Genomic DNA, 52,840 nt, shown 5'->3' with positions numbered 1-52,840 from the left:
TCTAACCTTGATTATTCCGTTGGTTCTGGTTAGCAGTTAACACTGCCCAAAACCAGACTCAGAGCGTGTTGCAAATTTTCGGACGAGTCTAATTAGCACAACTACAGACACAATATAACAACCTTCAAAAACAACTGGCATCTCAAGTACCAGAGATTCAGTTATTTGAACAACCTTCTAACCGTTATGCTGTGGCCTCAGCCTTACCAGCAGACGCGATTTTAGTCGAATTTGTCCGCTTTGAGCTATTCGATTTTAATGCAGTTCCAGCGAATGGAGACATACAATGGCAACCTGCTCGTTATCTAGCATTTGTTTTACCTTCTGGACAACCAGATGCAGTGCAGATGATAGATTTAGGGTCAGCCCAAGTCATTGATCAGCTAGTTTGGGTATTTCGCTTGCAGGCATCAGACTATAGCAAGGCAACTCTAGGATGGGGAAAAGCTGACCAATTACCAAAGCTGCCAATAAAACCATACGACTCAGCCCCAGCAATCGAACTTAGCCAAGTGCTTGTTAAGCCTATTTATAACGCCCTAAAAGGCTGTAAACACTTAATATTTGCACCAGATGGGAACTTAAATTTACTGCCGTTTCAAGCATTACCTTGCGATGAGACAAACACGCGCTTACTGATGGATGAGTTTACCATCAGTTATTTAAGTGTGGGACGGGATATTTTGCGTAGGCGTAGCCCCCCGCAGGGATCGCAAATCCCGAAACTGCGCCCGGCTTCTACACCTCTAATCATTGCCGATCCAGATTTTGATTTGGCTGCTGAACAAACTGATACGAGTGGTGCGATCGCCTTTGAGAGTCCCTTGGCGATCGTAAAACAACAATCCTCAAACGATGAATTTATCAACACTCTTGACGGTGAAGTTTTGTCCCGCACACTTGGTACAAGGTTTCTTGCTGAAAGTGTCGCCAAAAAGCTACCAGATGCACGGCTATATCTGGGAGCAGAAGCACTTGAAACCCACTTAACCACCAGCAACTGTCCTAGTATAATGCTGATTGCCACTCACGGTTTATTTTTAGCCGACTCGCCACAAGCACCGTTTCAGACGATGCATTTGGAAGTATCAAAGATAGAAAACCCGATGATGCGTTCTGGACTGGCTTTAGCTGGTGCTAATACTTGGCTCTCTGGAGGGATTTTACCCCCATCAGCAGGTAAAGGGTTTATTTTCGCCCAGGATATCGCCTCATTAGACCTGTGGGCGAATGAATTGACTGTATTATCTGCCTGTGATACCGCCAGAGGAGATATTAAAATTGGCGAAGGTGTTTTTGGATTGCGGCGTGCTTTTGCGGTTGCTGGAACAAAAACACTTGTAATGAGCCTGTGGAAAGTACCAGATCAAGCTACGGCTTTACTGATGGAGCGTTTCTTTAACAACTTAGATTTGAACATGGGACGTGCTGAGGCATTGCAAAATGCCCAGAATTATATACGTAAAATCACGGTCAAAGAACTGCGAAAGTCTGCCTTGGGTATAGAAGTGCTGAAACAACTTTTACACGTTTTTGATTTGTTGGCAGATACCGAGATTGATTGTCATGAGTCAGACACACCACTTGAACATCCATTTTATTGGGGGGCTTGGATATGCCAAGGAGATACAACACGAATGCATAATTTCAAGAGCATATAGTACAAAAAATTTTGGAAAAGGTACAAATAGGTCGTCTACTGAGAAAGTAAGATTTTAATCCCTTCACCCTTTCTTGACTAAAGTCCGAAATTTTTATACACAAGAATATTAGTAGGGTATATGAGAATTGCTGTATTTTCAGCCACCCTGCTGTGAGAAGAAAAAATTTGTTATTCGCATCAAAACTAAAGCAAGTTTTCAAAATACTCTGTAATTTAGGGATAGAGAAAGTTTTCAAAACATTAAACAGTGAATTTATATATGAGAGTTTCATCTCTCAAGGTTATTATCATGAAAAAATACTCAATACTTATCTCACTCTTTGTAATGATATTTGTTATAACAACTGACTTATTTATGACTGCCAGTATAGGAACTACCTCATCGGTTGTAAATGCTACTCAGACTCGGAAAAAAGGATTATCAACAGGAGAATTGGCTTTACTGACAGCAGCAAAAAGTACTCCATCGGTTACAAATGCTTCTAAAACTGGAAAACAAGGATTATCAACAGGAGAATTGGCTCTATTAACAAGTGTTTCCGCGTTCTCTCCTGGTATTTGTCTTTTGAGAGTTGCTTATCGCGCTCAGGAAAAAGGTGCTAATTTTACTTCGATTGTGTTGTTGATTTTTTGGCTGATAGCAGCTATTGATTGTTCTCTGGATAAAATTCCAGTACTTGCCAGCTTGCATCAGTTTTTTGCATATTTAATTATTTGGGGGATAGCATTTTTGGGTTCGACTTATTTGGGGGGCGATCCTTCAACCTGGATCGCGGCTCTAGCTGGCAGTCTTGTTCAAGGTGTTAGACAGGTATATACGATTCCAACTGATGCAACTATTGTCGGTGCGCCAGCACGAAGTTTAATCGAAGATATTGTGGCTTTTCTAATGCTACCCCTTTCTTAGGGAAAATCACGGCTGTGGGAATTATAGATAATTTCCTGGCTCCGAATAGAAACAACGATTTTTAAGTCTTATCAATGGTACAGCCACTGTAATTGCAGTAGATCCCCCTCACTAATAGTACTAAGGCAAACGCATCTAAATTACTGTTAATCACAACAAAGGTTAATGTGACTTGAAGAAGATTTTGCACAGGTTGTCCAAGTTTCCCTGACAAAAAGGGATGTCCAAGTTTACCTTCTAAAAACGTCTAAAAAATAACAAAACTGCTCAAACTCTATGCCTGTATACAAGATAAAGGTTTTGGTAATAGCGATGCCATAGGCATCGCTTGATTAATGCCTTACGAAGTTATAAGTATTTCATGCAACTTGTCCAACTTCTCCTTTAAAACCTGTCCAAAATCTTCTTCAAGTCACAAAATATTAAATCAAAGCAAGATTTTATTAATTTAATACTACAATTCACTCACAGCATTGTTTCTTTGTTCCATTCTGCTAGGATTTCCGACTCCAGAAAACTCAACACTTTTTCTTCTAAATTAGTTAAATAAGCGCGATTCAGCTTCCCCAACAACTCCAAAAACTTCTGGATGTCTTACTGCAACGTATATTAATATACTGAACAATCAACTGATGATCACAAACGAGCGATCGCCAAAGAAGCAATGCCAGCTATCTGCATCTTCCATATTCTGAGGTTCTATTTGGTCTTGTTCATTTCTAGCCAGTTGTAGAGCCTTAACTGAACTCTGTTGAGCGCTGTATGAATCATGTAGAGGGGTTCTACAGCACTCAATTAAACAACTGGCTCCGGCTGGATGTCAAGAAGCGGGAAATTTTATCTTTTTTATCTTTTCCCTCGTACAACTTCTTCACTGTCCCGTTGTGTTGCTATCTCCATTGAAACTGCAACCCAAAGCCATTGGATGCCAAATTGCCAAAATTGTTTAGGGTGTTATCTCTCTCCCATATTCAGACTCCAGTACATTCAACAATTTCTCTTCCACCGCAGTCAAATAAGGCCGATTTAGCTTCCCCAACGACTGCAACAGACTTTTGACTGTCTCCTCCAGCGAATCGGAATACACTCGACTGATGCGATCGCTGATTAATTGCATCTGCTCACACTCAACAAGCAAGTATTCGTAAGATTTAAAATGTTGCAACCCAACTGTGTGTTCGCCATCCCACATTCTCACACTGCAACTAAAGTCATTCACTGCGATGACAATAGCCCAACAGCCACCCCTTCCTCTGAGTTCGGGATTATCCTTTGCAAGGATTTGACAGACTTCGCCGATTTGGTAAGTATTGGGTACTTGGGTTCCCTCCATAATCCTTTGCACCACATCTTTGACGATTCTACCAGTTGGCACTTTACCGCCAGCAACTTCTACTGCTCTTAGCCACACTTCCTGCTGTTCCTGGGGTTCAAGCTTTGTCATGGGTCGAACTTGTCCCTCTGCTGTCGGCAAAATGTGATCAAATTGATCACAAATTTCAACCAAGTTATCAAAAACAACAGCCGCATCCATTAAAAGATAAGACTGCCGACGGCTATGCCCAAAGCGATCGCGGCAATATTCCTCAAATGTTTTGTGTGTAGAACGGTAAAGTCTGCGCTCACGTAACTCAGTCAATGCCTTCCCCGCCTCGAAAAACGCTATTTCCACACGGCGCTCTAGGTGAAGGCGGTAAGCGTAGCCATGCCGTCAGGCTTATCGCACTGTTCATCCTCCGTCAACTCTCTTACTTCAACAGCCGTAACCGTAATTGTTGCTAAGGCTGGGTTTTCCTCTTGGGTAAGGTTATCTAGTGGCGTGTCGTCACTGGATGCAGCAGAGGTGGATTTTTTACGCTTAGAGGATAGCTGTTTCGTTATTCCACCTATTGAACAGTGTTTGAAGATAGAGTTGTGGCATGATATGAGTGTATTTTGGAAATAAATTTTACGTCACGATGCCTGGATTTTAATAGGATACACTTACGTTTTTAACAAAGAAAATGGGCGAGCGCATAGACATTTTTATTAGGAAGCAATATGGCAGACCTCAGCGGTAATTGGTTAGGAACTTACTGGCAAGATGACATTCCTAGTCGCTTTGAAGCAACCTTTGTTCAGAGTGGAAATACTTTTAGTGGTTCCATTTTGGATGACAACTATTTAGGAGAAGCTCAGGTCAATGGCGAGGTAATTGGGCGCACTGTCAGTTTTACTAAACGTTATTTAGTTACCTCACCTGTACCAGTTAGATATACAGGCATAGTTTCAGAAAGTGAAGATTATATGCAAGGAAAGTGGAATATAGGTTTGCAGTATTCTGGTTTATGGTCAGCACGACGCGGTGGAGAAAACCTGATTGTAGATTTACAAACTCGGCTTGAACAGCAGACTTCATTGACGATAACTTAATCGTTCGCATAAATTCCTGCCTTGTTCCCAGGCTTTTTTATGTGTAATTTCCGACTCCAAAAGACTCAGCACTTTTTCTTCCAACACCGTCAAATAAGCCCGATTCAGCTTCCCCAGCGACTCCAAAAACCTTTGCACTGATTCCTCTAGCTCCCTCGAATACACCCGTGTAATGCCATCGCTAATCTCCTGCATCTGCTCACACTCGGCAGGCAGGTAGTTTAAGGACTTCAGGTGTTGCAACCCAACTGTGTACTCCCCATCCCACATTGTAACTGTGCAACTGAATTCACCCACATGGTTGGCTATCCCCCAACATCCATTTTTACCCCTGAGTTCAGGATTGTCTTTTGCAAGGATTTGACAGATTTCGCCGATTTGGTAGCTGTTGGGTACTTTGGTACGTTCCATAATTCTCTGCAGAACATCAGTGACGATCCTGGCACTGGGAACTTTACCACCAGCCTCCTGTACTGCCCGTTGCCAAACTTTAACCTGCTGCTGGGGTTCTAGCTTTGCCAGAGGGCGCACTTGTCCTTCGTTAGTCGGCAGGATTCGTGAGGAGTTAGGTCGAGTTTTGTCTACTTCCTCGTTTTGGGAACAATTTGTTCCCGTTTCATCCACTCCCTCATTTTGGGAACAATTTGTTCCCGTTTTATCCACTTCCTGGTTTTGGGAACAATTTGTTCCCGTTTCACCCACTCCCTCATTTTGGGAACAATTTGTTCCCGTTTTATCCACTTCCTGGTTTTGGGAACAATTTGTTCCCGTTTCACCCACTTCCTGATTTTGGGAACAATTTGTTCCCGTCACTATGTTGTCAAATACTACAGAACCAGCTATTAGATAATTGACTCGGCGATGGGTGTATCCAAATCTATCACGACAATACTCCTCAAATGTGCGATGAGTGGATCTGTATAACCTGCGATCGCGCAACTGGGCCAATGCCTTGCCTGCCTCAAAAAATGTCCTCTCCACTTTCCTCTCTAGGTGCAGGCGATCGCTAATTTCCTGCTCGGTTAATTCGGGAATTTCAACAGCAGTAACGGTAATTGTTGCTGAGGCTGGGTCTTCTTGAAGGGAGATATCCTCATTTGCAGAGTTAGCTGCTGAAGTTGAATCGATAGAGGCGGCAGAAGCGGATTTGTTGCGTCTAGAAGGTGGTTTAGGCATAGATTCCACCCCTTTAGCTCAGTGGCATTTGCTTAAACTCGATTGCAGATAGATTTTCACTGTTATGAGTAGTTGCGTAAGGGCATTGGCGCAGTGTCTTGAAGAAAAGTGATCGTCTTTTGTTATCGACCTTAGAATAAAGGGGAGCAACGCGATTTGGTGAGGTAGGATCAAAAACCAGCGATCGCTAACAACTTTCTTCAGTACTAAAAATATTTATTACATTAACATGCGTATTAATACATAAGTTGTCCAGAAATTTTCAGTGTGGTAATGTGTGCAAAAATTTATGAGGGTCAAAAACAAGCTAGGATTCCGGTTAAGTAATTTTTCCAGGGTTTTAACGTTTACCTTTTATGGCAAAAAATATAAGTGCAACTCTTGATTTAAACAAGTCAGTTAAAAGTTTTCACTCACAGATCACAAAACTTTTAGAATTTACAAATATTACAGAGTGGAATGGAAAAAAGCTGAGAGAACGAGAAGAATAAATTAGAGAACAGGCAATGATTTTAGCTGGTCAATGTATAGCTATTTTATTATATAATCTTTCCACATCCCCAAAAAGTCGGAACTATTCTGTTAGTAAAACACAGGAATGGAAAAATTTAAAGACACAAAAGCATGGCTCTAGAAAGCGAAAAATAGTAACAATTGGAAACGTCGAAGTAACTTTAACTTTACCTTATGTACTTGAACGGAATCCCATAAGTAAAGAATCTGATAATCCTCTGATCAATGAGCCCAAAATAAAAACCTCAAATCAAGGATTTTGTCCGTTTTTAAAATGGCTAGGGATGTCAGAAGGTATTAGCCCTTTAGTCTGGTCAACAATTGCCAAATGTGGTGCGATAGCCAGTTCTTTTGATGCAGCACGTTCGACGCTAATGGATTGGGGAATAAATGCTAGTTTAAAACGAATCGAGCGCCTGACTTACCTTTTTGGTGAAATTGGTATTAATCTACGCCGATCAAAAATATTAAATCTAGAGATGGGTGACTTATCTAACAGTAATGTTCTCAAAGACCAACGAGTTGTGATCGCTGTAGATGGTGGAAGAACTAAAATTAGGTTCAATAAAAAAGGTAGACGCAGTAACAAAACAAACCGTCATGGCTTTGTCGGTGAATGGATGGAGCCAAAGTTACTAACAATTTATGTAGTAAATGAACAAGGTAAAAAAATTAGGACATCGGTAATACCTATTACTAATGATGGCACGTATTCCGGTTATAAAGAATTCCTCAAAATTTTAGAAATGTATTTGGTAAATTTGGGTATAAGTGAAGCCAAACAGGTGTTATTGATTGCTGATGGAAAAGAAGTGGATATGGATACATATTCCTCCTTTACTGAAAAAATTAAAATGCCCACTTGAAACTTATCAATTATTAGACTTTTATCACGCAGCATCACATTTACAAGATTTTGCTGATGCTGCTTTTAGTACAGAAAATGAGCGTCAATCATGGTTTAAAAAATCTCGAAATATTTTAAAAAAAGGTCAGGCACTAGATTTAATGAGAAATATGGGTGAATTTATCTCCGAGGCAACAGGAGAGCGCTGTAAAATTATCGTAAGAGAGCGAAATTATATTTTAAAAGCCTGATAGTTGGAGGCTTTTAAAATATAACGAAGTTGTGGCTCGAAAATTACCTCTCGGTAGTGGCGCAGTTGAAAGTTTAATTCGTCAAGTTGTTAATTTACGCATGAAAGGAAACAGTAAATTTTGGTTACAAAATAATGCAGAAATTATGTTACATCTGCGTTGTCAATGGATAGCTAAAAGTTGGGATAATTTTTGTGATTCTATCTTCAATTCTTTTATCAAACCCCAAACTGCTTGATAAATTTTATACTTTAATTCTCCCTTTAATTTATTTCTGTCATAATTGATACTAAATATCGAAGATTTGTTGCAGAGATTTTTGGAAATAATCGTCAAATGACTTGCTAGCAATCTTTTTGAGATACCTCATCAAGATGATTTCTAGTTTAAACCAGTACTTATTTTGTAAATAAAATCACCATTAACTTAAATATCATTTTTAGCGTAGGCGTAGCCCGCCGCAGGCATCGCTTGTTTTTGATCCGACTTCACAAAATCGCGTTGCTCCCGATCGTAATTTGATTTTCCGCCAATGGTTGAGTCGGGATGAAGTATCACAACAAGAGTCGGTGTCAGCCACTAATAATATAGAGTTACAAACTCACGTTACTGACACAGACAATACTCCCCAAACATTAGATAAGACTGTTGGAGGCTGGAAGGGGCTGAAGTTACGATTAGGGCAAGGGCTAGAAAGTGCTGGTCGGTTCTACTCCCAGCTTGTTTCCTCGTTTGGCGAGGCTGTTGGGATTGCTGATGGGGAGCCTTACTGGAATGCCTGCGTGGACCAGTGGCAGGTTTGGGTTAACTTTGAAAGCGGATGCAAGTCTGTGGTGTGCGATTTGCTCTTGGCGGTAGTATAAGCAATTATGGGTTAAAATTGTTCGTCTAATTCGCTAAGTACATCTGCTAAATCTCTTGCTCCATGAAATACCCTAAGAATTTCAACGGTAGTATCCTCAATCCGATAGAAAATCAGATAATCCTGAAAATCTTTGATGCGCCATTGTCGGATTTCACCTAATCTCGATACTACCAACTGAGCTACCTTTCCTATCCCAGGAGTCTTTACCAACTGAGCAAACGTCTCTTCAGCAGCACTTAAGAATTTAACTGCTACATCTGTATTCCCATTGACTAATATATAATTTGCCAGATGTCGCAAATCTTGCGTTGCCCGATCTTTGACAATTAATCGATAGCTCATGTATCGTTTGGGTTGCCCATGCTGTTCTGACCTAAAACGGTAGAACGCAGATTTTGCCAATATTCTGGTGTTACTTCCTGCCCTTCTCCATCAATACCTTCTTTTAAAAGTGTTTCTAACTTCGCTTGTGCCTTGCGTTTTTGGTCTTGTTGTACCAATGAGAGAAAATATTCGCCGATGCTACTGTAAGCACCTGCCATCACTTGTGCCTCTACATAAACGCGCACCTCATCAGGTATGTCAATACTGATATTCATTGGCGTTCCTGTATAACTCCCTTCATTATTTTAGCTGACAGTTTTCATCCGACATCAAATTATAGCCAATCCCTTCTAATATGGCGATCGCCCCATATCAGATCTGGATGATCGCTCCTATTCTCATGAAGCCCTTGTTGCCGTTTTATAATGAAAGGATGCAAAAGCTTACCATCACCCGACCTGACGATTGGCATCTGCATCTGCGCGACGGTGCAGCACTGAAAGCGGTTCTGCCCTACACGGTGCGTCAGTTTGCCCGCGCGATCATCATGCCGAACTTGAAGCCCCCTATCCGCTCGGTGGCAGATGCGGCAGCCTATCGCGATCGCATCCTCGCCGCCATTCCAGAAGCCCAACAGTTTGAGCCATTGATGACGCTCTACCTCACCGACAATACCAGCCCCGACGACATTCTCCGGGCGAAAGAATCTCAGTTTATCAAAGCGGTCAAGTACTACCCAGCCGGTGCAACGACCAACTCAGACTCCGGTGTGACGGATATTCAAAAGGGTGATCGCGTCTTTGAAGCAATGCAGCAGGTGGACATGCCCTTATTACTGCACGGGGAAGTGACCGATAACGATGTTGATACGTTCGATCGCGAGAAGGTGTTTATCGAGCGACATTTAATCCCTCTCAAGCAGCGATTTCCCAACCTGCGGGTGGTGCTTGAGCATATCACCACCTCCGATGCGGTGCAGTATGTCCTGTCTGCCAACACCATCGCAGCAACAATTACGCCACAACATTTGTTGTTTAACCGTAATGCCCTGTTCAAAGGCGGCCTTTGCCCCCATTTTTATTGCCTGCCCATTTTGAAACGGGAGGAGCATCGTCAGGCTTTGTTGCAAGCGGCAACATCGCTTAATCCGAAGTTTTTTCTAGGTACCGATAGCGCTCCCCATACCCGCACCAGCAAAGAAAGTTCCTGTGGCTGCGCGGGATGCTTTTCGGCTCTGCACGCCCTTGAGTTGTATGCCGAAGCATTTGAAAGCGTGAAAGCCCTGGATAAACTGGAGGCGTTCGCTAGCTTCTATGGCCCAGATTTTTATCAACTGCCGCGTAATACCGAGCGAATTACCTTGTCCAAAACGACTTGGCGCATTCCTGATGAAGTTCCATTTATGGAATCTGGGCTTGTACCTTTGGGGGCGGGGCAGGAAATGACATGGCAAATGGTATGACATTCGCATTGTGCATCAGCCGTTGTGGAATCTGGCATGGTACAAGAGCTACTCAGTACGCTAACGAGTGATGAAAGGTGGGGGGTGATGGTTGAGTTTGAGGAGGTTTACCCCGATGGATTTGCTCAACTGGTGGACAGAGCGCCTGATTCGGTGGAGTGGACGGCGTGAATCATCTGTTGATTGCCGTGTTTGGCAGACAATTTTTTGTTACTCAACGGTCAATACAGTGTAAACTCTGTAACCCACAGCGTACACCCGATCTCAGCCCCAGCGATCGCCGTTTCTACGTCAATTGAAACAAGTTTATTTAATTTTGAGAGATTAATCAAAGATTAATGAGATATTAAGTTGAAAAACGGTTCTTCAAAAGTAATTGACACATATCCTTTGACATTTCGCAAACACTCACCTTGGTGGAAAGTGCTGTTATTCAAGGTTGGAAGGGACCTGAAGCTGAAAATGCAGCTTCGACTTGACAGTGTTGGCTCTTTCTACATGAGTTGCTGCTCAAGCTGCTCATCCCAGAAGGCGGCTTCTATTTTGTGTCCATCTGGATCGCGCACAAAGCAGCCGTAATACGGCTCACTATAGTCGGATCTGCCACCGGGGGCACCATCGAATGCTGCCTCCTGCCGCCAATGCTGCCTCATAGAAGGCGTGGACTGCTTCTTTTGTAGGAGCAATATAAACCAATGTGAGTTCCATTGCCAACCGTTGGAGGTTGCCCGTCGAAGGGAGTTCCCACCCAAAATTCGGGATACTGTTTGCCATAGGCGATCGCCCCTGGATGCTCCATAAATCGCTTACAGCCCAATGTTGGCAACACAGCATCATAGAAGGCAATCGCTCGTTCAAAATCATTAGTACCAATCGAAACGTGCGAGAGAATGCTGGGATTGTTATCCATGTCGGAATCCTCTATCAGTTGAGGTGGATGTGGATGTGCCAGAGAGCCGATCGGTGATTTGCTGCACCCTAACACAACTTGATGAAACGATTGGATTATAACAGTACTAAAGTACTAAGCCGACTTGTCTTCTTTTGCCTTTTGTTAAGTTACAAGTTCACCCTGTTAGAAGATTTTTCATTTCTTTTCAACGGCATCATGGATGCCTGGCGCTTTAAACTGTTGTAAACCCTTAGCCGGACTGAATGTTAGGTTGAACTTCGCGCAACCGACGTTCCAGAAACGACGCTCACTCTCATTTGTCACTAATTCTAGTGCCCGTGTATAGCTCTGGGTCGCTTCCTCTAATGCTCCAACACGCCGGAATAAATCTGCACGGGTGGCATGAAAGAGATGATAACTGTCCAGTTCTGGAGTAAGGCTATCAATCAGTCCAAATGCGGCTTGAGGACTGTCTGCCATTGCGATCACCACTGCTCGGTTCAAGGCCACAATGGTGAGGGCTGCAAGCGTTCCAACACCTCATAGAGCCGCACGATCTGCGCCCAGTCTGTTTCTTCGGCGCGGGTTGCCTGACAATGGAGGGCGGCGATCGCCGCTTACAGGGCATACACTCCGGTTCCAAAGAGCAACGCTTCCTCTACCAGAGGTAACGCCTCAGCAATCTGTAGATGGTTCCAACGACTGCGATCCTGATCTTCTAGCAAAATCAAATCGCCTGCCTCATCTAGACGCGCATTGCGCCGCGAATCGTGCAATAACATCAGCGCCACCAGTGCTGTGACTTCAGATGGGGGTTGGGATGCCAGCAATTGCCGCACCAGTTGCCCCAAGCGAATCGCTTTGATGCAGAGGTCAGCCCGCACGATCGCATCTCCTTTGGTTGCGGCATAGCCTTCGTTGAAGATGAGATAGATGACTGTCAGGACTGCCTCTATCCGGGGAGCGAGATCAGTCGTCTCAGGTACTTTGTAAGGAATGCCTGCGTCTCGAATTTTGCGTTTAGCACGAACTAACCGCTGTGCCATTGTTGCAGTCGGTATAAGAAAGGCGCGGGCAATTTCGTCGGTTTCCAGTCCACCCAACATTCGGAGGGTCAACGCTACTTGAGTTTCCGTTGCCAGTGCCGGGTGACAGCAGGTAAAGATTAATCGTAGGCGATCGTCTCCAATTTCATCACTGTCATAGGTTGGTTCTTCAGTGGATGGAATTAAGCCAGATGCCGCATACCACTCCAGTTTTTCGGTCAGTTTCGTGCGTCGTCGGAGGCGATCGATCGCCTTGTACCGGGCAGTTCGGATAATCCAGGCACGGGGACGATCGGGAATACCGTCGCTTTCCCACTGATTCACAGCCGCTGTAAATGCTGCCTGTGCAGCTTCTTCAGCTACATCAAAATCTCCGACCAGCCGAATCAGAATAGCGACAATGCGCCCCCATTCAGTTCGATAAAGGGCAGCAATTGCTTGAGCCACATCTGTTTTTGGGATTGAAGCCATACCTTTCACAAAAAGACATAAAGAATTTTGGGCAAGGTGTCGATTTGAGCAATTGCCGTTCGACTGACTGATAAAGGGAGATAAAGTTCAATTGTAGTAGACAAAATTTTTGCACTCAGGTGTCGATTCGGACAATTCCCGTTCGACTTAATCACAAAGGAGGCAACCGAATGAAATATTTGCTGCTGATTTATATGGACGAAAACGCCATGAGCGACACCGAGCGGGAGCATTGCTATGGGGAATCTGCCCAACTCGCCCAGGACTTGCTCCCCTCAAGGACAATTTCTGGCGACGGCTCCACTCCATCCTGTTGCAACCGCAACCAGTGTCCAAGTCCGTGATGGCAAATCACTCGTGACCGATGGACCATTTGCCGAAACCCGCGAACAATTGGGTGGATTCTTCCTCGTTAATGCTCAGGATTTGGATGAAGCCATTGCGATCGCCACCCGCATCCCAGGTGCAAAAGTCGGCACCGTCGAAATCCGTCCTGTCATCGAAGTTGCGGGACTACCAGCACAGCCCTGACCGTCCTTAACCGCTTGAACTCAAGGAGAACCCTCATGCAAAACAATTCCAAAATCACTCCCTGTTTATGGTTTGACGATCAAGCCGAAGCCGCCGCCCAGTTTTATACGTCGATTTTTCGCAATTCCAAAATTGTCCACGTCAGTCGATATGGAGACGCTGGACAAGAAATTCACGGAAAACCAGCCGGAGCCGTCATCACTGTCAGCTTTGAACTTGATGGTCAACCGTTCACTGCACTCAACGGTGGTCCGACCTTCAAATTTAACGAGGCGATTTCCTTCCAAATCTTTTGCGATACCCAGGCGGACGTGGACGATTACTGGCAAAAATTGTCTGCCGGTGGGGATGAAACCGCACAGCAATGCGGCTGGCTCAAAGACAAAAGCAACCGCGCAAATGATGTTCATGTGCGAACGATCCGCTCATCAAAACGCAGAATCGATTACAAAAGGAGAAATCAATGCAACTCAATTCTTACCTGATGTTCAACGGCAACTGTGAGGCAGCGTTCAAGTTCTATGAACAATGTCTGGGTGGCAAGATGACTATGATGATGACACACAAAGAAGCACCTACCGCAGAAAATGTCTCACCGGAATGGCAGGACAAAATCATGCACGCTTGCCTTGAACTAGATGATCGCCTCCTGATGGGATCTGACTGCCCACCAGGATACTTTGAAACCCCGCAAGGTTTCTACGTACAAATTAGCGTTCCTGAAATCGCTGAGGCAGAACGGCTTTTTCACGCTCTAGCAGAAAACGGCAAGGTGAAGATGGCGATCGCGCAAACGTTCTGGTCATCGCGGTGAAGGCATGTTGACCGATCAGTTTGGGACACCGTGGATGATCAACTGCGAACAAACCATCTGAGCCTATACCAACATCTGTCATTCGTCCGAATGGCACTAAGAAAAGCTGAAACCTAGTCAGGGCAGGGTGTAGGGTGTAGTTTTAATATATTTAAATTTTACTTGCCTCAAGGAGTTTAACATCTTCTTAATTCCCCACACCCCAATACCTGCAACCCCACACCCTCTCATACAGCTATATCATGGCTTTGCCCTTAACAAGCGTGCCATTCCATCATGAATTCTGTTGCCGCAGCATGAATAAAAGCTGCAATTGTTGTGTAATCTCTTTGAGCAAGCGTAAATCTTTTTGAGTAACCGATTTTTGATATTCAGCAAAGAGTGCTTCGTATTGCTTATCCAAAATCAAGTTGGCTGACTCAGAAGAATCTTTTGCTTGCTGCTGTCTATTTTTTTCGAGCCATAGGTCGGACATTTTCTTGAAATCTTCGTAGCTAAAATTTTCTTCACTCATAGTCAAAAACTTCATTCGTCCTCTTCATCCTCTTCATCTTCCTCCTCATAATCTGTATAATCCTTCCCGTGTTGCTCGTACCATAAACGTTCTTCTTCAATAGCAGCTTCCCTCTGTATCCTTTTTCTCTCCGCAATTTCTGCCTCTATTGCTTCTTGCTCTAACTTGGGAGCAACGCGATTTTGTGAGGTGCTAAAAATTAGGGGTATAAATCGCCTGTTTAATAGTGCGTAGGCGCAGCCTGCCGCAGGCATCGCAGCTAAATAGCTGTTTTTATTGAGAATTTAGCTATGTAACTGAGAATTAAACCCCGATCTCACTTTTTCGCGTTGCTCCCTCTAACTTTGCCTTCTCAAACTTTTCTCGCTTCAGCCTTTCTCACTCTTGGGTTTCTTGGTCTACCTTTTCTTTCTCAATTCTGATTAATCGCTGCTCGACTCGCCAACAGTAAAAATCCAAAGCTTTACCCGTCGCGGCTCCAGTACAGGTTCCACCCACTAGAAAGATGAGTCCAGTTTTCCAACCTTGGATCGGGCCACCACTCTACTGCAAACTTTTTTGATTAAACCATATCAGCACAGAAAAGACAAAAATTCCAACTACTGTATTTATGAGCGCAAAAATTCTGGGTGTGATCTCAGTCTGTCGCAGTATTAGCCACTGTCCTAGCCAGAGTATTGCACCAAAAATGACAGAGGCGAACGCACTCATCACCAAATGATCTGGGAACTTGAAGGGATCTAGTGTCATATTAATGATCAGTGGCACAAATATCAGCGCACAGAGCAAAAACCCGATTAATAAGCCAGCAACACTTATCAAGCTCCAGTAGCGACCGAGATAACCAAGGCGGAATTCCAATATCCACTCCTGCACTGGAAGCATTGTGATATAAAATGCCATTGCTGCACTGACTTAAATCTTGCATTGGCTCAAGTCTTACCCGTGTGTTGCTCTGTATTTTACACAAATTTCTGTGCGATGTCGTAACTGCCCACTTCACCACAGCAATCGCCATCGGTTCATGGCGGTTACGCCATCGCTCTCACTCTTAAGACGAGAAAACAGCAATACCAAGTTGCTTATTAGCGCTGCGCGAGAAAAAGATTGAAAATTCTTGCTCCTTAACAGCTTTCATGAACAAACTCTTTACTTTCCTCCATTTTTGAAGCTATTTCTGATGGTAGTCAGAGAGAGTGGACATCATCAGAAAAAGAGTTGATTGCGAATGATTCCGAGTTACAAAATCACCTAAAAGAATGGCTAAACAATTCCTTGAGTGATACTTGTTGGCATTTAATCAACTACAAAATCATCCAAAAATTGCTTGCAGATTCAAGCATGAGTCTTGATATAAATTTGCTTGGAGAAGAAATTTACATTCCTTTTTGATTTCAAACTTCTGGGATTCGGATCGTACTTGATTACGAGGCTTCTAGCGCTTCGCGGAACTTTTGTGAACAATTAAAAAATTCGGAAAAATACAATGGATATCCAATCTACACTCACCCAAGCTATCGAAGTTATAGTAATGAGCTTTGTTGCTCTGATGATTTTCGATTTCGTAGACGGACTTTACGTTGTGCCATTACCACCTATTGCAATTGCACAATCAAGTGCCAATAGAAAATCCATAGTAACACCGCCTCAATTTGAAGCACTACCTAACTCAGAAAAACTAGTAGTCGAACCTCAAAAAATACCCTTCGTTACACAGTTTGAGGAAATTTCTGACCCCTGGACATTAGAACTAGAGCCTTACAACAATTCTATCGAGACTCAACCAGTTGTACTTTCATTGCCGACATTGAAACTCCTACTGCCAGTTACAGAAATTCAAACACAACCCAAGTCTAAAAGTCGTTCTCGAAAAACAAACAGCCCTGAATTGATTAAACCAAAAGCTAAAAAGACTGATGTGATGACAACGGTGAAGCGTAAGCCAGGTAGATCGCGTAAAGCGGCTTGAATATTTTGTTAATAGCAGCTAGAACTCACCCTCAACAAAAGAGTTTTAGCTGCTTTACTACTTCATCAAAATTTGAATTCACTGAAGCGGTTGCCGGGTATCTGCGATGGCATAACCGCCCACCCCCAGGCGATCGCTTTGACCCCAAATCTTTAAAAATTAGAATAATGCAAGCGGCTCACTGTGCTTTGGTGGTAGCCCTCAAGTATGCTCCAGAGTTTTGAGATTCCATGCTGTTCTTTTCAACTAAGAAATGAGCAATGGCTACGCCTGATTGAGAGTGAAAAATAAATATCATAGATATGATGAACCAAATCGCTACGCAAGGTTCTCTGTTCGACCTACAAACGGTAATCGACTACGGACAATCAGTAGTCAACGTTAGTCAAAAACTGGTTAAATCTTTGCTTGATAATCGTCCGTTAGCAACAAAGACGATTCAGGCACAGATGAATCGATATTTCCTGGGTACGGCAGCCGAAAATGCTTGGCAGTGGAAAGATGCTTACGAAGCCGTGGAAGTTGCACTTATCCTCTACCTTCGACGCAAGGGGGTATCGTCAAATCCTCTCTTAGAACTGCAACAACTAGAATCACTTTGCCCCACGCACACCCGCCGCAGCGAGGAGCAACTAAAATTACAACAGTTCTCAACTCCATTGCCATTAGCTTACTTGATAGCGTTAGCGGGACAAATCAGCAGTAACGATCTTGTACTTGAACCATCTGCTGGAACCGGGATACTTGCACAATTCGCCAAGGTGAGAAATGCCAGCCTCATGCTGAACGAACTGGCAGAAGACAGAAGAAAAATCCTGCGGCGCTTATTCCCAGGTGTCCCTTTATTCCAGTTTAATGCCGAGCAGATCAATGATTATCTTGCAGGGCAGACAAAGCCCTCTGTGGTGCTGATGAATCCCCCGTTTTCGGCATCTCCAAATATAAGCAATCGCAACAGTGAAGCTACAGCCCGTCACGTCAATGCGGCATTACAAAGGTTGATGGAGGGTGGGCGGTTAGTGACGCTGACTGCAAATTGGTTTTCACCGCAAAACCCTGACTGGCAGCAAACGTTTGCCAAGATACAAGAAACAGCGCAAGTAGTGCTATCAGTGGGAGTCAACGGGAAAGTGTACTCGAAGCACGGGACGCAGATGGATACCCGGATTACCGTGATTGACAAAGTTCCGCCTGACTCCAGTGACATTCCTTGCATACAACAGACATTAGAACTTGGCGAAATCCTTCATTTGATTGAGCAACTTCCACAGCGGGAGCCGTGGCATCATTCTACTGGGACTGTTCAAGCCCGTACCAAGAAAGTTGTTACATTCTCAAAACGGATTGTAATCGCACAACCAGAACCAGTTTCAGAACTTCCAGATGTGGTAGTTCTTTCTTATGAGCTTGTGGAGTGGACTGGTTCAGAGGGGTTGAAAGATGCCCTCTACGAAACTTACCATCCACAACGCTTGAGAATCAAGGATGCTTTACCCCATCCATCCCTGTTGTGCGAAAGTTCAGCCCTGGCACTCGTTTCACCTCCCGCTCCCACATACAAACCATATCTTCCTCAACATATCGTTACACAAGGGTTGTTGTCCGAAGCACAACTTGAAAGCGTGATTTACGCAGGTCAGGCACACTTTGAACTTTTGTCCGGTTCCTACTTAGTGGATGATTCACTCGACAACGTGACAGTTGCAGCGAACAACGAGGAGAACGCTGTCCGGTTTCGTCGTGGCTGGTTCCTTGGCGATGGGACTGGTGCTGGAAAAGGACGACAGTGTGCGGGTATTATTTTAGACAACTGGTGTAAAGGACGCAAGAAAGCCATCTGGATTTCCAAAAGTTCTGCTCTGATAGAAGATGCCCGACGTGATTGGTGCGCCTTGGGTGGTTGCGAGAAGGACATCGTTGACCTCGGCAATATCAAACTTGGTGATTCAATCCCCTTTTCGCAAGGTGTTCTCTTTGCTACATATTCTACCTTAAGATCCCAGAAGGGTGGTAAAAGCCGACTCAAACAAATCATTGAGTGGGCTGGCATTGAGTTTGAAGGAGCGATCGCCTTTGACGAGTGTCACAGTATGGGCAATGCAATGGCTATTGAGGGTAAACTCGGTATGGTTGCAGCATCCCAGCAAGGCATTGTTGGGCTGCGGTTGCAAAACGCATTACCGCAGGCACGGGTTGTCTATGTCTCTGCGACTGGAGCGACGAAGGTTTCTAACCTATCTTATGCAAATCGTCTGGGGCTTTGGCAGACTGGAGATTTTCCGTTTACCTCCCGTGAAGATTTTGTGGAATCCATTGAAGTAGATGGCATTGCGGCAATGGAGGTTGTTGCTAGGGATTTGAAGGCGTTGGGATTATATCTGGCGCGGAGTCTCAGTTTTGAAGGTGTCGAATATCACACATTGGAAATTGACTTAACTCCTACCCAAGAAAGAATCTATGACAGTTACTCAGAAGCTTTCCAAATTATCCACAATAACCTTCATAAAGCATTAGAAGCTTGCAATATCTCCGGTTCTAAGACTTTTAACCGTGCTGCAAAGATGAGCGCAATGTCTCAGTTCGAGTCCCACAAACAGAGATTTTTCAATCATCTGCTGACTGGAATAAAATGCCCTCAATTAATTAAGGCGATTGAGCAGGATTTAACCCAAGGGAATGCCGTTGTCGTTCAGGTTGTGTCCACTAACGAAGAGTTATTGAAGCGGCGGCTCAATGAGGTTCCAACTTCCGAGTGGAAAGATTTAAATCTTGACCTTACCCCACGGGAATATCTTATGGATTATTTGATGAGCGCTTTTCCGATTCATCTCCATGAGATACATTCAGGTGAAGACGGGGAAGAACGCTCCGAGCCAGTCTTTGACGCTGATGGTTCGCCCATCATCTCACAAGTTGCTGTAGCCTTGAGAGATGCCTTAGTCGATAAGTTAGCCAGCCTTGACCCGATACCCGGCGCATTAGAGCAACTACTGTGGCATTTCGGACATAAACAAGTGGCTGAAGTGACTGGACGCAGCAAACGGGTGTTGAAGGACGAAGCTGGGCGTTTGTTCGTTGATTCGCGTGGTTCTGGCGCTAATATTGCGGAAACTGACGCTTTTATGCAGGGAGATAAGCAAATTCTCATCTTTAGCGATGCTGGCGGCACAGGTCGTAGCTACCATGCAGATTTGAACACCGTCAACCGGAAACGGCGATCGCACTATCTTTTAGAAGCCGGTTGGAGAGCAGATAACGCAATTCAGGGGCTTGGGCGATCGCACAGAACCAACCAAGCATCAGCACCAGTGTTTAGACCAGTGACTACTAATGTCAGAGGTGAACGCCGCTTTATCTCTACTATTGCTAGACGGCTGGACAGTTTGGGTGCATTGACTCGTGGGCAACGCCAAACTGGGGGCAATGGAATATTCGACACCAAGGATAACCTAGAATCGCAGTACGCAGAGTACGCACTGTATGAGTTATTCAAGCAGATATTCCAAGGTCGATTTTACGAAGTGCCTTTAGGAAAATTTGAGGAAATGACGGGGTTATCTCTGACTTCTCACGAAGGTGGGATGAAGATAGACTTGCCACCACTGCGGCAATTCCTCAATCGACTGCTGGCTTTGAAGATTGGGATGCAGAATATCATTTTTGAGAGGTTCGAGTTGCTGTTAAGTCAGCAAATCGAAACAGCGATCGCCGCAGGTATCTTTGAACTTGGTGTTGAAACTCTTCGGGCTGAACGGTTTACCATCGAAAGCCAGTCAGCCGTTTATACTCATCCTGCTACTGGTAGTGTGACCAACTACTTGAAAATTGAACGTGTTCAAAAGAACAACATTCAAACTGCTCTTGAAGCTGTGGATTCAGCTAGCAAGTACCAGGGACAGCTTATGGTTAATGAGAAATCTGGTCAAGCCGCAGTATCTATTCCTACTCACAGTATTTTCGACTCTGAGGGTGGAGTAGTACCAAGGGTTCTGCTGGTGCGACCACAGAAAGAAACTCGTGTCCCAGTTGATAAGTTGGAGTCGTCAACCTGGAAGCAGGTTTCAACAGAGGCGTTTGTTGCGGCGTGGTCTACTGAAGTCTCCCAACTGCCTCAGTTCACTACTGACTATATTCATTTGGTAACAGGAATACTTCTACCGATTTGGAAAACTCTACCGATTCAGAACAGTCGAGTATTTCGACTGCAATTAAGTAATGGAGAGAAAGTACTCGGTCGTGTAATCAGTGCAGAGAATATTCGTGCTGTTGCTGAACAACTGGGTTTGAAGAATAAGCTGCTTTCTCCAGAAGAATTAGTTTCTCTGGTACTGAATGAGCGGTATTCAGAGCAATTACCCGGAGGTGTAACTTTGCGTTGTTCATTGGTTGCAAATGAGCGGCGGATTGAGCTAGTGAATGCCCTCTCGTTGGCTGACTCTCTGGTGGCTGTTGGATGTTTCACCGAAATCATTCAGTGGAAAAAGCGAGTATTCATTCCAGCTAACTCTAAAGCGGCATCAATATTGAAAGCTGTGATTGAAATTCTAGGATGAAATTTGTAGCCACTTTTATCGAGTGGCTACTTTTTTGATTTTCCTGCCTCACTTTCAACTCCAAACAAATCTTTGTAAACTTCATACTCTCGAAAAAGCTCCATAATCAAACTTCGAGTAAAAGCACAATAAATCATATTTCCTCGCGCCTCATACAAACCAAATGCTTTAAACAAATCTTTCTTAGCGCCCTTGATATTACCCAGATGAAATCTGACTATCCCTCGTCCACAGTACGCTTCTGCACAATCAACATCCAAAGATAATGCCTTTTCTAAATCAGAGAGTGAACTTTCTAATTTCCCACATAAAAAACAAATATTCGCCCTATTTATATAAGCTGATAAACAGTTTGGAGCAAGTAAAATTACTTGATTGTAATCTAAGATAGCTGCTGGATTGTCATCAGTTAGATTTTTATATGTATCAGCGCGATTTAGATAAGCTTGGACTAAATTTGGATTCAGGGCGATGGCTTTAGTGTAATCTTCAATCACCTTGGGTAATTCTGATTTATGACAGATTTTTGATCGAGCTAGTCCCCGATTATTATAAGCTTCAGCAAAGTTAGGATTCATTGCTAATGCGTTATCGAAAAGTTGAATCACACCTTCATATTTTTCGATTTGAAACTGAATTATTCCTATAGTATTGTGAACTTCCGCAAAATTCGGATAGAAATAAAGTGCATTTCTGAAGCATTCCATCACTACCGATAAGTTTCCTGATAAGAGAATGCTCCATTCCTTTGTCATACCACAGTTGCCCTTGTTCTACATCAATCTTTTCCATTAATTCCACCATATATTTTCTATTGTGATTTATATTTTCTTAAATATTCATCATTTTGATATTTAGCCGAGTCAGTTAATTTATCTGTGTATTTCTAATTTTTGACTTTTATTTTTCGCTAAAATTTTATCTATCTGACTATTCGCGTCCTCAAAAGTTTGCAATATCAGTGGAGTTAGTTTATTTGTCTTCACCTGACCCGATTGCAAGTTTAAAATTACCTCTCCATTTTTCTGCAAAATAGTTAAATCCCTCTGCTGGGTATTAAAGGTTATATCATAAATCTTTCCAAGAAATTGAGTGCCATTTTCATTAGGCTTACCCCAGACCATGCCAATCCTTTGAGCAATTTGAGTCAGCCGACTGATGGCTTCAAACTCTGATGTATCTTTATTCATTACTGTCAACGCTTCGGCTGATAATTGCTCACCAGCTTTAAACCCATTGGCGACTTCCACAATCCGTTTTTTGTAATTTTCCGGCTTCCCTAACTTCTCGGCGGCATTGTACCAATTTCTCAAGTCATCAATAGTAACTGATTGAGGTTGGACTTTTTGGTTCGGTACGACTCTGTTTTGTGGTTCAGGAAACGGAACTATAAAACCCTCCACATAATCCCCCAAGGGTTCAAGATGTAGTCCCCAGACCTGCCCTTTGCCCGTGAATAATTCTGGTAATGCTTTGGATGAGTGCTTTTCCATGTCAGCCCATTGCTGTTGATAAACCGGGTCAGCAATCATATCAGGTGTGATTTGATACTGCTTACCCACTCGAAAGGCGATTTGCTTATCAAGACCTGTCGCCAGAGCAATATCGCCTTCCTTAAACCCATACTGTTTGTATGGTTGATAAGCTCTGGTGGTGTGAGTTCGACCATATCCTCTCATCGCATCAATGCAAGTATCCACTAGTATTGGATTAGTGTCACCATGCATCATTAATGGGTAGTTCATCGGAATCGGTTTGCCTTTGATGACAGGAAAGGCGACATTTTGAACCTCTTGGCTTGAGTGGAATTGAGCGCTTTGTTGAGGTGGGGATTGTGCTGATTGAGATGGAGGTTTCAAAAACTGTGGTCGTGTGGCGAGGGAATTAACTCTTTGTTGATAGTCACTATCCGATTCAATAATTGCCCCAAATTTCTTGGTCATACTCGACAAAGTTTTGGCAGGGATAGAGCTATCAACCAAGTGAAATACCGTTAAACCTTTTTTAGTTTCCCTGATAACATCTTCTATTGGTACTTGTTGACATTCAACATTTTGAGCAGTCAACCATTTAGTCACAGTCTCAGCTTTCTGGTTGTCAACAGCCAGACCCATGACTCCAAGTTTTTTGTTTGATTCTGTAGAAAATAAGAAAGTAGGACGCTCTTTAATATGATGGAGAATTGGCTCACTACTATCAATCATCTGCTGTTGTTGGCGGTTAACTGATTGAGTTCCAAAGATAAGAAATTCCTTCGTCCATTTCTGGGGATATTCAACGGTCTTAGGGTCAATTTGAGCGCAAATAACAGAAAAATTACTTTCAATGATTGCGGGTGCTGGGGTAAGTTGTCCAGTTTTGAGCAGTCCAAGCTGTCTGAGTGCGTCTTTGTCTTTTTTGAAGTGCAATACCCCCAAGGGTTCACCATTCAAAAATACGGCATCTCTAGTTTTAGAAGCTGAAGTTTCGATAGTCAGTTTTCGGTAATCTTGATCGTTAAATGTCTGACCAGAAAAATCGTAAAAGTTAATCTTATTAATTTTCAGGAGGTTCCCATTGGGAGATTCACCCAGAACAAAAGCAAGACTACCAGTTTCGGAGATAGAAGTAAGTTTTAACTTTAGAGGATTACCATTTTTGAGATAATTAATTTCTTTCAACTGAAGGAGCGAATCACTGTCTAACTCACCCAAAGTTTTGCCATCAAGTTTGATTTTTACTGTTTTGTCAGGAACCGGCACAGTGCCAAACTCTAAATTTACGGGTTGGTCGTTAAAAACAAGTCCTGCATAAGAGAAGTTTTTAAGTTCGCGGATGGTTATCTCAATGGGTTCATTTCCAGGTAAACCAATAGTGGACTTAGCAGTCGCGGGTTCCACGCCAACAAAATTAGCTTGTGCCTTTGCGCCAATAGGCAGCATTCCGGTTCTGGGTTCGAGCATGGCGAATTCCTTATATTCGCCGTCAGTATCTTGTACAAACAACAGTCTGGAAACATGGCGTTCATGCCCCGGTGGGTGATGAGAGGCTCTGATTTCTATGGGGTGCAATTCGAGTGGGTTCCATTTTCTGCCCAGAAATTGATTTGCTTCATTATTTAGTGTGACTAACTTCGGTTCGGTAAATTGCAATTTATCTAAGCGAGAGATAATCTCATTGGGGAAAGCAGCGAAGGCAAAATTAGAGATTTTTTTAGCGATCGCCTGGGGGTTTGCGTTTTCTTTTCTTGCAACTTCGAGTTCATCTTGGCGAGATGCACAGATATTCCAAGCGGCGGCGGCGGATGCAAGTCTGTCTGATTCTGGGATCGAAGCGTAAAATGCAAGAGCTGTTTCATTTGCTTTGCCAAAGAGTAATTTAATTTGGCTTTTAGTAAGCTCTGGTTTAAATTCTGTGACTTTAGCTCCCTGCGTAACTATCCCCGGTTTGAGGTTATGGTCAGTTACTGACTGCTGGCTAATTGTCCCAAGATGACGGTATGCGGGTTTCCCATCTTTATCGATTTCTCCATTAATCTGGGCGACTGCTAGTAATTTGTGGGGGCGTTCTTTAGTTCGCCATTTCTCTGGTATTTCGTCTAGCCGAATGTTCAACGTCTGGGCTTTCCAAATTAGAGGATGCGCGTAACGAGTGAGATTGCCAATTTCGAGTTGCGTCCCTTGTGGAGTTTGAATGGTTGCTGATGGCCCCTTCTCGGTTTCCCTGAGTCGCTCCATACGTACCGCAGCGTTAAATAACTTGTCAAACTCGTACTTGGCAGCGATCGCACTCAATCTCTGCTGTGGTGTAAATTCTACCCCGTGGAACAAGTCTTTAAACTGAACGATGGGGCGCGATTCTAACTGTGATTGTTGGAAATATTTATTAGTTTGATTTATTAATAATTCTACTGGGGAGTAACCAGTGGGAGTAATGCCATAGTTTAAATAAACTGAACGCGACTTCTTATCTTTAATATAGTTAATATCTCTATGAAGATAACGCTTATTCTCCTTAATTACGTTCATGTCGGGAGTTCTTGAACTTTTAAAGAGATCCACTGCTATTTGGTTTTGAAAACATCCCTCCTCAATCATACTCCGATACATCAGGCGGTTAACATCCATTGTTTGATGCAAATTTTGAGGGGTTCTTTGAGCTTGGGCAAGTTCAACAAACCTTTGCATATAAGGCTTGTATTCTTTTCTAATTAACTTTGGTTCTTCGTGCTGTTCTTGCTCAAACAGGGCTTCGTAATGATTAGAAACTTGGTCTAGATAACTTGATTTCTGCTCAAAAGTACCGTAAGTTTTAAGTACCTCAATTTCCGATTCTAACGCTTCTAGTGCAGTAACTTGATTGTTGATTACTCCCACACTAATGCTATCGCTCATGTGGATGGCGATTTTTTCAAAAGGCGGCTGGATTCCAGTTTTAGGATCGTAAAATGATTGTTTTGTGAGCTTAACTGTAGGGGAATAGGCGTTTTGGGGTTGGTTTCTATACTCGGCTTCGGCTGTCAGATTAGGGTATAGGCTAGCTCTTGCCACACCAATGCAGTCACCGTCAAAATCTCGTGCTTGGCGTTCTGATTCGGTTTCGGCTGGATCGATAAAATCAACATCGATTAAGAGCGCTTCTAACTGTGCAATTCTTTGCTGTATACGCTTGTGGTCTTCGTCACTAACTACGATTACACCTTTGAGGTCTTTACCATCTGGGTCGAGCCGATCTTCAACGTGCTTGTTAGCAGACACACACAATCCGTTAGAATTCAGAAAAGGAGAACGGAAGTTAAGAATTTTTTCTTCATTCTTTTCCCATGAAACACAAATTTCACCATTTTTGAGTTCCTTGGATGGAATAATCATCCCTCGGTCAAAAGTAAGCGTTTTCCCCAGAGCGATATCTCGCCATTGGCTCTGTACAAACCGACTTAATTCCTGTTTAACTTTTTCCGTTTCTAATAACTGCTGATGACCCAACAAGTCAGCTTTGATGAGCTTGTACATGAACAAGTCATCTTTAGTACTCTCGTCATCTAATTCCTCATCTGCATCTAAGTCATCATTTGTCCCTAAGTTTTTAACATCTGCTTCAAGGCTAGTAAGTTCTCCTATTTTTAATTTACTTTGGTTCAATGATTCTTTGCGTTTTTCATATTTTTCACAATAGGCAGCAGCAACTATTCTTGGGTCATCTTGAATAGAGGCTAGTTTTTCAGCTTGTAGCTCTAATTCTTCGGCAAAATCTTTAATTCCTTGGGGGGAAGAATACGACGAATGGAAGCACCTGGATGAGACTGACCCAGAGCCGTGGACAATCTACACAGCCTACGATTTATTCACTGAACAAGAGAAAAAGGAATTTAACCGTGATGGTTCTCTCAGACCTGAATATGTAGAATACGCTCGTAAAATTGGCATCAGTGAAAGTGCTTTGGAACACCAAGAGTGGCGTAAGAGAAACGAAGTCGAGAATTATGATGCTGTATCTGCCGAACACGCAGAACAAGGCATTAACTTTGGTGAAGAACGGATGAAAGAAAGGATTGAAGACAGCAGAACATACGCTCAACGCCGCCGCCAAATGGAACAGGACTTGCGGAACTTTGAGCCGGAAGATAGCTTGCCTTTTGATAAAAACACCTTCTATTAAAGTAGGTGAGATTACGCCGTAACCCCGCTTTATCCATCAAGTACAGTGATTTTATCTGAATATATGAAAAAAAGCGATTGCCTACAACAGGCATGGAAGTAAATATTCATAAACTGCCTTTTTACTTTGCTCAGTAAGTGCAGTGCAGTCAATAAATATACCGCACTGTGACTAGATTTATTTATGATGTTTTTTCCCGTGTGGTGGGGTGTTTTTTGATAATTGTTTGCCCTGAAATAATTCAGACGAAGAACTACTAGATATTGATGAAGTAGCTATTTTATACATGGCAAAACAGCAAGGAATAGCGACTAAAAAAATTAACATAGCCTGACTAATTATTTGCCAGTAGTTGAAAGTTATTTTAAAATGAACTTGCCTAAAGAAAACAGACTCTAACTTTTGGTGAGTCGTGCGATTTTTCAAGTACTCTAAAACTTGCAGACATTGAGAGATATCTTCGCCTCTGTGTACTTTTTGGCACAACAGAATTTCTAAGCGTTCAACGCGACGTTCAGAAGTTGATAAATTAATATCATCCCAATCGTCCCAAAGTTTGGTTTGTTGTAATTCAGACATCAGCATTTCTTAATTATTTACTATGCCCTTCGGGGCAGGAACTCTTAACAGGAAACTCTTAACAGGAAAACATTAGCCCCGAATGTAGGGTTTAAAGCCCCTAAATTTATTTATGGGGATTCCCCTGTTCCCTGTTGCCTATTCCCTGTTCCCTCTTAAGATGTTTGGATTTGTTCTTGTTACGTTCGTACTCAGCAAGGATATTTTTGAATTGTTGGGGAAGAATCACGGTTTTCTTATCAAATCGCAGTAAATAACATCCTTCAGAGTCACTTTTACAAGCGATGATGGTAGGCCAGTTGAGTCCTGCGATTAGCCCAAGAGTAGCGAAGGTGACAATGGCTGTCAGGACAAATAAAGTACCAGAGCGACCAGAGCCAACCCAAGCACCAGCCCAAAAAAGAAGTTCTTTGAGTTGTTCAAACTGCTTGTGACGAAGTTTTTGACGTTGTATTTGTGCTTCGTTAGCCAACTGGTTACAGATAGTAAATCTGTAGGTCTGCTTTGTGTATGGAGCCGCAGCGCAGCTTGGTAAATGTCTTTGTGGGAGGAGATGTAAAATGCTTCGGGGATTAAGCGATCGCACACCCTTGCGATTGCTTCTGGATCAAGCATAATACCGCCGAGTATAGCTTCTTCTGCCTCAATGTTTTGTGGGGGTAAGCGGTCTACAGTGGTGGATTGAAAATTCAATTGTTCTGTCATATTTCCTCGTTATGCGGCTTGTTGGTGATATAAATGGGCATATATTTCGGGATAATTGAGGGATAGCCAATTTAACCAACCATCAGTAGCTCCTGTATTTTCTTGGTCATAGCGGGTACGGAAAGAGGCGATCGCCCGATCACGTCCAAGGCGATCTCCAAGGTCAAGTAATTCGCAGAATATGGCTTTATGCCAATCAAGAGAACGGTTAGCGAAATAGCCGATTGATTGTTTTTCATCTGGTTTTTATTGTTTTGTTGGTGATGATGTGGCTTCTGGTTCAGAAATTTGTGACCAATAGCCCAGTAATTCTTCTAGTCCGGCTTTGGAGCTTTCTAAGTTACCAATTGACTTGAGAACTGTGGGAATTTTCTCTTGCCAAGATTCACTCTCACTCCACTTAGCCCTGTGTTTGGCTATCAACTCTACCAGTCGGCGATCGCAGGTTTGGTAAATCTTGTCCCTGGTAGCAGTACGCCAGGGGAAGCGCCAACTACGCATTTTGATTTCTGTCCTGTACACAGCAGGCAACGAATCAGTTGCCATGATGCTTGGATCTACTAAAACCATGTCAATCAAGTCTTCAATCGACTGGAATTTTGGTTTATTAGGCTTGTTATATTGTTCGCTTTTATCGAACGACCCCACCGCAATAGTTGGTCTACAAGAGGGGTTATCGGTTTGTTGCTTATACTCAGAATTTTTTAACAACGTTCGCGTAGCGTCTCGTAGAGAAGTGGAAAGTTTTGGGGTTGGTTCTTCTGGAGTTGGTTTTTCTAAGCTTGGTTTTTCTGGAGTTGGTTCTTCAAGTTCAATTTCTTTCGTTGTTAAATCAAGTTCTTCTTTTTCACACACACACTCTTGGGTGGGGGGCGCGGGTGGCAAAGCTAGGGGCGCATTGTGTGTAATCTCTGAAGTAATCTTTGAAGTAATCTCTGTATATATAAATATATTGCCCCGATCTGGCATTACAGTATGTCCTTCTGGGGCAACACTCCAGACGCGGAACGGGCATAGTTTTACCCAACATCCTGATTTGGTTTTGCTGCCATTGCAGTTCTTGGCAATCCTGGTAAAGTTCTTTTGCTTCCTGCTTTGTGAGAAAGTCGGGATAATAACTTACAGGTAAAACTGTTGTAGGTTCATCAAAAAGTGTCATTTGTTTCATACATACTCCTTAAGCGGCGATCGCCCGAACAATTTCTTCTGCGCGTTCCTGTGAAATAGCCTGTTCTGGATTCTTGTAAAACCCAATAATTTCTGGTTTAGGACGTACAATAATGCGCTGTGTGGTGGCACGTTTATCCCATACAAAGCACGAGATGGTGATGTTATCGGTAGCCCAACGAGTGCCCCGTTTGTCTTTCCGAAAGCAGAAGCGGGGCATGATTATCACAAGTAACAACGGGTGCTGCTGTAAGAAATCAGCCCGGTCATTGCAAGGTTCGAGAAAGCTAGTAAGTAAAAAAGCAGCGACACCTACACGCGCTTTCTGGTAGGCATTCTTGATAATTGGTGCAGCAAACTCCGAGTATGGTGGGTTAGTACAAATCCAATCGCAATTGGGAAACTTAGCCCAAGATTCGGCTAATGTTGCGTCGTAGTGATAATCTGCTGGCTTATTCGCATCTATATCATTAGTCCAGATCCTTTCGGTGTCGGGCCAAGCTTGAAGTAATGTTGCGATCGCTCCATGCCCCACACACGGCTCACCAATCACACCAGATAATCTAACATGACGTAGTAGTTCTGTAGTAAACCACGATCGAGATTCATAAAAGTTCAGTGGATGCCTACCAACAGTTTCTGCTGTAGATGTACTTGTATGTGGTTGTGGTATCAGCAATTGTGTGGCAGTCATACCGAATCCTCACTAAATTCAATGTGGCTTAAAGTCTGAAGTTCAACAGCTAATCCACTTAAGAAATTTTGGAGTTTGAATGTTGCCAATTCTTTAGATATCTCTTTTTTCGATGTGTAAATAAATTGCTTAAAATTTCCCAAATAAGCTTCTGTACAAGTCAAGTTTTGCTCTGTGTCAGTTAACAGAGTCAAAGTAAATCTTCCCAGTTTGCAGAAGTAATTCGCACGGTTATCACAAGACTTTCCGGGCTGCCAAGTGATTTGTGTTTTTTGACCAATGTGAGCGCTAATAGATTCAAAATCAACGTGAAAAATGTTCATCTAAGTTAGCATTTTGCCACTGTTGTTGCAGTCTAAAATGTGCTGTCTAATTCCCGATTTTGCTAAATCGTCAGGGATATCAATGTGGGCTTCAAATATAATTTTCTCAACTACTGTGACTATGGCTTTCATCTTTAAACTCCAAACTCAAAAACTTTGCGGTTATCAACAATAACCGGATTAATATTGAGCAATCCGCCCCCAGAATAATTACAAGGAATATGACGCTTATCTTTGTCATCGAAGGCTTCTTTATGAACTGGCATCCAGCGTCCTACACAAGAAAATCCTACGGCAGAAGATGGAGCGCCAGCTTTTTTGTAATCTTGGACAGAAGCAATGTGACCGCAACATGGACACTTAAACTTCCATTGCATTGTGTCTTGTCCAAATAGTGTTTATCCAAGAGTTAGCCACTGTTCTTTATTCATATTTAATCCTCCTCATTTTCTAATTCTTCGTCTTCATGGAAACTTACCCCAAATAATTCATGAATAAAAGCTCCGACTTTTTTCCAATCAACTTGGGCTTCAGCTACTTCCGGCATAGGATACTTTTTAGTGATTCTTTTAAAACTCAAAAAATCTTCCCAAGTCCACTCGCCTAACTTATCAGATTCAGCCTCAGTTAGGTAATTTAGGCTAATAATATAACCTTGTACTCTTTCTTTGATTTGTTCTCTGTCGCCAAACTTCCAAAACTCACAAAACCAAGTAATTACTTTTTTTGTACTGTCTGTTTCTGAAGAGTTTTCCTCCACGTCCTCATCTGAACATTCATCTTCGATGGATTCAAATTCTTGAATAGCAAATAAAGCCATAGCCACACACGCTCTTTCTGCTGGATGTGTAGCTGATTGCATTCGATATAATTCGGGGACTACATAACCTTGAATCGCGTAGAATTTCTTAGCTAGTTTTTCAATGAGTACATCTTTTTGGAAGTATCCAAGTTCCATATCCTTTCCCTTCAAGGTAGAATTTGCCTTTGTTGTAAAAGTTTTAATTCTTGATGACTCGGCGATCGCTCTGCTTGCCCAATATCTAATGACCAATATCTAATGACCAATGACTATCAAGCAGTAACCACAGCCTTCTTAGAGAATGCCCCCGCAATTCTTAATGCCGCCGCCGGATTCGGGTGTGCGAAAAATTCATCAATTGCTTTGGTCAACCCCGCAGCTACCACCGGATCGTGACAGGCGTAGACATAGATGGGCTGTTGTACACCGTTAACCAATCGTGTTTCTTGGCGATCGCCCAATTGTGGGTAGAATGTTCTCACCCATGTCCCAAGATGTCCGCGATAGTGAGCGCCGCTCAGGGGGACTTTCTTTGCAAGTTCGCTCTCTGCAAAGTTCACAACCCCCAACCATCGTTCTTCTGAAGAGGTGAGCAATTTTCTGTTGTGTTCTGCCAGAAGATTCCCGGCATAGTCTTTAAATTGCTGTTCCATGTACGGGTTGAGTCTGCCACCAGTTAACTCAGCTAAAGTTTTCATTGCCAAGACAAGAGTATGCAATCGCTGTTCAACTGGGGGGAGGGCTAGTGTGGAGGGTTGTTCTTGTGGTTGAGTAGCGGGTTTTGTCCAGCCCATGATGTCTTGCATCCAGGCGCGAACACCGATACTTTCAAATGCTTCACAGGCTAATCTTGCTTGTTCACTACATCTTTTCCGTGCTTCGTAACCGTAATAGTGAAGTATGGCGGCAACTGCTGCGTCAGGGATACCAGACTGCGACCATCCTAAAATGTCAACACCTTCAAAGCCTTTATGGATAAGCTTTTCAACCATTTTAGAGCGAGAATTGTCAACAGCCGTTTTGAGACTTCTGAATAATCCAGCAGCATCAACCCCAGCTAATCTTGCTGTTGCACGAAGACTAGCCTTACCTTGTCCATTAGAGTCAACAGTGATTTCTTGCTTTATCTGGTCGATGATTCGGGCTACTTCGATTTGTGACATAACTTTAGTTGGGTGATAATTTGTTGTTGTTGATTAGAGAGAATTAGACATTCACGCGCACCAAACTTTTTTCACCAACCAGTGAGAAACGATTCGATATAGTCCGTGATTGAGTTAAGGTTGGCGATACCAATTCGACAAGGTAAAACCAAAACTTATCCACAAGTACAACCCCTAGAATTAGTCGTTGTTTTGTGTCATCACCATAAGAACACAGGATTACTTTCTGCCCTAAAACGAAAGCAAGTTTTTGCACGCTGAGGGTTTATAATTGACCAGCCCCAATGATTTGATGTTCTGTAGCGTGGACAATTTCATCACCACAAATGATTGTATAAAGCCAACATTCATATTTCCACTGAACACCAGAACAGTAACCAAATGTTCTCGTAGTTTTCAGGTAAACTCTTTCTAATAAATTGACCTCAACAGGCGGAATTGTTTGACCCCAAGGTGGAGAGATATACTAACTGGTTTTCAGGGCGTTAATGTAGTCAATCATGCTTTTTACTGTGGGATTAATAACCTAAAAATCCTCGGCAATCTCCAACAAAAAGCCGCGTCCGGTGTTTTGCACTTGTACCCGTTTTTTATCAAGCAAATATTGGATGATAGTTTCTGAGAACTGAATGCGGTGCAAAGGAATAGAACACAATATAGTCTCCCGAATCAATGAATTGAGGGTAAACTTTCCATCCATCTGTGACGTAGAAGTAGGATTCCCAGGAGGAGACAAATTCCCACAAAGGCTTAAATGTTTCTGCGCTATGGTCACCCAATACCCAAGCCAGAATTCCTTGACTAAAATGGTTTACTGCTGTCCACAGCCAGATTTTATTTTTTTTGACCCAACAAAGGTTTCTAATTCATCCAGTTCTCCAACTAATGGAATATTGCGATCGCCTGGATGATTGCGATCGCCTGACAATTCTCCTTCATGCACGTCTTGGCTTGGTGCATCTACCATCGTTTGACCCAGTTGTTTGACCCAGGTGATCATAGTAGTATGATGAACCCCTTTGACACGTTCAATGCCCCTGAAACCCATACCATTGAGATACATTTTTAAGCATTCTTCCTTCATCTGATTACTGTAAGTTCTTGAAGGTTCGTAATATATGCCATCGTCAAGGATTTCAAAGCCGTACTTCTCGCACTCGTTGAAAATCTGCGCCATGATTTCATTACCTGTAGCGCAAGAAGAGGATGTGGGGTGCAAGGGGAAAATTTCTTCTCCCTCGCTAAGAGCTAATAGCTCCTCTGCTTCTTCCTCGAATGGCTCTTGCATTGGCAGCGTGCCCTGTTGGTATTGCTGCTTGACGTAGCTGTGGCATCTGGCTGATGTAGTATCTCGGAAAATCTCTTTGTCGTTGATAATTACGCGCCAGTAGAAGTTTTCATAGTTGTCATGATCGTAAAAGATGCCGGCTATTAGTTCCCGATTAACAAACGCTTCTTGGTCATAAAATGAGAGTTCTGAAATTTGGGGTACTTCTGGTACTTCAGTTGGTGCAAATGGATTAAGCGTCCCATCCTGATGATGCCATTCAATGTAGCGCTGGCATCTTGCAACTGTCGTGTCGCGGAACTTCTCTTCACCGTTGATTATAACTAGCCAAGGTTGGGTAATGAATTCGTTGTGGTCGTAGGCGATGTAAGTGATGAGTTGTTTGCCTGCGTAGATTTCGTAGTGGTTGGAGTTGATTTCAACCGTTGTCAGTAGTTCGGGAGCGATGGCTTGGGCTTGAGCAGCGATGAACCCGTCGAGTTCGGCTTGGGCTGCGGTTTGTTCGTCGGGAACAGCAGGGGTGAGTTTCTGAACCTTGCTTGACTGATATTTAGTGATTGCGGTAATCCAAGCATCCTTGTAACGTTTGTCGCTTACTTCGACTGTGCAGCCGATTTCGCTGTAGATTTGCTTCAGGCGGGCAATGGATTTTAGGTGCAGCTGTTGATGGCCGTAGATGATATAAGTCATAATTAAGATTCCCTGCATGAATGTATGGGTTTTTCAAAAGGCGATCGCTTCCAAAGTTTCCGAGGCTAAGGGCGGTTGCCTTTTGTGATAGTTATATTATGTCATCCTGCTAACTGGTTGTCAACATACTGATTAACAGTTATTCTGTTAATTGATAGTCTGTATGTTGATTGGCTGTTATTCTGTAATCAGATAAGCGTTAATGGAGGTTAATCATTAAAAACATGTTAGCAGTTTGGATGGAAGCATATATTGATATTTCGCAATGGTGGCCCAAAGCTGAAGATGGTAGCCTCTTGTCTGTCTATGCAGTTCATAGGCAGTTTGAGGGTAGCCCGAATGAAGTCACTAGACATACCCTGACTGTCGCCCGTGATGGCAGGCTAAAAAAAGCGGATATCGATAATTTGGTAAAACTAGCAAGGATTTGCTCTGTGCTATCTGGAGAGTTAGTAACTGTCAATGACATTGTGAAAATTGAAGAGGACTCGTGAAGATGATAATGCTCCACCGAGTCCAATCTCAGAGCATTATTGCCATAACTCACCACATACTTAATCTATTTGTCATTGACTCTGAACAAGTACTATTGAATTAAAGGGGTGGAATGATGGCTAAACCATCTTTTAGGCGTAAAAAAGCCACCTCTGCCGCAGAGATAAATTCAAAACCACTCAGTAATTCTGCAAATGAAGCTATCTCTGTTGAGGAAAACCCAGCCTTAGCAACAATTAACGTTACTGCTGTCGAAGTGCCAGAGTTGACAGACGAAGAACAGCGCGATCGCCTACATCTGGAGCGCCGTGTAGAAAGAGCGTTTTTTGAGGCAGGGAAGGCACTGACAGAATTACGTGATCGCCGACTTTACCGTTCAAGTCACCGCACGTTTGAAGATTATTGTCGCGATCGCTTTGGTCATAGTCGCCAAAAGTCAAATTATTTGATTGCAGCAGCTAATGTCTACGAAAATTTGACAACAATTTATTGTCAAAATATGGGAATTGATGATTTGACAACAAATGGATCACAAATCTTGCCCACCAGCGAAGGACAAGTTCGCCCCATGACTAAGTTAGAACCGCAGGAACAGTGGGAAGTGTGGCAAACTGCGGTGAAACAAGCTGGTGGAAAAGTACCATCAGGTCGTGTTGTCAAAGACGTTATAGAGCGGATAATGGAACGCACTAAAGCCGCAAATCCTTACTGTGTAGGGGAGGTATGCCAAATTCTTGTTAAAGATAACTCTGATTTGCGAGGAAAAGGCGGGTGCTGGGGCATCGTTAATCAAGTAGGCGAATTCAGTTGTACAGTGGCAATGTGGGATGGAGAGTACACCGTGAGAATTGACCATCTAAAGCCACTGAATTACTTGCCTACGGAATGTCAGCAGATACAGTTAATCAGCGATCGCATCAGTAGGGTACGGGAAAACGAGAACTTGGAAAAGGCAGCCCGTGCTGTGCTGAAGCATCTGGGGGAGTTGAAGCGACCGTATTTGACTGCGGTGGAGGAGAAGCTGTTAGGTTTGATAGAGAAAGAGTACGAAATCATAGATGAAGTACCATTCTTAATAAACCAAGGAGTAGGAGAAAACAGTAATGCAGAGTATTAAGTTATGTTCTCATGTTGGGGCTGATGGCATTTTGCACCTTGATATCCCTGTTGACGTAACAGACAAAGATATAGTTGTAACAGTAACATATCAACAGCTAGAGCCATCAGACCCCCCAAAAACACCCCAAGAATTAGGATGGCCAGCCGGATTTTTTGAACAAACAGCTGGATCATTAGCGGATGACCCAATTCAAAGATATCCCCAAGGTGATTATGAGATTAGGGAAGCATTAGAGTGAGATATTTGTTAGATACCAATGCTTGTATTATTTATCTGAATCGTCCTATGTCTGCTGTAAGGCGGAGGTTAGAATCGCTATCACCAGCAGATATTGCTGTTTGTTCGATAGTAAAAGCCGAACTATTTTATGGTGCAATGCGAAGCAATAATCCGACACGGACTTTAACATTACAAGAAGCATTCTTAAATAATTTTGTATCTTTATCTTTTGATGATCGGGCGGCTCGGCTTTTTGGCACAATTCGGGCAGAGTTAGGGGCGCTTGGTACACCAATTGGGCCTTATGACTTACAGATAGCAGCGATCACAGTGGTAAATAACTTAACATTAGTCACGCACAACACAAGAGAATTTAGTCGCGTTAGTGGGCTGGTGATTGAAGATTGGGAGCTTGAGCAATAATATCTTTTGTGGACTTGAATGAAAACTAATGCTGCTCGGCTACTTGATAAACTAGGTATTCCTTACCAAATTCTCACTTATGAAGTAGATCCTGCTGATCTGGCTGCCGAGAGTACAGCACAGAAAGTTGGGCTTCCTCCAGAACAAGTTTTTAAGACTTTAGTAGTTAGAGGTGACACAACAGGTATCTGTTTTGCTGTTATACCAGGAAATGCTCAGTTGGACTTAAAAGCCTTGGCGCGGATTTCAGGAAACCGCAAGATTGAGACAGTTGTCCTGAAGGAAGTGCAGCCACTAACAGGATACATCCGTGGAGGTGTAACAGCTTTAGCTAGCAAAAAAGACTATCCTGTTTACCTTGATGAAACAGCAATCCTATTTGAGCAGATTACTGTTTCTGGTGGAATGCGAGGAATGCTGCTTCTGCTATTCCCATCTGACTATTTACGTGCTGTCAGTGGTACTTTGGAGGCAATTGTAAAAAATTAGTACAGAAATTTTCATCAGAAACCATAAAGCGATCGCTAATCAAAGGAAGCTTATAGCTTACTTGAGGAAGACTAAATATTTTTACCAAGAAACTTTATTTTTACCCTGCCCTTAAAAACTAATCTACGTAAGACTTCTGAGAAAAATAATTTGTAAATTGCTTATGAAATAGAAGCTTTAAAATTTTCTTGATAATTAGCTAAATAATATAGCCGTATATAAAAATACTTCATAAGATGTAGCAGGTGCTAAGACTCAAATAGATTAACAAACTATTTTATACCTGTAATTTAAACAAAGCATAGTTGCTTTCTTAGCACTCCAGTCCAACCAGTCATTAGACATAAGGGTTTAGGGGAGTGAAATTGTCATGGGAAGGATAATAGCAGTCCAGTTACAAAGGGGAAGATACTAGTGACTGACGTTGTAACTGGACAGATTGTGCGCGTGCGATCGCGGCAGTATCTTGTAGAAGAAGTTGTGTCTAAGCCGTCTCCAGAGCAAGACACTAAAGTTAGCCTTTCTTGTTTAGAAGATGATGCGTTAGGAGAATCGCTAGAAGTCCTATGGGAACGGGAAATAGATGCCAAAATCGTAGGGGCAACATCATGGGATTCCATAGCGAATCGAGGTTTTGATAATCCGCGTCTGTTTTCTGCCTACCTGCACACATTACGTTGGAACTGCGTAACCTCCACAGATGCCAAGCTTTTTCAAGCGCCTTACCGAGCTGGTATAGAAGTCAAAGCGTATCAGCTAGAACCACTGCGTAAAGCTTTGCTGATGCCGAGAGTCGGTTTGTTTATTGCGGATGATGTCGGCTTGGGCAAGACAATTGAAGCAGGGCTGATACTGCGTGAGATGTTGATGCGGCAAAAGGTTAGGCGAGTAGTGATCTCGTGTCCGCCATCAGTAGTAAGGCAGTGGCAAGAAGAAATGGAGAGCCGCTTTGGACTTACATTTATGATTCTGGATCGTGAGTTTATTGCTGCCCGTCGTCAAGAACGGGGTTATGGAATTAACCCTTGGATGACGCACACTCGGTTCATTATTTCCCACGCCTTGCTACGAGATGAAACATACACCGCACCATTACGGGACTGGCTTGGTGATTTTGCAGCTGCTTCCATGCTCATCCTTGATGAAGCTCATAATGCTGCACCTGCGAGTGGTGCAAAGTATGCGGTTGACTCTCAACTTACCAAAACTGTTCGAGATTTAGCACCGCGTTTTGAACACAAGCTGTTTTTGTCTGCCACTCCCCACAATGGACATTCCAACAGCTTCGCTGCCTTACTAGAAATCCTTGACCCCCAGCGTTTCTGCCGAGGAGTACCCGTTCGTAATCGCAAGTTGCTGGATTCTGTAATGGTACGGCGCTTAAAGCAAGATTTACGGGAGATAGGAGAAGAGTTCCCGCAGCGCTACGTGAATCCTATTATTATAGATAACCTACCAGAAGACGCGCCAGAACTCAAGTTATCTCGATTGCTGCAACAGTATCGCAATCTGCGTGAAGAAAAGCTCAAAGATGCAGCGAAGTCTACCCAGACTACGGCGATGTTAGTAATTACTTCACTACAAAAGCGGCTTTTGTCTTCTATTGAGGCATTTGCTCGGACTTTAAAGGTGCATCGGACGGCGATGGAAAAGCAAGCAGTTAACCGGACTTCCATACATCAAGCCAGTCTCCCATTGCTGTTTGAATCCCCTGGTGCTGATGACGAACGGGCAGAATTTTCTGAAGAGGAAGTAATTGCAGAAGAAGATGCTCAAATGATAGCAGCTACTATACAAGCTGCCGGACAGAGTGCGCGGGAATTAGCAATTTTAGATGAAATGGCAGATGTAGCGAATTCCTCTCGCTACCAGCCAGATCCCCGAATTCAACAACTGGTGGAGTGGATTCGCCAAAATCTTTGTCCCGATCTGGGTCAGCCGAATGCTGCTTGGTTAGAACGGCGAGTAATTATCTTTACAGAATATACAGATACTAAACGTTATTTACAACAACAATTACAAACAGCGATCACCTCCGGTGGGCGGAACGCCATCGCAGGCTCTAACCGCGAACATGAACGCATAGATGTATTTCACGGGGGCATTGGAGAAGAACGCCGCGAAGCTATCAAAAGTGCATTTAACGCTGAAATAGCACGTCATCCCCTGCGAATCCTGATTGCCACAGATGCAGCACGAGAAGGGGTGAACCTCCAAAATAACTGTGCTAACTTGTTCCACTTTGACGTGCCGTGGAACCCATCAAGAATGGAACAGCGTAATGGACGGATTGACCGCAAATTACAGCGATCGCCTGTTGTCCATTGTTATTACTTTGTCTTACCGCAACGCACAGAAGACAAAGTATTGTCCGTACTGGTGCGGAAAACAGCCACGATTCAACAAGAACTTGGCTCTCTTGCACCAGTGGTTGAAAGAAATGTGTCGCGCTTACTGGCTAATGGGATTCGCCACCAAGAAGTAAATCATCTTACTGATTCGATTAATCAGGCAGAGCAATTCAATAACAAAGAAACAGTAAACACGCAAGTAATTAATGAAGAACTGGAGCAAGCCAGACTCCGCCAACAGGATTTGACTAAACAAGTTGAGAATTTACAAGAAATGTTGAAAGACTCGCGGGATTGGTTGGGATTAGATGACAATCACTTCCGTAATGCAATTTCTGCTTCTTTAGAAATTCTGGGAGTCCCAACACTTACCCCTGTAGATGTGAATGAGGTTGCTAACAATCCTGTAACTGCGCGTTGGACAATTCCGGCTCTCGACCAGCGTACTGGTGCAGATCCTACATGGTCAACTACACTTGATACCCTGAGAACACCTCGGAAAATCGGACAAAAGCCTTGGGAATGGCGAAAATCAGCACCGATTCGCCCTGTAGTCTTTCGAGATCCCGGTTCTTTAGATGGGGATGTAGTTCATCTGCATTTAGAACACAGAATTGTCCAACGTCTACTAAGCAGGTTTTTAGCTCAGGGCTTCTTGCATGATGAATTAACCCGTGCTTGTGTTTGTCTGACTGATGACCCCATGCCAAAAGTGATTGCACTGGGACGGCTGGCTCTGTATGGTGAACGGGCTTCTCGCTTACACGATCAGGTGATTGCAGTCGCCGCAGAGTGGTCAGATCCAACCAGTCGGGGACGCAAGAAACTTCAACCTTTAAGAGAAGGCGAGAAAGACAATGTACTGGAATTACTGGAAAATTCCTTAGCTTCTCCTCACTTGCTGCAAGTTGCCGAAGCGGTGAAAGAGCGATTGAAAAAAAGTGCTGCCCAAGATGTAGCAGAATTAATTCCCCATCTGGAACGCCGCGCCACAGCTTTGGCTGAAAGTGCTGAGAAAAAGCTGGCCAATCGGGGTATTAGAGAAGCTGCTGAGATGAAGAAGATTCTGGAAGAGCAACAGACGCGAATTGTCAAGTGTCAGGAAGAATCTAAGGCAGTGCAGTTGACTCTTCCATTCATAGAAGAACAGCGCCAATTGGATGCAGACCGTCGCCATTGGGAAAAACGCCTTCAAGCGATCGCAGTTGAACTAATTTCAGAACCAGCCCGAATTGAAGCCGCATACAAAGTAAAAGCAGTGCGGATTGAGCCAGTCGGCGTAATTTATTTATGGCCGATTTCCGGCTAAAGGGAGTATGAAACCAATTCGCAATTCGCAATTCGCAATTAAATCAAGCCACCCACTAGGGGCGAGGTTTTAAACCTTTACTTTTTTGATAAACAATGGCAAACGATCCAGAAATTCGCTTACATAAAGAATGGTTGGGCTTTCTCCAGCCGATGGGGTTGGTGGTGTCTCCCCCGGCATTGTCAGCAGCCCAAGCTGTGGTTAACCGCAATGTGGTGGAACTGCAACAAACACTCGCTACAGTTGCCAGACGTGAACCCCTCTCTGGTGACATAGACAAGGAAACCTTTGGAATTGACGACTTTCCTGCTTTCACTATCAATGTTCTAGGTTGGCAACCAGAAGATTTAGTTGCCAGTCCAGAGTCATTAGCGATCGCACTCCCAGATTACAACGAAGTTTTAACACCTACGTATGCTGTACCCGACCCTAATGGCGGCTGGATGATGCTGGTACAGGTGCTTTCCCCTGGTACTGAACTTGACAATGCTGGTGCGGAGGATAGTAAATCTATGGCTACTGAGCGCAGTCGAAGTACTGGTTGGCACGTTAGCCCCCAGTCTAAGTTTGAGCGCCTTTTAAAAGAAACAAAAGTTTATACTGGGCTATTGTGCAATGGGACAGAATTGCGTTTGGTTTATGCACCACTTGGTGAGTCATCGGGACATCTCACCTTTCCTGTACAGGCAATGTGTGAGGTATCTGGGCGGCTGATTTTGGGTGCAATGGAGATGTTGGTCTCGGCTGATCGACTGTTTAATGTCCCTAGCGATCGCCGTTTGTCTGCAATCCTGGAAAAAAGTCGGAAATATCAAAACGATGTCTCTATTAAGCTTGCAGAGCAGGTATTAGAGGCATTATGGGATTTACTGCGCGGCTTCCAAATAGCAGATGCAACCACTAAAAGCCGCTTAGTGAGTGACATTGTTTCGACTCCGCTCAACACAAGTGCTACTACTGCGCCCCAGCATATTTACGGTGGACTGATTACTATTCTGCTGCGGTTGGTGTTCTTGCTTTACGCTGAAGACCGGGGACTGATGTCTCAAGATGCAGTTTATACACGCTATTACTCAGTTAGTGGACTTTACGATCGCTTAAGAGAAGATGCAGGCAACTACCCAGATACAATGGATCAAAGGTATGGTGCTTGGGCGTGGTTGCTGAGTCTGTTTCGTTTGGTTTATGATGGCGGCGGTCATGCTGATTTGTACTTACCTGCTCGTCATGGGCAACTATTTGACCCAGATGAATATCCGTTTTTAGAAGGTCGTCCCCAGTATACAAAATATCAAACAGGGGAAAGTATTGAACCGCCTCGCGTTTCAGATGGGGTAATTCACAAGGTATTACAAGGGTTGTTGGTACTGGATGGAGAACGCCTGTCTTACCGTTCTCTAGATGTCGAACAAATTGGTTCCGTCTACGAAGCGATTATGGGCTATGAGGTAGAAAGAGCAAGTAGTCCTGCTATCGGTGTTTGGAGTAAACCCAAAGGTTCCAAATCTTCGGTGACAGTTGTTATCAGCGTTGAGGAAGTTCTCAAAGCTAAGGTGGGAGAACGGGCTAAATATTTAAAGGATGTTGCAGGTTGTGAAATTACTGGGAAATCCTTAACTGAGTTAAAGGATGCGAGGACAGCAGATGAGGTAGTGGCGGCGTTAGGACGCAAGATATCACCGAAAACGCCGAGTTTAATGCCTGTGGGTTCTCTGTATTTGCAACCGGGGGAAGAACGGCGGCGTAGTGGTTCTCATTATACGCCTCGTGCGTTGACTGAGCCGATTGTTCGTGAAACTCTCAGACCAATTTTATCGGCTTTGGGAGAAAACCCCACACCAGAGCAGATTTTAAACTTGAAAGTTTGTGATTTGGCGATGGGTTCGGGGGCGTTTTTGGTTGAAAGTTGTCGCCAATTGGCTGAAAAATTAGTTGAAGCATGGAATAAGCAAAACGTATTACCTGAAATTCCAATTGATGAAGAACCATTACTTTATGCGCGGCGGTTAGTAGCGCAACGATGTTTGTATGGAGTAGATAAAAACCCTTTTGCGGTGAATTTGGCTAAGTTATCTTTGTGGTTAGCGACTTTGGCGAAAGCTCATCCTTTTACATTTTTAGACCATGCGTTTAAGTGGGGAGATTCTTTAGTTGGGTTAACTTCTGAACAAATTAAAACGTTTACTTGGTCTGAAGACAAGACTTATAAAGATCCAAATTTAGCTTTGCTTAATTTATCGATGGAGAAAGTGAAGTTTGACAGAGATGAAATTCACAAGTTAGATGAGGATAATTATGCAGCAAAACGCGATTTTTACAACAATATAGAAACCGAGTTGCATGATATTCGGCTGAAAGGGGATTTGGTTATTGCTTCATTTTTCGCTAAGGATAAAGATAAAGCGAGAAAAGATGAGCGGGATAATTCATGGTTAAAGTTTTATAATAGGCAGAAAAATCAAGAAGATGATTTAGATGTCAGGCGGATTTGTGCAGAGTTGAGGTATGGGGAGAAACCAGTTCCGGCGTTTAATTGGGAGATTGAATTTCCCGAAGTGTTTGAGCGAGATAATCCGGGGTTTGATGCGATTGTTGGTAATCCGCCATTTTTGGGTGGTAAACGAATTAGTACAGTATACGGTGATGGTTATAGGGATTGGTTGCCTGTAATTAATCCAGAATCTAACAATAATAGTGATTTAGTTGCTCACTTTTTCAGACGAGCGTTTACACTGTTACGAAAATTTGGATGTTTTGGTTTAATTGCCACAAATACTATTTTTCAAGGTGATACACGTAGCAGTGGATTAAGCTATATATGTCATAATAAAGGTATAATTTACAATGCTCAAAAGCGGTTAGATTGGCCGGGTTTAGCAGCTGTTGTTGTAAGTGTAGTTCACATTTTTAAAGGTGAGTATAAAGGTATAAAGCTGTTAGATGGGCGCGAAGTTGACTTAATCTCTGCCTTTCTATTTAAGTCAGGTGGACATAAAAACCCTGCTGTTTTATTAGCAAATACTAATAAAAGTTTCATTGGTAGCATTGTGCTGGGAATGGGTTTCACATTTGATGATTCCAACCCTGACACTACACCTATTCCAGAAATGCACCGTTTGATTGAACAAAATCCCAAAAATCAAGAGCGAATATTTCCTTATATTGGTGGAGAAGAGGTTAACTCTAGTCCGACTCATTCACATCATCGCTATGTAATTAATTTTGGGGAGATGAATGAAGATGAAGCACAACAGTATCCTGATTTAATGAAGATTGTAGAGGAGAAAGTTTATCCAGAAAGAAAAAATAAGCCTGGAAGTTATAGCCGTCAGTGGTGGCTTTTTGGACGACGAAACCAAGAAGGTAACAAAGCGATCGCCCCTCTCGGACGGGCTTTAGTAACCAATTGTGGTGCTAGTAAATATATATCATTCTCATTTCAACCACCGAGAATGGTTTTTGCTCATTCTCTAGCTATCTTTCCACTAACAACTTATTCTGCATTTTGTACTCTCCAATCTCGCATACATGAAATTTGGGCAAGATTTTTCAGTTCATCATTGGAAGACCGACTTCGCTACACTCCCTCAGATTGCTTTGAAACCTTCCCCTTTCCTGAAAACTGGGAAACCAACCCTACCTTAGAAACCGTAGGCAAAGAATACTATGAATACCGCGCCGCCTTAATGGTTCGCAACAACCAGGGACTCACCGACACCTACAACCGCTTCCACGATCCTGACGAACGCCACCCCGATATTTTACAACTACGCTTACTCCACGCCCAAATGGATCGCGCCGTCCTCGATGCTTACGGCTGGACAGATATTTCCACAGACTGCACCTTCCTACTTGACTACGAAGATGAAGAAGACGACGAAAACACCGGCAAACGCCAGAAAAAAAAGCCTTGGCGCTACCGTTGGCCTGAAGAAATTCACGACGAAGTATTAGCCCGTTTACTCGAACTCAACCAGCAACGCGCCGAAGCGGAAATTTTAGGCGGTAAAGCTGCTGAGAAATCCAAGGCAAAAGGGAATACTAAAAAAGTAGCGAAATCTCGCAAAGTGACGGAAACGACTTTAACTATTCCTGATTTTCCCTCTACTTCTATGTGACAGGTTCAACGTTAGCCATACCGATGAATTCCTAAAAAAGCATAGCCATCCTAAATCATTTATGAACACTTACTGTTCCCTATTCCCTATTCCCTGTTCCCTGCCCTCATTATGACCACATCTGCCGAAGTGCGATCGCATCTAATCCGCGCCATGCAACTAGACTTGGTGGGGCCAACCCCTGATGATGTTGAATATGCCGAGGAAATCCTCACCCAAGCTCCTTCTAAGTGGTATCTTACAGGTTTCTTAGTACCTTTTGGAGCGCCTGTTGAAGTGCGATCGGACGAAACAGCAGATGACACACTCGAACAACTTAGTAGCAGTGATACTAATGAAGATGCCAATGCTCCCGAAGCCTCCTCAGCCCGTAAAGCTCACTTTCCTTCTTCCATTGGCTTGAGCTTTCTTCTACCAGAAAATACCACAGAACTGAATATAACTGTCCAGTGGGGTGACTACCAATTTCTTGAAAGCGAAACAGAATTAGATGATAGCGAGAATCCCCAGTCAGCCAAGCAAGAATTATGGCAACGCTCTCCTCATTGCATTAGTATGCCTATTTCCCTGCTGGGAAATCAGCGAAAAATTCAGATTGAAGTTCCAGACAGCAACGGCTTAAAGTTATTTGTGTCAAATCGGGCTGTAGCTTCATCACCTCAACAAAAACTCCCTGTTGGTACGCGTTCAGTTTCAGTATTCTTAGTTAACTACCGCAGCAACAATCCTAACCAAAAGCACGACATCAGTTTTATTTTTCAAGCCTGCCTCACCATCCGCACAGCTGAGGCTTTTGTATCCCGCCCTAACTTGCGGGGGCAAAACAGCCAAGACAGAGACGAAGCGGTGTCAAGCCTGCAATACCGCAACGATTGCGAATATGCTGTTGGACACAATGTTTCTGCTATTACTATCCTTAGCTCGAATCATATCTGTCAAGAAATTCGTACTAACTGGATGCCCACAGCAGAGGTGGCCAGAGTAGAACCAGCAGAAATTCCAGGGCTAAAACTAGGCATGGAAGCACTAGCTAAGGCAAAAGACGCGGCGACTATATCTGAGATGGTTTACCCAATGGTGTCTGCATATACTGACTGGATTACCAAACAGCAAGCCGCAGCCCCGACTGAACCGCACCAGAGAAAAATTGCTAGTGAATTATTAACCACAGCTAGCAGAATTAAGCAACGCATAGCCGCCGGATTACAAGCTTTAGAAGATCCTCTGGTGCTAGAAGCTTTTCAAATCGTTAACCAAGCCCTAGCAACTGCTAGAAGACAACGCCTAACTCACGATAATCCAGACAAATCCCCTGAAGACTTTTCACCACCGAAGTGGCGACCTTTCCAGCTAGCTTTTCTGCTGTTGAACATCCTGAGCATTGCTCAACCAGAACATCCAGATCGGGAAATAGTAGATTTGCTGTTCTTTCCCACAGGTGGCGGCAAAACCGAAGCCTATTTAGGGTTGGCAGCGTTCACTCTGGTGCTGCGTCGTCTGCGCGATCCTAGTATCCACTCTGCTGGTGTCAGCGTTCTCATGCGCTACACTCTGCGCCTCTTGACCCTAGACCAATTGGAAAGAGCCGCAACCCTCGTCTGTGCCTTAGAACTAGAACGTCAGCAAAATCCTAGACTAGGTAAGCATCCTTTTGAAATTGGGTTGTGGGTTGGGCAGGGTGCCACACCCAATAAAATGGGTAAAAAAGGCGACAAAGATAATTCAGCTTGGGCGCGGACTCAAGAATTTGATCGGCATTATCCTCATAAACCGAAGCCGATTCCCCTAGAAAGGTGTCCTTGGTGTGGTACGGAATTGAAAGCGCGATCGTTTCAGCTTTTACCACTTGCCGATGCACCTACTGACCTGCGGGTAATCTGTGACAATCGGAAAAAACACGCAGATTGTAAACCTGCTTGTGTATTTAAAGGCAACAATCCCCTACCCATCGTTGCCGTAGATGAACAAATCTATCGACGGCTTCCTTGCTTCATAATTTCTACCGTTGATAAATTTGCGAATCTGCCTTGGGTTGGTCAAACTGGAGCGCTATTTGGCAAGGTAACTCATTTTGATGAAAAAGCCGGATTCACCGGGCCAGCTGATGCTAAAACCAAAGGTCGAGCCTTAGACAAAAATTTACCCCCACCAGATTTGATTATTCAAGACGAATTGCACTTGATTTCTGGGCCTTTGGGAACAATGGTGGGATTATACGAAACTGTTCTTGATGTTCTGTGTAGTGCGACGCACAATAATAAAACTATCCGACCGAAGATTATTGCCTCCACTGCTACAGTCCGCCGTGCGGAGCGCCAAATTCAAGCTTTATTTAGTCATAGCCAGGTAGATATTTTTCCGCCTCCTGGGCCCGATCGCCACGACTCCTTTTTTGCCGAAACCGTACCAATTACCAAAACACCGGGACGGCTTTATGTCGGAGTTGTAGCCCAAGGACGCAGCCTGAAGGTAGTTCTGTTACGAGCATACTTAGCCCTGTTGGGAGCAGCTAAACAAGCTTGGGAAGATGTCGGCGGGAAAACAAATCCGCATAATCCTGCTGACCCTTATATGACACTGCTAGGTTATTTTAATTCCCTGCGGGAATTGGGTGGTAGTCGCCGCCTAGTGGAAGATGAGGTAAACTCGCGCCTGAGTCATTATGGCGATCGCCGTCGCTATCAAGAACCGTTTAGCTTATTTTGCGATCGCAAAATAGATGATGAACCAGAAGAATTAACCTCTCGCATCAGCACTAACAAAGTTGCTAATACCAAACGTCGTCTAGCTTTACCTTTTCATGATCAAGAAAGAGTTGATATTGCCCTAGCAACTAACATGATTTCTGTAGGGCTAGATATCACGCGCTTAGGGCTGATGGTAGTTTTAGGACAGCCGAAAACCACTGCTGAATACATTCAAGCTACCAGCCGCGTCGGTCGAGAAGCTGAAAAACCTGGTTTAGTCGTTACCTTACTCAACATTCACCGACCGCGCGATCGCTCTCACTACGAACGTTTTCAAATCTGGCATGATACTTTCTACCGCACAGTGGAAGCAAGTAGCGTTACTCCCTTCTCACCCCGCGCCATCGATCGGGGTTTATCAGGTGTTACCGTTGCCCTTGCCAGATTAGGTAATCCAGAAATGACAGCGCCTCTAGGTGCTGCTCAAATTACCCAACATCGCCTGCTTTTAGATTTTGTTGTGGATGCGATCGTTAAACGTGCAGAAGGACATAGCCCCTTAAAAGCCGATGAAGCCGAAAGTCTGCGTCAAGAAATCCGGCGACAAGTTATAGACCGTTTAGATACATGGCAACATATTGCCGTGCAAGACCAACGCTTACAATATCAACGCAATGAAATAGAGATGGCAGCCCCTTTATTACTTGATGCCCTTGACCCCAAAGCGGACAAAGAAAGTAGCGATCGGCAAAAATTCAAAGCCCAACGCAGCTTGCGGGATGTCGAGCCAGTAGTAAAACTTTTTGTGCGTGACCCTGTTGGCTTAGAAATAGAGGAAGAGGTTTAATGGACTTACAAATCAAAAAATATCCCAAAACTGACGCAAAAATCCTCTCAATTTCTCCTCTCTCTGTGTTCTCTGCGTCTCTGTGGTTTGATAATTTATTTCTTGGAAATCCCTAATGAAGAAGTCAAATAATAAAATAAAACCACAAGCAGAAATCCGCCAAAGCCAGCTTTTATCAACCTTTGGCCCAGGAGCAATGGTAGATTTACCTAAATACTCGGTAGTAATTGGGGGATTGACCTACTGGAAAGGCGAAATGCAGCCCATTCGTGAAGACCGTTTGAAAGATAAAGTTTGCGAAATGCTGCAAGTTAAGAATATCGAACTATTTAGTCCACCAAGAGAGACTTCAGACCCTAACATGCCCCTCACTGGTGTGGATGCATTTATTTTTCCTGCTTGGTTTGTAGCTCAAGTCGATCAAACCATTCGCTTCAACGGGAAAGATTACCGTACCCGTCCCCTAGCTAACTGGCGAACAGTCAAGGAGGGATCAAAATTTGAAGGACAGCGCGTGTCATACGTACCAGTCCGCTTTGTGCAAGCTTGTATAAATGGACATCTGAGCGATATAGACTGGTACGCCTTTGCCCATAATGATTTCAAAACCAACTGTCGGGGACAACTGTGGCTAGATGAAGGTGGCTCTGGCAATGACTTTGAAGAAATTTTTGTGCGCTGTGAAGGCTGCAAAGCCCGTCGTCCACTTTCCATAGCTAAAGCCAAAAATTCCAAAGTTTTCGGACAATGCCAAGGGCATCGTCCTTGGTTAGGTGCTAAAGCTCAGGAACCTTGTTGGGTCTGTGTCCCAGATAAATCAGGTAATATTGTCCAAACTAACGAACCAGAACATAACCGTCTTTTGGTACGTTCTGCTAGTAATGCTTATTTTGCTCAAACCCTCAGCGTGATTTCGATTCCAGATGCTGATGAGCAATTGAAAAAAGTAGTGGATCGCCATTACTTACAGGACTTGGAATATTTGGAAGACTTGGATGAAGTGCAAAAAAATCTGAAAAGGAATCTTAAGTATGCTGATTTAAATAAATTTGGAGCAGAGTTGGTTTGGGCAGAAATTCAACGCCGTCAAAGTGGAAGAAGCAGCGATTCTAAAACCATCAAACAAGTAGAAATTGAAGCTTTACTTTCTTGTTCAGCAGAAATAGGTACTTCTAATGACGAGTTTTACGCTAGTAAACGCAAGTTAGATAATTTCAATCCCGCACTATTGCCATTTATAGAACAGGTAGTATTGGTGCATCGTCTGCGAGAAGTGATTGCCCAAGTTGGCTTTACCCGTTTTGAGGCATCCATCCCTAATATTGAAGGAGAAATTGATGATTTAAGCATTAATGTGCGGCGTGCTGATTTGGATTTTGAACGTCAATGGGTGCCTGCGATTGAAAATAAAGGCGAAGGCGTGTTTATTGCCTTCAACAAACAAGCGATAAAAGATTGGCAGCAACGGAAGGCTGTTAAACAACAGGGGCAAAAATTAGAAAGGGGTTTCAATGTCTGGCGCGATCGTAAAGGCATTCCCCCTGAAAAAGCCATTTTCCCTGGACTTCCTTATATTATGCTGCATTCCCTATCACACCTCTTGATTACAGCAGTGTCTTTGGAGTGTGGTTATGCTGCTAGTTCAATTCGTGAACGCATCTATGCCAGTGATGCAGGTTATGGCATCCTTTTATATACTGGTTCTCCCGGTTCTGAGGGGACTTTAGGGGGACTTGTACAAGTAGGGAATCAACTTGAAGAACATTTGAATGTTGCCCTAGAGTTGGGAAAACTTTGTTCTAACGATCCAGTATGCGCTCAACATCAACCAGATAACGTACAAGAGGAAAGATTTTTACACGGATCTGCTTGTCACGGATGCCTACTGATCGCGGAAACTTCCTGTGAACGCCGCAATGAGTTTCTCGATAGAGCATTGGTTGTGGCTACTGTTGAAGGACTAGGAGCAGAATTCTTTCCAGATCAGGTACTTGTTTGATGGGTTTTCTCAACCTCAGTCGTCCAACCCTCGTTAATTTGGCAGCAGCTTTAGAAACTGGCAGACTTTCTCCGCCCTTTTCTATATCCAATGTAGCTAACTACATCCCTGCGGCTTTAAATCGAGACATAGTTGATGAACTCAACCGCCTTAATCTCATCGGCGTACATTCTCAGCATATTGCTTATACACTGCGACTTTTGGCAGAGGAACGAAGTACATCCCAAGCAGTAAGCGACCGCGTTGACTTAGTTTGGACTGGCCCAGAAATTGCTGGTTCCCAAAGCCGCGATACTGCTATTGTTGTGCGTGAGTTGTTTAGTACTGCCAAAACAAGTGTTTTGATTTCCAGCTTTGCTATTGATAAGGGGTATAAAGCACGAGAGTTATTTACAGTGCTGGCAGAACGAATGGATTTTAACCCAGAACTAAATGTGCGGATGTTTCTTAACGTTAATCGACCGCATAACAGCGAAATGCCAACATCTACTTTACTGCGGGAGTTTGCCAGTACTTTTCGCCAAGATATTTGGCCTGGAAAAAGACTACCTGAAGTATTTCACGATCCGCGATCGCTGACGCTGGGTGTGGAATCAAAAGCTTGTTTACACGCCAAATGTGTTGTTGTAGATAGGGAGCGTGTGCTTGTGACCTCCGCTAATTTTACAGAAGCGGCTCACGAGCGCAATATTGAAGCTGGTGTATTACTAAAAGACCCAGTGACGGCTCTTGCTTTGCAAATACAATTTGAAAGCTTGGTTACAAGAAATATACTATGTCGAATTCCTGGAATCTGACTATTTTAAGCAATATTTCATGAGCTAGATTAATGGAGAAAAACAATGAAGACAAGAATACAGCAAATTTTAACTGAGCTTGAGTGTGTTCAAGAAAGTTTTTTAGGGTTTTCTGATGATATCTGGCTAAATATTGAACATAATGATTCTCAAGCAGTTCAGAAAGGATCTGAATTTAAAGTAGCTTTTAACGAAAAACTAGATGAATTCAACCGAATCTCTGCTGAAATCTCAAATTTAATTGAAAAGTATACTAACTAGGACTTACGGACTGTACAAATAAACCATAATGTGCGAAATGATATTTGGTAGTTTCAAGCGTTTCGTATAACCCTAATTTACTTATTCCCAAGCGATCGCTAGCTGCTGAACATAGCTGAAATACCCATATTCCGTATAGTACTTATGTACGATGCGTAAGTCCTAGAATATATTCCGATTCTTTGGAGGAGACAGTCAAAAATCTGTTGCAGTCGTTGGGGAAGCTGAATAGACCTTATTTGACGACTGTGGAAGAGAAATTGTTGAGTTTGATAGAGAAGGAGTATGGTGTTACAGATTAAATTTTAGAAATGCCTAACTAATTACCCCGCAAGGGGACTGAAACTTTCAAGTGCGCTAACACTAATAATTAGGGTGTTAAGTTTCCAAAACTAATTACCCTGCAAGGGGACACAATACCGGAACTAATTGAGGGTTAGCATTCTTTTGTTGACCCCGCCAAATCCCGCAATTGTCTCCAACTTCAGCTATTCGCCATAACAGCAACACGGAGAGCAATCCGCTTATATTTGTTTGCATTGTAGGGCATACCTGTATGCATAACTTGGGAGTTATCCCAAAACACAATATCTCCAGCTTGCCAAATATGGGCATAAACTGGCGTACAGTCCAGAATCTCCCGAAACAATTGCTGCCAATACTGTTTAGCAGCTTCTGGTTTGTTTTCTAGCCCTTTGAGAATCGAAGTGTCTGAACCCAAATATAAACAATAGCGCCCAGTCACTTTGTGAGTTGAGACAATTGGATGTAATTTCCGAGGAATCTCTACCCCTGGCTGTGAGGAGATAGGTGACAGGTGATACATCGACAATAATCCTAATTGCTGTTGATGTGAAGGAGCGAGATTGTGGTAGGCTTCCACCATGTCGAGAAATTCAGTGGTGTGGGGGTGTCCATCCGTTCCTTCATCCGGGATGGACACCCCATAAAGCATCACGACATAGAGGGCATTCATATCCAGTCCCTGTGTTTTAGGGAGATGGTCTTTATCGTGATGCCATTGCCAAGCAACTTTGCCGACCACCTCACCAGAAAGCCCCTTGGGATTACCTAAAATAGAGACTCCAGGACTTTGTAAGTCTGGAGCAATTTCGGGATCTAAAGGCTTGGGGCGACGACCGAGGGTTGAGTCACCAAACGTCTGGATGGCAAAGTCTTTCAACTGGGATGCCGTCAGTTTTTGCTTTCTGACAACAATAACCCCGTGTTCCCAAAGAGATTGCTTTAATTCCTCAACTTGTTGGTCTGTTATGAATACAAGATTACAATCTCGTAGAACTTCCTTGCCCAGTCTTGAATGCTGCTGCACGGTCAACAATTTATTCATCTTAAGTAAATACCGTTTGATAATACTAGACCTCTTGCAAAAAAGTTTTGTGGTATTATGTAGAGTTATGAAAATTTCAAGTTAATTAGCTTTTTGAAGATCATAATTATAAATTCCAG

47 protein-coding genes and 5 pseudogenes are annotated in these 52,840 nt (G+C 43.4%); 27 read left to right on the top strand and 25 right to left on the bottom strand.

Translation table 11 applies throughout. From position 1 onward, the window contains the following. Positions 1-191 precede the first annotated feature (191 nt). On the top strand, positions 192-1,661 hold the full coding sequence (locus tag V7K46_RS20670; protein WP_335116351.1) for a CHAT domain-containing protein: 1,470 nt from the start codon (positions 192-194) through the stop codon (positions 1,659-1,661). A gap of 357 nt (positions 1,662-2,018) precedes the next feature. Beyond that, complete coding sequence (locus tag V7K46_RS20665; RefSeq protein ID WP_335116349.1) at positions 2,019-2,570, top strand: hypothetical protein; 552 nt, start codon at positions 2,019-2,021, stop codon at positions 2,568-2,570. A 946-nt stretch (positions 2,571-3,516) separates the two neighbouring features. On the opposite strand, the gene V7K46_RS20660 is transcribed toward V7K46_RS20665, so the two are convergent. Continuing rightward, positions 3,517-4,242, bottom strand: coding sequence for a hypothetical protein (locus V7K46_RS20660; RefSeq protein ID WP_335116346.1), 726 nt, complete (start codon positions 4,240-4,242; stop codon positions 3,517-3,519). 12 nt (positions 4,243-4,254) lie between these two features. Here V7K46_RS20660 and V7K46_RS20655 point away from each other — a divergent pair, with 12 nt between their 5' ends. Both V7K46_RS20655 and V7K46_RS20650 read left to right on the top strand, forming a co-directional pair. After that, positions 4,255-4,515: a hypothetical protein gene (locus V7K46_RS20655; protein ID WP_335116344.1), complete on the top strand. Its 261-nt coding sequence runs from the start codon at positions 4,255-4,257 to the stop codon at positions 4,513-4,515. A 95-nt stretch (positions 4,516-4,610) separates the two neighbouring features. Then, complete coding sequence (locus V7K46_RS20650) at positions 4,611-4,982, top strand: hypothetical protein (protein WP_335116342.1); 372 nt, start codon at positions 4,611-4,613, stop codon at positions 4,980-4,982. Here V7K46_RS20650 and V7K46_RS20645 read toward each other — a convergent pair. Continuing rightward, positions 4,965-6,158: a hypothetical protein gene (locus V7K46_RS20645; protein WP_335116340.1), complete on the bottom strand. Its 1,194-nt coding sequence runs from the start codon at positions 6,156-6,158 to the stop codon at positions 4,965-4,967. The two genes, V7K46_RS20650 and V7K46_RS20645, sit on opposite strands and share 18 nt — an antisense overlap. Positions 6,159-6,514: 356 nt before the next feature. Here V7K46_RS20645 and V7K46_RS20640 point away from each other — a divergent pair. Both V7K46_RS20640 and V7K46_RS20635 read left to right on the top strand, forming a co-directional pair. Continuing rightward, positions 6,515-8,007, top strand: a pseudogene (locus V7K46_RS20640) (ISLre2 family transposase). A 280-nt stretch (positions 8,008-8,287) separates the two neighbouring features. Continuing rightward, positions 8,288-8,632 carry a hypothetical protein gene (locus V7K46_RS20635; RefSeq protein ID WP_335116338.1) on the top strand — a complete coding sequence of 115 codons (345 nt, stop codon included), beginning with the start codon at positions 8,288-8,290 and terminating at the stop codon, positions 8,630-8,632. Between the two features lie 11 nt (positions 8,633-8,643). Here the strand turns inward: V7K46_RS20635 and V7K46_RS20630 are convergent, their stop codons facing one another. Further along, positions 8,644-8,976: a type II toxin-antitoxin system RelE/ParE family toxin gene (locus V7K46_RS20630; RefSeq protein ID WP_335116336.1), complete on the bottom strand. Its 333-nt coding sequence runs from the start codon at positions 8,974-8,976 to the stop codon at positions 8,644-8,646. Beyond that, the gene (locus V7K46_RS20625) at positions 8,973-9,233 is read right to left on the bottom strand and encodes a ribbon-helix-helix domain-containing protein (RefSeq protein ID WP_335116334.1); all 261 of its coding nucleotides are present in this window, start codon (positions 9,231-9,233) and stop codon (positions 8,973-8,975) included. The genes V7K46_RS20630 and V7K46_RS20625 overlap by 4 nt, the downstream gene beginning before the upstream one ends. An 80-nt stretch (positions 9,234-9,313) precedes the next feature. Between V7K46_RS20625 and pyrC the strand changes: the two genes are divergently transcribed. The 3 genes from pyrC to V7K46_RS20610 are packed head-to-tail and all read left to right on the top strand — an operon-like array spanning position 9,314 to position 10,719. Further along, the gene (pyrC, locus tag V7K46_RS20620) at positions 9,314-10,420 is read left to right on the top strand and encodes a dihydroorotase (protein WP_335116332.1); all 1,107 of its coding nucleotides are present in this window, start codon (positions 9,314-9,316) and stop codon (positions 10,418-10,420) included. A 36-nt stretch (positions 10,421-10,456) separates the two neighbouring features. Then, entirely contained in the window at positions 10,457-10,591 is a 135-nt protein-coding gene (locus V7K46_RS20615) for a hypothetical protein (protein WP_335116330.1), read from the top strand. After that, the gene (locus V7K46_RS20610; protein ID WP_277926820.1) at positions 10,588-10,719 is read left to right on the top strand and encodes a hypothetical protein; all 132 of its coding nucleotides are present in this window, start codon (positions 10,588-10,590) and stop codon (positions 10,717-10,719) included. Before V7K46_RS20615 ends, V7K46_RS20610 begins: the two co-directional genes overlap by 4 nt. A gap of 195 nt (positions 10,720-10,914) precedes the next feature. Here V7K46_RS20610 and V7K46_RS20605 read toward each other — a convergent pair whose 3' ends face one another. The 4 genes from V7K46_RS20605 to V7K46_RS20590 all read right to left on the bottom strand — a co-directional run bounded on the left by V7K46_RS20605 (position 10,915) and on the right by V7K46_RS20590 (position 12,829). After that, the gene (locus tag V7K46_RS20605; RefSeq protein ID WP_335116325.1) at positions 10,915-11,073 is read right to left on the bottom strand and encodes a hypothetical protein; all 159 of its coding nucleotides are present in this window, start codon (positions 11,071-11,073) and stop codon (positions 10,915-10,917) included. Then, positions 11,070-11,330 (bottom strand): VOC family protein, encoded by a 261-nt coding sequence (locus V7K46_RS20600; protein ID WP_335116323.1) that lies wholly within the window; start codon positions 11,328-11,330, stop codon positions 11,070-11,072. Before V7K46_RS20600 ends, V7K46_RS20605 begins: the two co-directional genes overlap by 4 nt. Positions 11,331-11,507: 177 nt before the next feature. Beyond that, entirely contained in the window at positions 11,508-11,822 is a 315-nt protein-coding gene (locus V7K46_RS20595) for a hypothetical protein (RefSeq protein WP_335116321.1), read from the bottom strand. 107 nt (positions 11,823-11,929) lie between these two features. Continuing rightward, positions 11,930-12,829 (bottom strand): RNA polymerase sigma factor, encoded by a 900-nt coding sequence (locus V7K46_RS20590; protein WP_335116319.1) that lies wholly within the window; start codon positions 12,827-12,829, stop codon positions 11,930-11,932. A gap of 237 nt (positions 12,830-13,066) precedes the next feature. On the opposite strand from V7K46_RS20590, the gene V7K46_RS20585 reads away from it, so the two are divergent. From V7K46_RS20585 to V7K46_RS20575, 3 genes are read left to right on the top strand one after another with little or no spacing between them, the layout of a single operon-like run. Then, a complete protein-coding gene (locus V7K46_RS20585) occupies positions 13,067-13,360 on the top strand; it encodes a YciI family protein (RefSeq protein ID WP_322648155.1) in 294 nt (97 codons plus the stop codon). A 35-nt stretch (positions 13,361-13,395) separates the two neighbouring features. Further along, positions 13,396-13,845 (top strand): VOC family protein, encoded by a 450-nt coding sequence (locus V7K46_RS20580; protein WP_335116317.1) that lies wholly within the window; start codon positions 13,396-13,398, stop codon positions 13,843-13,845. Next, complete coding sequence (locus V7K46_RS20575) at positions 13,824-14,174, top strand: VOC family protein (RefSeq protein WP_335116315.1); 351 nt, start codon at positions 13,824-13,826, stop codon at positions 14,172-14,174. The genes V7K46_RS20580 and V7K46_RS20575 overlap by 22 nt, the downstream gene beginning before the upstream one ends. 274 nt (positions 14,175-14,448) lie before the next feature. On the opposite strand, the gene V7K46_RS20570 is transcribed toward V7K46_RS20575, so the two are convergent. The 3 genes from V7K46_RS20570 to V7K46_RS20560 all read right to left on the bottom strand — a co-directional run bounded on the left by V7K46_RS20570 (position 14,449) and on the right by V7K46_RS20560 (position 15,591). Further along, on the bottom strand, positions 14,449-14,703 hold the full coding sequence (locus V7K46_RS20570; RefSeq protein WP_335116313.1) for a hypothetical protein: 255 nt from the start codon (positions 14,701-14,703) through the stop codon (positions 14,449-14,451). Next, positions 14,700-14,942, bottom strand: a complete 243-nt coding sequence (locus V7K46_RS20565; protein WP_335116311.1) for a hypothetical protein — start codon at positions 14,940-14,942, stop codon at positions 14,700-14,702. Before V7K46_RS20565 ends, V7K46_RS20570 begins: the two co-directional genes overlap by 4 nt. A gap of 289 nt (positions 14,943-15,231) precedes the next feature. Next, on the bottom strand, positions 15,232-15,591 hold the full coding sequence (locus V7K46_RS20560) for a hypothetical protein (protein ID WP_335116309.1): 360 nt from the start codon (positions 15,589-15,591) through the stop codon (positions 15,232-15,234). Positions 15,592-16,174: 583 nt separating this feature from the next. On the opposite strand from V7K46_RS20560, the gene V7K46_RS20555 reads away from it, so the two are divergent. The 3 genes from V7K46_RS20555 to V7K46_RS20545 all read left to right on the top strand — a co-directional run bounded on the left by V7K46_RS20555 (position 16,175) and on the right by V7K46_RS20545 (position 21,210). Continuing rightward, positions 16,175-16,657: a hypothetical protein gene (locus tag V7K46_RS20555; RefSeq protein ID WP_335116307.1), complete on the top strand. Its 483-nt coding sequence runs from the start codon at positions 16,175-16,177 to the stop codon at positions 16,655-16,657. After that, positions 16,654-16,881, top strand: coding sequence for a hypothetical protein (locus tag V7K46_RS20550; RefSeq protein ID WP_335116305.1), 228 nt, complete (start codon positions 16,654-16,656; stop codon positions 16,879-16,881). The genes V7K46_RS20555 and V7K46_RS20550 overlap by 4 nt, the downstream gene beginning before the upstream one ends. 78 nt (positions 16,882-16,959) lie before the next feature. Then, positions 16,960-21,210 (top strand): strawberry notch-like NTP hydrolase domain-containing protein, encoded by a 4,251-nt coding sequence (locus tag V7K46_RS20545; protein ID WP_335116303.1) that lies wholly within the window; start codon positions 16,960-16,962, stop codon positions 21,208-21,210. A gap of 26 nt (positions 21,211-21,236) precedes the next feature. On the opposite strand, the gene V7K46_RS20540 is transcribed toward V7K46_RS20545, so the two are convergent. Further along, complete coding sequence (locus tag V7K46_RS20540) at positions 21,237-21,965, bottom strand: tetratricopeptide repeat protein (protein ID WP_335116301.1); 729 nt, start codon at positions 21,963-21,965, stop codon at positions 21,237-21,239. Positions 21,966-22,082: 117 nt separating this feature from the next. Next, positions 22,083-26,462: pseudogene (locus V7K46_RS20535) on the bottom strand (hypothetical protein); the annotation flags it as partial. A 166-nt stretch (positions 26,463-26,628) separates the two neighbouring features. Here V7K46_RS20535 and V7K46_RS20530 point away from each other — a divergent pair. Then, entirely contained in the window at positions 26,629-26,847 is a 219-nt protein-coding gene (locus tag V7K46_RS20530; RefSeq protein ID WP_335116298.1) for a hypothetical protein, read from the top strand. 177 nt (positions 26,848-27,024) lie between these two features. Here the strand turns inward: V7K46_RS20530 and V7K46_RS20525 are convergent, their stop codons facing one another. The 11 genes and pseudogenes from V7K46_RS20525 to V7K46_RS20475 form a co-directional block, all read right to left on the bottom strand. After that, complete coding sequence (locus V7K46_RS20525) at positions 27,025-27,426, bottom strand: hypothetical protein (protein WP_335116296.1); 402 nt, start codon at positions 27,424-27,426, stop codon at positions 27,025-27,027. A 345-nt stretch (positions 27,427-27,771) separates the two neighbouring features. Further along, complete coding sequence (locus tag V7K46_RS20520; RefSeq protein WP_335116294.1) at positions 27,772-28,131, bottom strand: DnaB-like helicase N-terminal domain-containing protein; 360 nt, start codon at positions 28,129-28,131, stop codon at positions 27,772-27,774. 246 nt (positions 28,132-28,377) lie between these two features. After that, positions 28,378-29,100 carry a hypothetical protein gene (locus V7K46_RS20515; RefSeq protein ID WP_335116292.1) on the bottom strand — a complete coding sequence of 241 codons (723 nt, stop codon included), beginning with the start codon at positions 29,098-29,100 and terminating at the stop codon, positions 28,378-28,380. A 208-nt stretch (positions 29,101-29,308) separates the two neighbouring features. Next, entirely contained in the window at positions 29,309-29,992 is a 684-nt protein-coding gene (locus tag V7K46_RS20510) for a hypothetical protein (RefSeq protein WP_335116290.1), read from the bottom strand. Next, on the bottom strand, positions 29,989-30,315 hold the full coding sequence (locus tag V7K46_RS20505; RefSeq protein ID WP_335116288.1) for a hypothetical protein: 327 nt from the start codon (positions 30,313-30,315) through the stop codon (positions 29,989-29,991). The genes V7K46_RS20510 and V7K46_RS20505 overlap by 4 nt, the downstream gene beginning before the upstream one ends. After that, positions 30,316-30,447 (bottom strand): hypothetical protein, encoded by a 132-nt coding sequence (locus tag V7K46_RS20500; RefSeq protein ID WP_335116286.1) that lies wholly within the window; start codon positions 30,445-30,447, stop codon positions 30,316-30,318. It lies immediately after the preceding gene. A gap of 2 nt (positions 30,448-30,449) precedes the next feature. Next, positions 30,450-30,698 (bottom strand): annotated as a pseudogene (locus V7K46_RS20495) (VVA0879 family protein); the annotation flags it as partial. 50 nt (positions 30,699-30,748) lie between these two features. After that, positions 30,749-31,273: a hypothetical protein gene (locus tag V7K46_RS20490; protein ID WP_335116284.1), complete on the bottom strand. Its 525-nt coding sequence runs from the start codon at positions 31,271-31,273 to the stop codon at positions 30,749-30,751. A gap of 116 nt (positions 31,274-31,389) precedes the next feature. Further along, positions 31,390-32,280 (bottom strand): hypothetical protein, encoded by an 891-nt coding sequence (locus V7K46_RS20485; protein ID WP_335116282.1) that lies wholly within the window; start codon positions 32,278-32,280, stop codon positions 31,390-31,392. A gap of 43 nt (positions 32,281-32,323) precedes the next feature. Next, positions 32,324-32,743, bottom strand: a pseudogene (locus V7K46_RS20480) (DUF1392 family protein). Between the two features lie 187 nt (positions 32,744-32,930). Continuing rightward, a pseudogene (locus tag V7K46_RS20475) lies at positions 32,931-33,457 on the bottom strand (IS1 family transposase); the annotation flags it as partial. Between the two features lie 1,040 nt (positions 33,458-34,497). On the opposite strand from V7K46_RS20475, the gene V7K46_RS20470 reads away from it, so the two are divergent. The 11 genes from V7K46_RS20470 to V7K46_RS20420 all read left to right on the top strand — a co-directional run bounded on the left by V7K46_RS20470 (position 34,498) and on the right by V7K46_RS20420 (position 51,373). Further along, positions 34,498-34,752 carry a hypothetical protein gene (locus tag V7K46_RS20470; RefSeq protein WP_229562076.1) on the top strand — a complete coding sequence of 85 codons (255 nt, stop codon included), beginning with the start codon at positions 34,498-34,500 and terminating at the stop codon, positions 34,750-34,752. 116 nt (positions 34,753-34,868) lie between these two features. Continuing rightward, positions 34,869-35,870, top strand: coding sequence for a hypothetical protein (locus tag V7K46_RS20465; RefSeq protein ID WP_442939858.1), 1,002 nt, complete (start codon positions 34,869-34,871; stop codon positions 35,868-35,870). Continuing rightward, positions 35,857-36,111 (top strand): hypothetical protein, encoded by a 255-nt coding sequence (locus V7K46_RS20460; RefSeq protein WP_335116275.1) that lies wholly within the window; start codon positions 35,857-35,859, stop codon positions 36,109-36,111. The genes V7K46_RS20465 and V7K46_RS20460 overlap by 14 nt, the downstream gene beginning before the upstream one ends. Beyond that, positions 36,108-36,515, top strand: a complete 408-nt coding sequence (gene vapC / locus V7K46_RS20455) for a type II toxin-antitoxin system tRNA(fMet)-specific endonuclease VapC (RefSeq protein WP_335116273.1) — start codon at positions 36,108-36,110, stop codon at positions 36,513-36,515. The genes V7K46_RS20460 and vapC overlap by 4 nt, the downstream gene beginning before the upstream one ends. Before the next feature lie 18 nt (positions 36,516-36,533). Beyond that, complete coding sequence (gene ybaK / locus V7K46_RS20450) at positions 36,534-37,004, top strand: Cys-tRNA(Pro) deacylase (RefSeq protein WP_335116272.1); 471 nt, start codon at positions 36,534-36,536, stop codon at positions 37,002-37,004. 414 nt (positions 37,005-37,418) lie between these two features. Further along, the gene (gene drmD / locus V7K46_RS20445; RefSeq protein ID WP_335116270.1) at positions 37,419-40,664 is read left to right on the top strand and encodes a DISARM system SNF2-like helicase DrmD; all 3,246 of its coding nucleotides are present in this window, start codon (positions 37,419-37,421) and stop codon (positions 40,662-40,664) included. Positions 40,665-40,759: 95 nt separating this feature from the next. Continuing rightward, positions 40,760-44,782, top strand: a complete 4,023-nt coding sequence (locus tag V7K46_RS20440) for an Eco57I restriction-modification methylase domain-containing protein (protein ID WP_335116268.1) — start codon at positions 40,760-40,762, stop codon at positions 44,780-44,782. Between the two features lie 111 nt (positions 44,783-44,893). After that, entirely contained in the window at positions 44,894-48,316 is a 3,423-nt protein-coding gene (gene drmA, locus V7K46_RS20435; protein ID WP_335116266.1) for a DISARM system helicase DrmA, read from the top strand. A gap of 115 nt (positions 48,317-48,431) precedes the next feature. Next, positions 48,432-50,315: a DUF1998 domain-containing protein gene (locus V7K46_RS20430; protein WP_335116264.1), complete on the top strand. Its 1,884-nt coding sequence runs from the start codon at positions 48,432-48,434 to the stop codon at positions 50,313-50,315. Then, positions 50,315-51,112 (top strand): DISARM system phospholipase D-like protein DrmC, encoded by a 798-nt coding sequence (drmC, locus tag V7K46_RS20425; protein ID WP_335116262.1) that lies wholly within the window; start codon positions 50,315-50,317, stop codon positions 51,110-51,112. The genes V7K46_RS20430 and drmC overlap by 1 nt, the downstream gene beginning before the upstream one ends. Before the next feature lie 45 nt (positions 51,113-51,157). Continuing rightward, positions 51,158-51,373 carry a hypothetical protein gene (locus tag V7K46_RS20420; protein ID WP_335116260.1) on the top strand — a complete coding sequence of 72 codons (216 nt, stop codon included), beginning with the start codon at positions 51,158-51,160 and terminating at the stop codon, positions 51,371-51,373. Positions 51,374-51,857: 484 nt separating this feature from the next. Here V7K46_RS20420 and V7K46_RS20415 read toward each other — a convergent pair whose 3' ends face one another. After that, positions 51,858-52,721: a TauD/TfdA dioxygenase family protein gene (locus tag V7K46_RS20415; protein WP_335116258.1), complete on the bottom strand. Its 864-nt coding sequence runs from the start codon at positions 52,719-52,721 to the stop codon at positions 51,858-51,860. Between the last annotated feature and the right edge of the window lie 119 nt (positions 52,722-52,840).

It is taken from the genome of Nostoc sp. (assembly GCF_036917395.1).
Taxonomy (GTDB): Bacteria; Cyanobacteriota; Cyanobacteriia; order Cyanobacteriales; family Nostocaceae; genus Nostoc.
The sequence above is the reverse complement of the archived record's forward strand: the minus strand, read 5'-3'. Positions and strand labels throughout refer to the sequence as shown.

Excerpts from the sequence above, each read along its gene's own strand:
- V7K46_RS20645 (WP_335116340.1), bottom strand. The coding sequence starts at position 6,158 with ATGCCTAAACCACCTTCTAGACGCAACAAATCCGCTTCTGCCGCCTCT.
- V7K46_RS20565 (WP_335116311.1), bottom strand. The coding sequence starts at position 14,942 with ATGCCTGCGGCAGGCTGCGCCTACGCACTATTAAACAGGCGATTTATA.
- V7K46_RS20525 (WP_335116296.1), bottom strand. The coding sequence starts at position 27,426 with ATGTCTGAATTACAACAAACCAAACTTTGGGACGATTGGGATGATATT.
- V7K46_RS20665 (WP_335116349.1), top strand. The coding sequence starts at position 2,019 with ATGACTGCCAGTATAGGAACTACCTCATCGGTTGTAAATGCTACTCAG.
- V7K46_RS20515 (WP_335116292.1), bottom strand. The coding sequence starts at position 29,100 with ATGCCAGATCGGGGCAATATATTTATATATACAGAGATTACTTCAAAG.
- V7K46_RS20600 (WP_335116323.1), bottom strand. The coding sequence starts at position 11,330 with ATGGATAACAATCCCAGCATTCTCTCGCACGTTTCGATTGGTACTAAT.
- V7K46_RS20560 (WP_335116309.1), bottom strand. The coding sequence starts at position 15,591 with ATGGCATTTTATATCACAATGCTTCCAGTGCAGGAGTGGATATTGGAA.
- V7K46_RS20485 (WP_335116282.1), bottom strand. The coding sequence starts at position 32,280 with ATGTCACAAATCGAAGTAGCCCGAATCATCGACCAGATAAAGCAAGAA.
- drmC (WP_335116262.1), top strand. The coding sequence starts at position 50,315 with ATGGGTTTTCTCAACCTCAGTCGTCCAACCCTCGTTAATTTGGCAGCA.
- V7K46_RS20605 (WP_335116325.1), bottom strand. The coding sequence starts at position 11,073 with ATGAGGCAGCATTGGCGGCAGGAGGCAGCATTCGATGGTGCCCCCGGT.
- V7K46_RS20625 (WP_335116334.1), bottom strand. The coding sequence starts at position 9,233 with ATGAATATCAGTATTGACATACCTGATGAGGTGCGCGTTTATGTAGAG.
- V7K46_RS20585 (WP_322648155.1), top strand. The coding sequence starts at position 13,067 with ATGGGGAATCTGCCCAACTCGCCCAGGACTTGCTCCCCTCAAGGACAA.
- V7K46_RS20570 (WP_335116313.1), bottom strand. The coding sequence starts at position 14,703 with ATGAAGTTTTTGACTATGAGTGAAGAAAATTTTAGCTACGAAGATTTC.
- V7K46_RS20505 (WP_335116288.1), bottom strand. The coding sequence starts at position 30,315 with ATGAACATTTTTCACGTTGATTTTGAATCTATTAGCGCTCACATTGGT.
- V7K46_RS20490 (WP_335116284.1), bottom strand. The coding sequence starts at position 31,273 with ATGGAACTTGGATACTTCCAAAAAGATGTACTCATTGAAAAACTAGCT.
- V7K46_RS20420 (WP_335116260.1), top strand. The coding sequence starts at position 51,158 with ATGAAGACAAGAATACAGCAAATTTTAACTGAGCTTGAGTGTGTTCAA.
- V7K46_RS20430 (WP_335116264.1), top strand. The coding sequence starts at position 48,432 with ATGAAGAAGTCAAATAATAAAATAAAACCACAAGCAGAAATCCGCCAA.
- V7K46_RS20520 (WP_335116294.1), bottom strand. The coding sequence starts at position 28,131 with ATGACAGAACAATTGAATTTTCAATCCACCACTGTAGACCGCTTACCC.
- ybaK (WP_335116272.1), top strand. The coding sequence starts at position 36,534 with ATGAAAACTAATGCTGCTCGGCTACTTGATAAACTAGGTATTCCTTAC.
- V7K46_RS20580 (WP_335116317.1), top strand. The coding sequence starts at position 13,396 with ATGCAAAACAATTCCAAAATCACTCCCTGTTTATGGTTTGACGATCAA.
- V7K46_RS20590 (WP_335116319.1), bottom strand. The coding sequence starts at position 12,829 with ATGGCTTCAATCCCAAAAACAGATGTGGCTCAAGCAATTGCTGCCCTT.
- V7K46_RS20545 (WP_335116303.1), top strand. The coding sequence starts at position 16,960 with ATGATGAACCAAATCGCTACGCAAGGTTCTCTGTTCGACCTACAAACG.
- V7K46_RS20415 (WP_335116258.1), bottom strand. The coding sequence starts at position 52,721 with ATGAATAAATTGTTGACCGTGCAGCAGCATTCAAGACTGGGCAAGGAA.
- V7K46_RS20510 (WP_335116290.1), bottom strand. The coding sequence starts at position 29,992 with ATGACTGCCACACAATTGCTGATACCACAACCACATACAAGTACATCT.
- V7K46_RS20615 (WP_335116330.1), top strand. The coding sequence starts at position 10,457 with ATGGTACAAGAGCTACTCAGTACGCTAACGAGTGATGAAAGGTGGGGG.
- V7K46_RS20575 (WP_335116315.1), top strand. The coding sequence starts at position 13,824 with ATGCAACTCAATTCTTACCTGATGTTCAACGGCAACTGTGAGGCAGCG.
- V7K46_RS20470 (WP_229562076.1), top strand. The coding sequence starts at position 34,498 with ATGGAAGCATATATTGATATTTCGCAATGGTGGCCCAAAGCTGAAGAT.
- V7K46_RS20465 (WP_442939858.1), top strand. The coding sequence starts at position 34,869 with ATGGCTAAACCATCTTTTAGGCGTAAAAAAGCCACCTCTGCCGCAGAG.
- V7K46_RS20555 (WP_335116307.1), top strand. The coding sequence starts at position 16,175 with ATGGATATCCAATCTACACTCACCCAAGCTATCGAAGTTATAGTAATG.
- V7K46_RS20460 (WP_335116275.1), top strand. The coding sequence starts at position 35,857 with ATGCAGAGTATTAAGTTATGTTCTCATGTTGGGGCTGATGGCATTTTG.
- drmA (WP_335116266.1), top strand. The coding sequence starts at position 44,894 with ATGACCACATCTGCCGAAGTGCGATCGCATCTAATCCGCGCCATGCAA.
- pyrC (WP_335116332.1), top strand. The coding sequence starts at position 9,314 with ATGGCGATCGCCCCATATCAGATCTGGATGATCGCTCCTATTCTCATG.
- V7K46_RS20540 (WP_335116301.1), bottom strand. The coding sequence starts at position 21,965 with ATGACAAAGGAATGGAGCATTCTCTTATCAGGAAACTTATCGGTAGTG.
- V7K46_RS20440 (WP_335116268.1), top strand. The coding sequence starts at position 40,760 with ATGGCAAACGATCCAGAAATTCGCTTACATAAAGAATGGTTGGGCTTT.
- V7K46_RS20650 (WP_335116342.1), top strand. The coding sequence starts at position 4,611 with ATGGCAGACCTCAGCGGTAATTGGTTAGGAACTTACTGGCAAGATGAC.
- V7K46_RS20500 (WP_335116286.1), bottom strand. The coding sequence starts at position 30,447 with ATGAAAGCCATAGTCACAGTAGTTGAGAAAATTATATTTGAAGCCCAC.
- V7K46_RS20630 (WP_335116336.1), bottom strand. The coding sequence starts at position 8,976 with ATGAGCTATCGATTAATTGTCAAAGATCGGGCAACGCAAGATTTGCGA.